Source organism: Kaistia algarum (assembly GCF_026343945.1).
Lineage (GTDB): Bacteria > Pseudomonadota > Alphaproteobacteria > Rhizobiales > Kaistiaceae > Kaistia > Kaistia algarum.
Genome location: NZ_JAPKNJ010000001.1, coordinates 1461593 through 1518712, shown reverse-complemented (window position 1 = coordinate 1518712; position 57120 = coordinate 1461593). Strand labels below are relative to the sequence as shown.

Genomic DNA, 57120 nt, shown 5'->3' with positions numbered 1-57120 from the left:
CAAATCTCTCAATTCCGACAGCCCGACACGCTACGGCACCGTGCTGCAGATGAAGAACCTGCTCTATAACATCATGCTGTGGCAGGGCACGGCGGCGAGCTATGGCGGCGACTGGCGTGATGCCGCCGGCAACATCACGATCGACTCCGAGGCCTATCGCAAGGGTCTCGCCATCTACAAGACGATCACCGACAACGAAGCGACGCCGGGCGACAGCAACACCTACGAATATGGCGAGGCCAACAGCGTCTTCGGCGCCGGCCAGGCCGCCTTCATGGTGCAGTGGAATGCCGCGGTGCCGGAGTTCAACGATCCGAAGAAGTACCCGGAAGTTGTCGGCAAGCTCGGCCTGACGCATGAGCCGGCCGGCACGCTCGGTCCGAAGACCCACTTCCACAGTCTCGGCCTCGGCATCAACAAGAACTCGGAAAAGCAGGACGAGGCCAAGAAGTTCCTTGCCTGGCTCGCCACCGCCGAGCCGATGAAGCTCTACGCCAAGGAGGGCGGCTCGCCGCCGCTTGCCGAGAAGCCGATGGCAGAAGTTGCCGCCGATCGTCCGGAGATGCTGCTGATGGGCGAGCACGCGGCGAAATACGGCTTCGTCATGAATGGCGGTACGTCGTCCAAGGCGCTCGCGATCTACACCAACCAGGCCGAGAACTTTACTGGCTACTGGACGGGCGCCACCGAGCTCGATCCTGCGCTCAAGAACGTCGTCGACTACATGACGAAGGCCTTCGCCAAGTAGACATCGACCATCTGGCCGAGCGAGATTGGCCGGCGCCGCTTGTTGCGGTGCCGGTCTCCCAGGAAGAGGATGCCGATGTCGTCTGTGATCGCGTTCGAGGATAGGGAGCGGAGGGAGTCGCGCAAGCTTCTCGTCGGTCTCTGCATCTTCCTGGGCGTGATGCTCGGCTTCCCGGTCATCGTCAATCTCTGGTACGGCTTCGCCGACGCGTCGTTCGAGAACCTGACCGGCTCCTTCATCGGCCTCGAAAACTACCGCGACGCGCTGTCAAATCCGAAGATGTGGCAGGCGCTCGGCTTCTCGCTGCGCTTTGCCCTGATCTGCACGCTGTTCGAGGTCGGGATCGCGCTGGTGCTCGTCTTCATCCTGCATCCGCTTCTGGTGACGCGCCCCTGGCTGACGGCGGTGCTGATGCTGCCGATGATGGTGTCACCGGCGCTGATGGGCGTCATGTACCGGCTGATCCTCAACGAGTTCACCGGCATCGTCCCCGTCTATCTCGAAATGGCGGGCATGGCGGTCAATTTCCTTGGCCGGCGCAGCATCTACAACACCGTGGTGGCGATCGAGGTCCTGCAGTGGACGCCGTTCGCCTTCCTCATCCTGGCGACCGCGCGCCAGACCGTTGCCTATGAGATCGAGGAAGCGGGCGCCGTCGACGGCGCCACCGGATGGCACGCGATCTTCCATATCTTCCTGCCGCTGATGCGCCCGGCGATCGTCATTGTGCTGTTCGTGCGCTTCATCGACTCCTTCCGCGTCTTCGACCATATCTATGTGCTGACCGGCGGCGGACCCGGCAACCTCACTACCTCGATCAGCATCTACATCTACAAGCTGTTCTTCGTGCAGCGGACGATCGGCGAGGCCGTCGCCGTGTCGACGCTGCTGCTGGTCATGTCGTTGACGCTGATCGTTCTCGCCATGCGCCTTGTCGTGCGGAGGAACTGAGATGATCGTCCGACGCCAGAGCCCCCTCAACATCCTTGCCGACAGCCTGCGCTGGGTCGTCTTCGCCGTGGTGGCGCTGGTCGTGAACCTCCCCGTTCTGTCGACGATCCTGACCTCGTTCAAGACCGACGCGGACATCAACGCCTATCCGCCGAAATGGATCTTCACGCCGACGCTCGACCATTATCGGACGGTATTGACCTCGCCCAGCGTCGACTATCTGCATTATGTGATGAACAGCATCGTCATCGCCGTGCTCGGCACGATCTTCGCGATCGTCCTGACCCTGCCGGCCGCCTATGCGATCGCGCGCTACAAGGTCGGAGCCAAATGGCTGCTGCCGATCATCACCAACCTGCGGGCGCTGCCGCTGATCATTTTCGCGATTCCGTTCTATTTCATGTTCCAGACGGTCGGACTGCTGGATACGCGCCTCGGCCTCGCCCTCATCTCCTGCATCATCAACATCCCGATCGCGCTGGTGCTCTTCGTCGGCTTCGTCCAGGACCTACCGCGCGATTTCGACGATGCGGCGAAGATCGACGGCGCCTCGATGGGGCAGATCCTGCGCCATGTCGTGGTCCCGCTGAGCCGTCCCGTCATGCTGGCTGTCTTCATCCTCTCCTTCATCTATAGCTGGAATGAATTCCTGTTCGGGCTGATCCTCACCACCAAGAGCGCGGTACCCGTCACCGTCGGCGCGACCTTCTTCGTCACCTCCCGCGGCATCGAATGGGGTCCCACAGCCGCGGCGATGACCATCGGGGTCCTGCCGCCGCTGATCCTCGGACTGTTCGCCTATCCCTATATGGGCAAGTCGATGCTGGCCGGCGGCGTCAAGGGCTGAACCAGAGAGACCATCATGGAACCTAACGTTTATAGCGATGCCGTCGCCCGTGTGCTCGGCCATGTCCGCCGCACGCCGCTCGTCTCGGCCGCTCCCTCGCCGCACCCCGATGCGTCCGCGCTGTGGTTCAAGCCCGAATGCTTGCAGGTCTCGGGTTCGTTCAAGGCACGCGGCGCGTTCAACGCCGTGCTGTCATTGCCGGAGGAGGTTCGGCGCCGGGGCGTCGTGACGGCGTCCGGCGGCAATTTCGGCGCCGCGATCGCCTATGCCGCCCAGCAGCTCGGCGTGCCCGCCAATGTCTGCGTTATGAACACCTCGACGGAACTCGCCCGCCAGCGCATCGCCTCGTTCGGCGCCAAGCTGCACATCGTCGGCGACTTCTGGGATCTGTCCTGGGAACACGGCAAGCTGCTGGCGGCGGAGACGGGCGGCGCGCTGCTGCATCCCTTTGCCGACGCGCCGGTCATCGCTGGCCAGGGCACGATCGGCCTCGAAATCCTGGAGGACATGCCGGACGTCGACACGGTCGTTGTGTCGATCGGCGGCGGCGGCCTGATCGGCGGCATCGCCGAAGCCATCAAGCAGCGCCGGCCGAAGGTGCGCATCGTCGGCGTCGAGGCGGCCGGCTGCCCGATGATGTTCGAATCGAGGAAGGCCGGGCATATCGTCAAGCTGGAGACCGTCGTCACCAATGTGCCGATCCTCGCCGCCCGCACGACCGAGCCGATCAATTTCGAGATCGCCGAGCGCTGCGTCGACGAACTCATCCTCGTGCCGGAGGAAGAGCCGATCCGCGCAGCGGAATGGCTCTGGCGCCATACCGGCCTTGCCGTCGAGCTCGGCGCCGCCACGGCCGCGGCAGCCGTGCTCAATGGCCATGTCGCTGTCCGTCAACGCGAAAAGACCGTCGTCGTCCTCTGCGGCAGCGGCAATGACGGCCTTGGATCGGCCAGGCCGACCTAGTCGGCTCACCGAGCCTTCGAGCGGCAAGGGCCGCTACTTCGGGGCGGCGACGGCCGTTGCGGTGCCTTGGAAGGCACGACGCGTCGTCATTCGCCACAGCACGGCCACGAGGCCCATATTGGCGACGGCCGCGACGGCGAGGAGTGTGACCAGGCGCGCGGCGCCAGCCTGCTCGATCAGCAGGGCGCTCGCTGTCGGGGCCAGGCTTTGCGCCAGAAGGTTCGGCATGGCGAGACGCCCCATCATGACCGGGAACAGGTCGGGCCCGAACAGGGCCAGTGGCAGGGCTCCCCGCGCGATCGACCATATCCCGTTGCCGGCGCCGTAAAGCACCAATGACAGCGCCAGGACCGGCAGGCCCGAAGCGAGGGCGAGGATGCCGGCGGCAATCAGGCCAGCCGCGGCGCTCAGCGTCGCGATCGCCGGCAGGCGCTTGCCGATTGCCATGTCGAGAACGCGTGAGCCGACCTGCGAGGGGCCGATCAGGGCGCCAAGCGATACGGCGGCGGCGAGCGACGCGTCGCGAGCCTGCAGGATCGTCAGGAGGTGAATGGAGACAATCGTGGCGATCGTGCCACCCGTCGTCAGGATAAGGGCGAGCAGCCAAAATGCCGATCTCAGGCGAGGATCGATCCGCGCGGGGCTGCCCGCCTTCGAGGGACCCGAAGCGGGTGCATATCGCTCCACCCTGGGCAGAAATGCATAAAGCAGCGGCAGGCAGAAGCCGATGTGCAGCGCCGCATAGAAGAAGCAGACCTCGCGCCAGCCCCCATGAGCCAGCAGGAAGGCGCTGAGCGGCCAGCAGATCGTCGAGGCAAAGCCGCCGAAGAGGGTCAGCGTCGTGATCGCGTCCCGCGCCCCATAGCCATAATAGCGGCCGAGCGTCCCGAAGGCGGCGTCATAGAGACTGGCGCCCATGCCGCAGCCGAGCACCAGCCAGCCAAACAGATAGACAGGCAGCGAGGCTGCCGCGCCGACGATCCCGAGGCCGAGGGCTAGCATCAGTACGCCGGTCATCAGGACCGGCTTGCCGCCGTGATGGCGTATCAGGTGGCCCACGCGCGGCGATACGATGCCTGACGCCAGCAGGCCGACCGAGATGCCCCCTGAGACACAGGAGGAAGACCAGCCGGTATCCACCGCGATTGGCTTCGACAGCACCGCGGGAAGATAGAAGCTCGAACCCCAGGCGAAGATCTGCACCATCCCCAAGGCAGAGATCGTTGTCAGCCGCTTGCGTGCATCAGACACGTGTCGCCGCCTGTCCTGTCTCCACCACCTCGCCATCCTCCTTGACGAAGCGTCCGATACTCGGATTTGGCAGGACGCCCAGCACGGCCTCCGACGGCCGGGCCAACACGGTTCCTCTGGGCGTCTCGACGATGGGCCGGTTGATCAGGATCGGGTGCGCCAGCATCACGTCGATCAGATCATCGTCGGTCCATTTCGGGTCGGCGAGGCCGAGTTCAGCATAAGGCGTGCCCTTCTCGCGGATAAGCTGGCGGGTGGTGATGCCCATGGCCGCGATCAGTTCGAGCAAGCGCTCGCGGCTCGGCGGCGTCTTCAGATATTCGATGACGACAGGATCTTCGCCGCTGGCGCGGATCATCGCCAGCGTGTTGCGCGAGGTGCCGCAATCGGGGTTGTGATAGATCGTGATGGTCATGGCGCTGGCCTTGGCTTGATCGACGGATTCTGGCTGGCGCTCTTCGCCGCGACGGAGCGGACGGCCGCGCCGCGCTCGTACCAGTCCTTGGAGCGATTGACGATCCAGACCACCGACAGCATCACGGGAACCTCGATCAGCACGCCGACCACTGTTGCGAGCGCCGCGCCTGAATGGAAGCCAAACAGGCTGATGGCGGCGGCGACCGCCAGTTCGAAGAAATTGCTGGCGCCGATCAGTGCCGATGGCCCGGCGACGCAATGTTCCTCGCCGCTCGCCCGGTTGAGCAGATAGGCGAGCCCGGCGTTGAAATAGACCTGGATCAGGATCGGCACGGCCAGAAGGGCAATGATGAGCGGCTGGGCGATGATCTCACCGCCCTGGAAGCCGAACAGCAGGACGAGCGTCGCGAGCAGGGATACGAGCGAGACCGGGCCGAGGCGTTTGAGGACATTGTCGAGCGCGGCCTGTCCGCCGTTCGACAGCAGGCGGCGGCGCAGGACCTGCGCGATGAGGACGGGAACGACAATGTAGAGCCCGACCGACAGGACGAGCGTATCCCAGGGCACGGTGATCGCGGAGAGGCCGAGCAGCAGTCCGACGATCGGCGCGAACGCCACCACCATGATGACGTCGTTGAGCGCCACCTGGCTCAGCGTGAAATGCGGCTCGCCCTTGATGAGGTTCGACCAGACGAACACCATCGCCGTGCAGGGCGCGGCCGCCAGCAGGATCAGGCCGGCGATGTAGCTGTCGATCTGGTCGGGCGGCAGGAGCGGCCGAAAGAGATAGCCGATGAACAGCCAGCCGAGCAGCGCCATGGAGAATGGCTTGATGGCCCAGTTGACGAGGAGCGTGACGCTGATGCCGCGCCAATGCCGACCGACCTGACCGAGCGCGGCGAAGTCTATCCGCAGCAGCATCGGGATAATCATCAGCCAGATCAGCACCGCGACCGGCAGATTGACCCTGGCGATCTCGGCAGCGCCGATGGCGTGGAACAGGCCCGGCAGGAAATGCCCCAGCGCGACGCCGGCAATGATGCACAGCGCCACCCACACAGTGAGGTAGCGTTCAAAGATCGTCATGGAGGATAGCCCTATGCGACGTTCGGCCGGGGCGAACTGGCACCGTCCATCTGGCCGATTTCCTTGAGCCTGCTGCCAAGGGCGACGGCGTCGAGCTTGCGGATCGGCAGGGCCGTGAAGATCGAGATTCGGTTCTTCATGTAGCGGAACGCGGCGACGAAGGCGGCTTCCCGGTCGAACTCGGTTCCTTCGACGGCGGCGGGATCCTCGATGCCCCAATGCGCCGTCATCGGCTGGCCCGGCCAAACCGGGCAAGCTTCGCCGGCGGCGTTGTCGCAGACCGTGAATACGAAATCCATCACCGGCGCCCCGGCTACGGCGAATTCGTCCCAGGGCTTGGAGCGGAAGCCCTCATGCGGATAGCCGAAATGCGCGAGCGTCTTCAGCGCCAGCGGATGAACCACGCCCTTGGGCTGGCTGCCGGCCGAGAAGGGATTAAAGCGACCCGCCCCATCCTTGGCGAGGATGCTCTCCGCCAGAATCGAGCGCGCCGAGTTGCCGGTGCACAGGAAGAGAACGTTGAAGGCGCGGTCAGTCATGGCCGGTTTCCTTGGTCGGTGGACAGCAGGTAGAGAGGGCATCGACGGCAGGCAGGCACACCTCGGGGTGGCCCTGGCAGCAGTCGCGCATCAGAAATTCGGCAAGCGCCGAGAGCCCGGCATAGTCGGCGGTGTAGACGATCGAACGCGACTCACGCCGCGACTTCAGCAGCCCGGCGCGCTCCAGATGCGCCAGGTGAAACGAGGCACTGGAGGATGAGGTGCCGACCGCTTCCGCGATTGTGCCGGCGGGCAGCCCGTCTGGTCCCGCCCTGACGAGCGCACGCACCATCTTGAGGCGGGTTTCCTGTGAGAGGGCCGCGAAGGCATCAAGGGCTTGCGGTTCGTCCATTTTCATTTCAATATCTCATGAATAGTTGAAATGAGGATAGCTCGCCATGAACGCTCCCGCCAGCCCTCTTCGCGAACAAATTCACGACTACTCGCTGGCCGAGTTGCTGGGCGCGCTTGCGCCGCATGACGACAAGAAGCTGGTGATCGAATATGCCGGCCGCACCATCGGCGCCGGCTACCACGTGACGGAAGTCAAGGCGGGGTCGTTCGTCACCCTGGACTGCGGTGGCAATCCCGACGCATGGCAGGAGACCATCCTTCAGGTCGAGGATCTGCCGCCGATCGAAGGCCAGGATTTCATGAGAACGGACAAGTTCCGCTCGATCCTCGCCAAGGTCGCCCAGAAGGTCGCGCTGGATGCCGGCTCCCGCCTGACCTTTGAAGTCGGCCCACCCGGGGCGCCGATGCAGGTGTTCGACGTTGATGGGCTCTCGATCGACGCCAGACGCGCGGTGCTGCGTCTCGGCGCCCGGCCGGCGATCTGCAAGCCGCGCCATCGCGCCGAACAGGCCCAGACGGCGTCCTGCTGCGGACCGCGATCCGCGAAAGCCAACTGCTGCGCCTGAGAAGCGCGGCCGAAGGCTACTCCGCCGCGACCCGCAGATGCCCAAGGCACCGCGCCTCGTCGGCAGGGCGGCCGAGAGCAGCATAGCGGCTGGCGGCTTCTTCGAATGCCGAGGTGGCACGCGATTCCTGGCCCTCGGCGCGGCGTTGAAAGCCGCGCGCTTCCCAGACGGCGGCGATCCAGGGTCCACCATGCCACATGCCGGCCACCCGCTCGGCTTCGTCAAGCCGGCCATTGACCTGGCTCAGTTCGCCCATGGCGGCAAGCCGCGTCGCCGATGCGAGGCGAAACGTCATCGAACAGGGCTGGCAGCCATGGGTCTGCTTTGCCAGCATCCGGTCGCCTTCGCGGATGATGTCGCGGGCTTTTTCCTCGGTTGGAGCCGCCCGGACCTCCAGACCCTTGAGGCGGATCAGGAGATGCGGCGAAAGCCACGAGACCTCGGCAATTCCCGCCGCTCGCTGGATGAGCCGGTTTGCCTGCCACCTCTGGCCGCGCGAGAGCGCGATCTCGGCGAGTCGCTCCAGTGCCAGCACCCGGCCGGACGCCGCATCAGCCTCGGCCAGCAGTCGCTCCGCCTCCGTCAGCAGCCGCTCCGCCTCGCTGAGCTCGCCGGAAAACAGCGCCACCTCGCCCAGAATGAGCGAGGCAAGGCCTTTGCCCGGCAGCGAGCCCGCCCCTTCGGCGACGAAGAGCAGCTCCCTCGCGGCGACGCCGATCTGATGATGGCCCTTTGCGTTGCAAAGGCAGAACTCGGCCAGGCAGAGATGGCCGTCAAAAACCTGAGAGACCTTGTCCGGCCGTGTTCGCGCCCATTCGATGAACTCCGCCTGGAAGACTTCCTTCCAGCGCCCCTGCATATGTGCGCAAAGGGCGAACAGCGCACTGGCTTCGCCGACTTCGCGCACGAGCCCGGCCGCCGTCGCCAGTTGACGCGTTTCCTGGGCCACCACGCTGGCCTTGTCGAAATCGCCGCTGTGCAGATGCAGCAGCCCCCAGGCAAGCGAGGCGCGGATGCGGTCGGTCTGGCTGACCGGATCCACCGCCGGAATGGCCAGCGCCTGCTCATAGAGCCGCACCGCTTCCGATGAGGGGCCGACGCCGAGCTCCACGTGTAGGCTCTGCCGCAATTGGTTGAAGAGCCGGATTGCCTCCCCGCGGTTTCCGCTATCCAGCGCGGCCTGCATGAGCGCGCATTGGGCGGGTTCGTCGCTCGGTGCCACCGCGATCAGTCTCTGCCAGAGCTTGCCGACGCGCAGCAATTCGAGGAAGCGCTGATGCAGGGATGAACGCGGCGCACTGAGCCACTCGACATAGAGATCATCCGGAAGCAGGTCTCCGGTGTAGAGGTCGGCTGCCGCCGCGCAGTCGGCAGGGCTCGGCGCCCGCAAGGCTGCTTCCGTCGCCGCCTCGAACTGTGCTGCATCCACGACGATTTCCGCCTCGGGGGCCAGCGCTACCGAATCGCCGAGGATTTCGATCCAGCCATTGTCGCCGAGCGCCTTCCGGGCGAAATGCACCGCCTTGCGCAGACCAGCCCCGGCCGCATCCGGATCGGCGTCCGGCCAGAACAGGTCCATGACCTGTTCGCGGTGCAGCCGATGCTGCGGCGTGACCGCCAGGAGCTTGACGAGGGCCGCGGCGCGATCCCGCCGCCAGAGCGACGACGGAACGGTCTCGCCATCGACGGCAACGGAAAATCCCCCGAGCAGCTGAATCGCAATACGCATTGTTCCCGGGTCCACGGATCGTGCTGCAAAATCGCTTCGGCAAGCCGTCACAAGGGCGGATGCTGCGAGGAACGCGGGCGGAACATAGCCCCGCTAAAAAGGTCCGGCAATCGCGAACCAATGAGGACATCATGTCGCTTCGCATCAACGATATCGCCCCGGATTTCACTGCGGAAACCACGCAGGGCCCGATCTCATTCCATGACTGGATCGGCACCGGCTGGGCGATCCTCTTCTCGCACCCGAAGGACTTTACGCCGGTCTGCACGACGGAACTCGGCACGATGGCGCGCCTGCAGCCCGAATTCGATCGCCGCGGCGTCAAGGTGATCGGGCTCTCCGTCGATCCTGTCGACCGCCATGCTCTGTGGGCCGACGACATCGCCGAAACCCAAGGCGCCCGTCCCGGCTTCCCGATGATTGGAGATCCTGCACTGGCCGTTTCCAAGCTCTATGACATGCTGCCGGCCGCCGCCGGCGACAGCGCCGAAGGCCGGACTGCTGCCGACAATCAGACGGTGCGCCACGTCTTCGTCGTCGGACCCGACAAGAAGATCAAGCTGATGCTCGCCTATCCGATGACCACGGGGCGGAATTTCGACGAGATCCTCCGCGTGGTGGATTCACTGCAGCTGACTGCAAAGTTCCGCGTCGCCACGCCTGCAAATTGGGAGCATGGCGGGGATGTGATCATCGCCGGTTCGGTCAGCAATGACGAGGCGAAGACGATCTATCCAAATGGCTGGGCGTCGCCCAAGCCCTATATCCGCATCGTTCCGCAACCGGGTATGGTTCAGGCCTGACAGGAACGCTCGTCGAAGCCGGCATACATCAGGACAGATCTCATGAAGACCCGCATTCTCATCCTCGGAGCCGGCTTTGGCGGGCTGGAGCTTTCGACTTCCCTTTCCGAAGCGCTAGGTGACAGTATCGACGTAACCCTGATCGACAAGGCCGAGGGCTTGGTCTTCGGTTTTGCCAAGCTCGATCTGATGTTCGGACGATCGAGCGAGGCAGCGATCCGCCATCCCTATGCCGACTACGCCAAGCCCGGTGTCCGGCTCTTGCGCGAAGCTGTCACCGCGATCGATCCTGAATCGCGGCGTGTCACGACTGACAAAGGCGTGCACGAAGCCGATATTCTGGTGGTGGCGCTCGGCGCCGATTATGACGTTTCCGGCACGCCAGGGGTCGTTCTTGGCAGGAACGAGTTCTACTCGGTCGCCGGTGCGGCGCATATCGCCAGCGTCCTGCCAGGCTTCACGGGCGGTGATGTGGTGATTGGCGTCTGCGGTGCTCCTTATAAATGCCCGCCGGCGCCCAGCGAATGCGCGCTGATGCTGCACGACTATCTCGTGGCGCGCGGGCTGCGCGAGGCAACGCGCATCACCTATGTCAATCCGCTGCCCTCCCCGGTGCCACCCTCTCCGGAAACCTCGAAGGCGCTGCTCGAGGAATTCGCCAGGCGTGCCATCACCTTCATCCCCAACACGCGCGTCACCGCCGTCGATGAGGGCGCACGCAGCGTGGCACTGGACAATGGCGGATCGCTACCCTGCGATCTCTTCCTCGGCGTGCCGAAGAACCGTGCCGCCGATGTCGTCGTCGCAGCTGGCATGACCGAAAATGGCTGGGTGCCAGTCGATCCGCGCACGCTGCAGACCAAATACGCCGGCGTCTATGCGGTAGGCGACCTGGCCAATACCGGGGCGCCCAAGGCGGGCGTCTTTGCCGAGGGCGCCGCCCGCGCCGTCGCCGCCAACATCATCTCGCAGCTCCGCCGGGAGGAGGAGACGGCCAAGAATCCCGGCGCCGGATCCTGCTACATCGAGTTCGGTGCCAATCGCATCGCGCGGGTGGATGTCGATTTCTTCTCCGGCCCCAAGCCGACAGGCACCTTCTATCAGCCCTCCGAGGCCCTGCGGGTCGACAAGGAGCATTTCGGCTCAAGCCGCCGGGCGCGCTGGTTCGGCCGGTAGAGGACGGTGAGCCAGTTCGCCGCACGCACGCCCTGGCGGCGACGAACCGTTGCCATGTTCACGCGGAGGTCGCCCGGAGGCGCAAGTACAAGTTGAAACTTGGAGGCCGGCGCAGGTAGAACTCTTCGGGGCTGCTCTAGCAGCAGCCGGAGGATTCGCTGCGGTTTGCCCAGCGTTGATCCAGGCAGGTCGGGGGACGATGAATATTCTAGGCGCCATCGGCTTCAATCTACGAAACGTGGCTCGTTTCCGAGGAAGGGATTCGCGATCCCGCTTCTGGCCCTACGCCATATTGATCGTGGTCCTGACGTCGATTTCTGCAGCGAAAGTCATGATGCCGGAGCTGACGAGCTCGATTGAACGCACACATCGCTTCGCGATCGAAAACCCTGACAAGGCAACTATCGAGTCGCATGCCGGTGGATACACCGTCCATCTCCGGGGATTCTATCCGGAATTGATGCCGCGACTCGACAAGATTCTGCCCGGGCTCGCCGCGGTGCTGGGCGTCGGCGTCATCTTGCTGGCGGCATCGATATCCCGCCGTCTGCATGACAGCGGCAGGACAGCGGCTTGGATGTTGTTGCCGATCCCGATGCTGGTGATTGGCTTGGTTCTCTTTGCTACTCTATTCGCCGTCTTCATGGCGGGCGAGTTCGAGTTCAACTTTCTATTCATCGGCCTTTTTGTTGTGTTGTTGCTCAACAACTTCGCCTATCTCGGCTCGCTCCTCTTCCTGATCGCCATGCTCGCCAAGCCCAGCCAGACCGGCGACAACCTATACGGGCCCGCGCCTGCGACCCCAACATAGAGCGGTCGAGCGGCCTGGCCATAGGTTCGTGTGAAAGGGCGATGCGTCAGAGCCTTGGATTCCTAAACTACTCCGGCAGACACCGAGTAGCCTTGGCGATCCAGAGCAGGCGTCAACCCGCCTCGGGTGAATTGTTCGGAGTCTGCAAAGGCAAGAGTGGTGCCTAGGGCTGGAATCGAACCAGCGACACGCGGATTTTCAATCCGCTGCTCTACCAACTGAGCTACCTAGGCCCGGCGATCCGGGCAGTTGCCTCGGTCGCGAAGACACGGCCTTATAGGGGAGCCTCGCGGACCTGTCCAGAGGCCGAAAGCGTCGACTTCATCCTGTGGAAAGCTGCGGTGGCAAAGCCGTCGCGCATCCGGTCGAACGGGGCGACAATCAGCCTTCCGCCTCGTCGTCCTCGCTGTCGGCTTCCACCGCGGGAATCGCATAGGCGCCCGAGAACCAGCGGTGGAGATCGAGATCCTTGCAGCGCTTCGAACAGAACGGATAGGCGGCCCGCGTCGATTCCTGGCTGCAGATCGGACAAGGCCGCGGCGGCCGCAAGGGCACGATCTCAGCGCGTTTCGGCGGCGTATCCGATGTCCTGTCCGTCATCCGTTTCGTCCTTACGCCAGTCCGAGCCAGCCTTTGCGGGTCGGAAAGCCTTCTCCCTCCAGCATCGTCACGGTCTCGTAGAGCGGCAGGCCCACGACCGAGCTGTACGAGCCGACGAGGCGCACGACGAAGGTGCCGGCGAGGCCCTGAATCGCATAGCCGCCCGCCTTGTCGCGCCACTCTCCCGATCCCAGATAGGTATCCATCTCCTCGCGCGAAAGGCGCTTGAAGCGCACCTTTGTCTCGATGAGACGCTGGCGGATCGCGCCCTTCGGCGTCAGCAGGCAGATAGCGGTGTAGACCCGGTGCGAGCGGCCGGAGAGCAGCATCAGGCATTCGGCCGCCTGATCGTGGAACTCCGCCTTGGGCAGGATCCGGCGTCCCACGGCGACGACCGTGTCGGCCGACAGGATGTAGGCGCCCGCGAATTCCGGCGTTCGCGCCGCCATGGCCCGCGCCGCATCGGCCTTGGACCGCGCGAGGCGCTTGGCCAGGCTGCGGGGTAGTTCGTTCCTCAGCGGGGTCTCGTCGACCGAGGTCGGCAGCAGGCTGTCCGGCTCGATGCCGGCTTGGGCGAGCAGCTGCAGCCGTCTGGGGCTGGCGGAGGCGAGCAGGAGCTTGGGCTCTGGCAAAGATTTGGGCGTGCCGGTCATCCGTCCGTCCGGTCGAGGGGAAGCCGCCTCAGCGGCGAAGCGGCGGGACCGTAGCGGAATTCGCCCGGCAAGGAAACGCCCAGGGTCGCTCAGCCGCTTGGCGTCGGCATCCAGCCGAAGCGGGCCTTGATCCGCTGCGAGAGCTGGTCTCGCACATCGCGATAGGCGTCGAGGATCTGGTCGCGCGAGCCGCTCACCAGCGTCGGATCGGCCGTCGGCCAGTACTCGACCGAGAGCGCCATCGTTCGCGTCAGTTCGAGTGCGCGATGATGCGCTTCGGGCGAGAGCGTGATCACGACGTCGAAATTCGTGTCTTCGAGATCCTCGATCGTGTGCGGACGGTGCCGGGACAGATCGATGCCGCGTTCTTCCATGACAGCCGTCACGAAGGGATCGGTCTCGCCCTTGCGAACGCCGGCCGATTCGACATAGAGCCCGCGCGGAAAGAGCTGGCGAGCCATGGCGGCGCCCATGGGCGAGCGCACTGTGTTCATGCCGCAGACGAAGAGCACCGATCCCGGCTGCCGCTGCCTTGCCGGATCGGCCGGCCCGGGGGCGTCGCTGGCCGCCACGGCTCAGCCTTTCCAGTGCAGGGCGCAGACAAGGGTGAACAGGCGCCGCGCCGTCTCGAAATCGACGATGATCTTGCCGGCGAGCCGCTGCATCAAAAGGCGGGACCCCTCATCGTGGACGCCGCGCCGGCCCATGTCGATCGTCTCGATCTGGCTGGGCGTCGCGGTGCGGATCGCGGCATAGTAACTGTCGCAGATCAGGAAATAATCCTTCACGATCTTCCGAAGCGGCGTCAGCGACAGGAGATGCAGGACAAGCGGCTGGTCCTGATCGTCGCGGATATCAAAGACGAGGCGGTTGTCGCGCACGGCCAGATGCAGCCGATAGCCGCCGGTCGGATGGCCGGGCAGGACGAAGCGGTTGTCCTCGATCAGGTCGTAGACGGCGATGTTCCGCTCATGCTCGACATCGGCCGTGGAACGTCCGATCGAGGCCGCGTCGAACTCCACGGCCACGAGCCGGCCCGTCTCTCCCTGCAGCTCCACCGCCATCGTTCCGCCTTCGAGCGTTTCCCGGGGGCGATCCTGCTACAGATTGAGCCGGATCGCCACCGACCTCGCATGAGCGCCGAGCCCCTCGGCCTCGGCCAGCGCGATCGCCGCGGGGCCGAGCGCGCGAAGTTGTTCGGGACCCGTCCGGAGGATCGAGGTCCGCTTGACGAAATCGAGCACGGAAAGCCCGGACGAGAAGCGGGCCGAGCGCGCCGTCGGCAGCACATGGTTGGAGCCGCCGACATAATCGCCGATCACTTCCGGCGTCGTGCGGCCGACGAAGATTGCGCCGGCATTGCGGACGGCGGCGAGCAGCGGCTCCGGATCGGCGGCGGCGATTTCCAGATGCTCGGGCGCCAGTCGGTTGACGAGCGGGATGGCATCACCGAGCGACGCGACCTCGATGACGGCGCCATAGTCGCGCCAGCTCGCGCTCGCGGTCTCGCCACGCGGCAATGTCTTCAACTGCCGTTCGACGGCGGCCTCGACGGCATCCGCGAAAGCGGCGTCATCCGTGATCAGGATCGATTGCGCCGCCGTATCGTGCTCGGCCTGGGCGAGGAGGTCGGCGGCGATCCAGTCCGGATCATTGTCGCCATCGGCGAGGATCAGCACTTCCGAGGGGCCGGCTATCATGTCGATGCCGACCGTCCCGAATACCTGGCGCTTGGCGGCGGCCACATAGGCATTGCCGGGTCCGACGATCTTATAGACCGGCCGGATCGTCTGCGTCCCGTAGGCCAGCGCCGCGATCGCCTGTGCGCCGCCGATCCGGTAAAGCTCGTCGATGCCGGCGAGCCGAGCCGCCACCAGTACGAGCGGGTTGATCACCCCATCCGGCGAGGGCACCACCATGACGACGCGGTCGACGCCGGCGACCTTGGCCGGAACGGCGTTCATCAATACGGAACTCGGATAGGAGGCGGTGCCGCCCGGCACATAGAGCCCGACCGCCTCGATCGCCGTCCAGCGCGAGCCGAGCTCGACACCGAGCGCATCGACATAGCGATCATCGGCAGGCTTCTGGCGCAGATGATGGGAGCGGATACGGTCGCGCGCCAGCACCAGCGCGGCGCGGGTGCGATCGTCGACCTGTTGCTCTGCCTCCTCGAACTCGGCCTCGCCGACCCGCATGGCCGGCGCCGTCATCTCCAGCCGGTCGAAGCGCTTTGTATAGTCCAGCACCGCCGCATCGCCCCGCGCGCGCACATCGGCGAGGATCGCGCGCACCGCGCTGTCGACATCCTCCGATACCTCGCGCTTCGTCGCGAGAAGCGCGGTGAAGCGGGTGTCGAAATCGGGGTCGGTGTGCGAGAGACGAATGGCCAAGACACGGCTCCTCTTGTGCGAGCGACGTGTCTAGCGCGGCTAAGGCGATGGGAAAAGCGGTTCCCGCGAAACGTTACGGTGCCGCGAGCACTACGGTCGCCGGATTGTCCTGCTCCAGCTTGGTGATCATGGGCGCAGAGGGGTACTCCAGCGCTCTGTATATGTGCGAAGCGGCTGCGGTGGTGACCATGCAAGTGACCAGGGCGGAAGTTGCATAGAGGAACACAGCGAGAAGACCCATCACCAATTGGCCGGTATCGAGGTACGAAACCACAGCGCCGGGCACAAAGAGTAGAATTGATGAGGGGGTTGAGCAGAAAATCGATACGATAAATATCTTCCAGAAGCGTCCTTTCGAGAGGCGGAAGAAATATGAAATATTTCGGTCATCACAAATTGCTATCGCAGGAAATATCGGGCTGAAACGAGCCTTTATATACATCATAAATAATCCGGCAGCGGGACAAATTATTACAATTCCAGTAAAATAAAGGTAACTTATGCCAAATGATGTCAGCTGAAACACAAAAACGAATGCCGTGTACTTCCAGAACTGCCTCCGTCGTAGCGAAGCGGAACAAGCGGAAGATTGCTGCTCACATAGAACATAGCGATGGATCGCGATCTGCAGCGAAATCGTTGCAAGCGCGACAGCGAAAAGAAAGGGCTGCGCCGCAGAACTTAATGCCAGCCGGTCCGCTAGAGGTATATCTCGTAGGAATTGGTCAGGTTGGAGGCCGAGCGCACTGCGAACCGCGAAGATCAGCAACAGCAGGAGGAATGTCGTAAACACAACCAAGGGTATCGCGCGGGCGGCTCGCCACGAATCGGCATAGGCCGCACCTACAATGCGTGAGACCGAAAAATTTCCGGGCTTCTGCTGTATTTGTTCCACGTGACCGATGCCCCCCTATCATCTCGGGGCATCTTATTCACACCACCTGATTGTGCAATGACAGGAGGGGCTGGTCAGGCCACCTGTGTGTCTACCCCATGCTCCGGGCAGCAGGCCGTGGCCCAGGCCGGGCCGAGGTCGCTGATCGCTGCTTCGATGCATTCGACGTCGAGCGCGATGGCGCCGCCGCCGGCGAAGATCAGCGTCACGGTGCCGGCCGGCTCCTCGGCGCCGTCAAAGCCGATGGCGAGGAGGTCGAGCACGGCCTCGGGATCGCTGCGATCGATGCCGGCCGAGCGGACGGCGAGGACGCGGTCGAAATGAAAGCCAGCGCGGCGCCGCTCCCATGTCTTGCGAATGGCGCCCTCGGCAGGCTTTTCCCAGACGAAGCGGTTGATCACCGCCGCAAAGCGCTTCTCCTTGGCAAGAAACGTCATGTCGCGAACCTTCAGGACGGCATCCTGGACATGCGCCGATACGACGGCGAGGTCATCGACATCGAAAGCCACAAGTTTAAGACGGTCCATCTTCATTCACCCATCGTTGCTGGCACGGTGGAGCGAAGGTGGTGTCGGCCCGTTGGAAAAGCAAGCGCCGCGACGCTCAGCCCGCGATGCGCTCGATGGTGGCGCCGCAGCGCGACAGCTTGTCCTCCAGCCGCTCGAAGCCGCGGTCGAGGTGATAGACGCGGTTCACCATTGTCTCGCCCTCGGCGGCGAGGCCGGCGATGACCAGCGAGACCGAAGCGCGAAGGTCTGTCGCCATCACCGGCGCGCCCTTCAGCATCGGCACGCCGACGATGGTCGCATTCTGTCCGTCCAGATGGATCTCGGCGCCGAGGCGGGCGAGTTCCTGGACATGCATGAACCGGTTCTCGAAAATCGTCTCGCGGATATGCGACGTCCCATCGGCGCGGCAGACCAGCGCCATGAGCTGCGCCTGCAGATCGGTCGGGAAGCCGGGGAACGGTTCGGTCGTCACGTTGACCGGCTGGAGGTCCGCGCCATTGCGATAGATGCGGATGCCTTCGTTTGTCGGCGTGATCTCGGCGCCGACCTGGCTGAGTATCTCCAGCGGGCGGGCCAGATCGTCATAGCGGGCGCCTTCGAGCAGCACGTCGCCGCCCGTCATCGTCACGGCCATGGCATAGGTGCCGGCCTCGATCCGGTCCGGCATGACCGCGTGGCGGGCACCATGCAGGCGATCGACGCCGTGGATGTGGATCGTCGACGTTCCGGCGCCGGAGATGCGCGCGCCCATCTTGATCAGGCATTCGGCGAGGTCGACGATCTCCGGCTCGCGCGCCGCGTTCTCGATCACCGTTTCGCCCTTGGCGAGCGTCGCCGCCATCATCGTCACATGGGTAGCGCCGACCGTGACCTTCGGAAACACGACGCGGCCGCCCGTCAGGCCGTTCGGCGCGCTCGCGACGACATAGCCGGCATCGATCTCGATCGTGGCGCCGAGTTTCTCCAGCGCCTCGAGGAACAGATCGACCGGCCGCGTGCCGATCGCACAGCCGCCCGGCAGGGAAACCTTGGCGAAGCCCTCGCGGGCGAGAAGCGGCCCGATGACCCAGAAGCTCGCCCGCATTTTCGAGACGAGATCATAGGGCGCGGTGGTGTCGACGATGGTGCGGGCCGTGAAATGCACCGTCTCGCCGGAAAGCTCGGCCTCGCCCGCGCGCTTGCCCGAAACGGTCATGTCGACGCCGTGATTGCCGAGGATGCGCTTCAGCATCGCGACATCGGCGAGGCGCGGCATGTTGGCGAGCGTCAGCGTCTCGTCCGTCAGCAAGCTTGCGATCATCAGCGGCAGGGCGGCGTTCTTGGCGCCCGAGATCGGGATCGTGCCATTGAGGCGCGAGCCACCGACGATGCGGATTTTGTCCATGCAGGCGGGCCTTTCGCTGGTTCCGGCGAGCGATTCGAAAATCAAAAGCGCCCCGTCCGAGGTTCGCCGGTTTAGCTCAGGAATGCGGCCGACTCAAGGAATGCGGGCAAGGGCTGTGACGAGGATCACGCACTGTCGTCGTCGGGCGCCGGCTGGCCGAAATCATCGAGCCCGGCCCGCCGCGCCGCCTTCCGGCGTGAAAGATTGGCCCGAAGCGCCGCCGAAAGCCGCTCGGCGCGCTCTCTCTCCTTCCGGCTTGCCGCCGTCTCCGGTGTCTTTTCGGCCGAAGCCGCAGGTTCCTCGTCTCGTCCCATCGTCCCGCAGATCCCGGCATTTGGAAGCCAGCCGGGGACTTCGCTGCGAAAGCATCCCCGGGCGCTTGATCCCACCGCCCCTCTGTGGCAGAAGACCGCCGTCCGCGCCAGCCGCCGACCACGCTGCAGTAGCTCAGTGGTAGAGCACTCCCTTGGTAAGGGAGAGGTCGAGAGTTCAATCCTCTCTTGCAGCACCATTTTTCTATAATGCCGTCAATCTCTTATGAGAGCGGAGTTCCACCTCTAAGATCGTGTTTAATGCAGAACGATGCGGGACCCTGCGAGCATTCCGGCACGTTTTTGACACCCTGATTCCAGCTTTGTTCCCTGTCGGCTTTAGAGATGAATGACGCGGCGACAGGAGGATGACAGTGAGAACCGATCAAAAATGGCGCTGCGGCTGGCGGTCGGAGGAATTTGCATCGACGTTAGCCGCGATACCGCTTGCTTGGCGCCGGCGCTCTATTTCCATATCGATTCGGCCGAGGTTCAGTTTAAGGAGAGCGTTGGGCAATGCAAACGTCAGCATGAACGACGTAACGCCAGCAAATAAGAATGCTCTCTCAATCGTGACCTTAATCCAACAGGGCGCGGGTGATCCGCGTATGAGTACACCCGCGAACAAAATGCCTATTGCGATGAGGTATATTATGAAAAGCCAAACATGATTGATAAGACGATGCTCAATTGTTTCGCGTCGTAGCTCCGCAACGCGCCAGGAGCCTGCAGGAATCATTGCTGGATCGCCTACGATAGCTATGATTGCGACCAAGAATCCAGCGAAAACCGTTAGAACAGTTACTATAATTACCAGCGCATCGGAATTTCCGCGCACATAAGGCTGCCCAAAATAGGCCGCAAGCCCACCAATCGTTGCGCAGAACGCGATGAAGACGATTTTCATCTCATTGTTCAATCGTTCCGTTGCTAACTAATTTATCAAAGAAAGCCTTCAGGCTAAGCCACGCATCCTCCCGCGTAACCGATTTTCCTAGTGACTCGATAAGAGTATGCGTCTTTACTGCGATTGATTGAGGCGTAATTTTCTGATCGTCGTTTGTTATTATTGCGAAGTCGTCGCCTACCTGCTGGTCGGTGACGATCTTCTCACCTAAGGCCTGTAGGCGAGCGTCTCCGACGCTCTTGCCCTTCATCCTTCCGTCCTTCTTTAGGACAACAGATACGGTAAGCGCATCGGGCGTTACATCATGCTCGGATCCGAGAACGGCCTTGACGGACTTGGCCAATGCCCCAAGCATTCCCTGAGGATGATGTTGTCGTTGAATATAGCTCATCGATGCCTGATATAGAACGGCGCCGAGATGTATTTCTTTGACACCTTGCATCTGCAAGGTCTTCAACGCGTCTTGATCTGAGACCGGTTGTAGAATGAATTGATCAGCATCGTGTCTTATTTTCGCAAGGGAAAGAAATTTTTGTAGGAAAAAATCCACGGCCTGCGCTGATATAGATGTTGTACAAAGAACGACTTCGTCACGACAAACGTATAATAGCGCGTCACCATCCATAAATTCACGATTGTCGGGAGGTTCGACAGTTGTAACGTCAATCGAAAGGGTTGTTTTTGTCACCTTCGGTACTGCGGAAGCCTGTTCGCCAGGAGTGTCTTCGGTAATGTGTAGGTATGCAGCGGCGTTTCCGTCTGGCTTTATGTGTGCAAGCCGAAGCCATTGACCACCATCCCGCTGAATAGATCGATCTGTCGCGGTATTGAGCTTGGTTGCTGCCTGTATCAGCAGGTGCCCCAAGGTGGTAGATGACGGCTGCTTGGTTATCCAAGACGCCCGGCGATAGTTTAACGTTTTTTCCCTCTTGTCAGTCACTCAACTCCCTCCCCACCCGGTGACAAGAGAATTGCACAACCCACGATAAAAGCAAAAGTTGGTATTACCCCGCTCACATGACCTTCGCGACGACCACGCCCCACAGCCAGAATATGAGCGCTGAAAGGGTGCTGCCGGCCAGTCACTATGACCGATCTGGATTTGACGAAATCGAGCGTCGATCGTCATGTCGAAGCGTATTGATTTTCTAAGTGACGAGTTTCTTCACCCAGTAGGTCCTGCGCGGAACGCCGACCAATGATGTCCGCCGCCGTCAACTCAGTCTCGCCGTCTCTTTGCCGCACTATCCCCCCGCGAAATCGCCTCGCAATCGAGGGTGTGGCCGGCGCAAATGGCGCCTCGATCCGGCGGCGCCCCTATGGCCGCCTTCGACCGGGCTATAACCTCCAGAGCCACTCCCCCGTGTGGCGCAAGGCGCCCTGTGGTGTCATGGTCCGACGCAGGCCACAGTTCGGGAATCGGGGATGTACGACTATATCGTGATCGGCGGCGGCATCGTCGGGCTGGCGACGCTTCGGGCGTTGCAGCGGCGGCGGCCGCAGGATCGGTTCCTGCTGCTGGAGAAGGAAGTCGAGGTCGGATCGCACCAGACCGGCCATAATAGCGGCGTCATCCATGCCGGTATCTATTATGCGCCGGGCAGCCTCAAGGCTCGCCTCTGCCGCGAGGGCGCCGAGGCGACCAAGGCGTTCTGCCAAACCCATGGCATCCCCTATGACGAATGCGGAAAGCTGCTCGTCGCCACCAGTGAGCAGGAACTGGCCCGCATGGGCGACCTGGCCGTGCGCGCCGAGACGAACGGCATCGCCATCGAGCGCATCTCCGCTGGGGAACTTGCCGAGCGCGAGCCGAATATCGCCGGACGCGGGGCGCTGCTGGCCGGCTCGACGGCCATTGTCGACTACCGCCGGATCTGCCGGGCGCTCGCCGCCGAGGCCGAGGCGAAAGGCGCTACCATCGCGCTGGGACGTGCGGCGCTTGCGATCCGCGAAACCGTCGATGGCATCGAGGTCGATACGGCGGAGGGCAGCCTGAAATCCCGCAAGCTCGTCGCCTGCGCGGGTCTGCAATCGGACCGGATCGCCCGGATGGCGGGACTGGAGACCGCGCACCGGATCATCCCGTTCCGCGGCGAATATTATGTGTTGCCGGAAGCGAAGAACGACATCGTCCGGCATCTCATCTATCCGATTCCGGATCCGGACCTGCCCTTTCTCGGCATCCATCTGACGCGGATGATCGATGGCCGCGTCACGGTCGGGCCGAACGCCGTGCTCGGCCTCGCTCGCGAGGGCTATGCCAAGAGCGCGGTCAATTGGCGGGATATCGCCGACATGGTGGCCTTCCCCGGCTTCTGGCGCGTCCTTGGCTCCAATTGGCGGTCCGGCCTGACGGAGATGCGCAACTCGCTGCTGCGCTCAGGCTATCTGGAGCAATGCCGCAAATATTGCCCATCGCTCCGGGTCGACGACCTGAAGCCCTATCCCGCCGGCATAAGGGCGCAGGCCGTGCTGGCCGACGGCTCGCTGGTGCATGATTTTCTGTTCGGCGGCACCGACAGGATGCTGCATGTCCTCAACGCGCCATCCCCCGCCGCGACGTCGGCGCTGCCGATCGGGGAGATGATTGCCGACCGGATCCTGTAACCGGCCGGCAGCATCTTTCGCCGCGCCTCAGACCGGGCTGAGCTTCGGGAAATACTGATAGAGCCAGGTCTCCGTCAGCGCGGTGCCGTCCTTGCCGCGGACGTAGAGGCGCATGTCGAGCGGGGCGTCGCCCTCGACGACCGTGTCGAAGAAGGCGCGGTAGAGGCCCGGCTCGCCGGCGACGACCGGGAAGGCGTCGGCGAGGGTGACCTTGCCGCGCGAGAGTGTGATCTCGGGCGTGCCGTCGCCGCGCTTCAGGCTGTCGGCCTTGCCGCCGCGGAAATCGATCACGAAACGGATGCTGCCCGGCGGGCGTGGCTGGCCCGGAATGCCGCCGACGCCGATATAGGTCGCCTGGACGCGGGCGAGATCCGCCGGGAAGGGCTCGTCGGCGTTCCAGTACATGCGATAGGAGAAATCGAGCGCCGCGCCGGGAACCGCCGGCTTGTCCGGAACCCAGTAGACGACGATGTTGTCGTCATATTCGCGGTCGGTCGGGATCTCGACCAGTTGGATCTGGCCCTTGCCCCATTTTCCCTTGGGCTCGATCCAGACGCTCGGCCGCCGATCGTAGAACACGCCGTCGTCCTGATAGTGGTCGAAATTGCGGTCGCGCTGCAGCAGCCCGAAGCCGCGAATGTCCGCATCGAGAAAGCTGTTGGTCGAGACGAAGGGCGGATCGTTGAGCGGCCGCCAGATGCGCTCGCCCGTGCCGGTCCACATGGCGAGGCCATCGGAGTCATGGATTTCCGGCCGCCAGTCGATGGCGCGGCGGCGCACCGTCTCCGAATACCAGTACATCGAGGTCAGCGGCGCGACGCCGAGGCGCTGGATCGGCTTGCGCGGATAGAGCGTGCAATCGACGTCGATTTCGGCGCCCTTGTCCTTCGAGGCGACCATGCGATAGGCGCCGGTGATGCTGGGGCCGTCGAGCAGGCAGTAGATAATGACTTCGTTCTCGACGCCGGCTGTCCGTTCCAGCCAGAACTGCGAGAAGCGGGGGAATTCCTCCTGCGCGTCGGGCAGGGCGGTGTCGATGGCAATGCCGCGCGCCGAGAGGCCATATTGGTCGAGCGCGCCGGAGGAGCGGAAATAGGAGGCGCCCAGAAAGGCGAGCCAGTCCGTCTTTTGCGATGGCGCCTCGACGCGGAAGCCGGAGAAGCCGATATCGTCGGGAAGGTCTCGCGCCGGATGCTTGGCGGGCAAGTCGAAATAGCGCTGGCGGTAGAGAATCTCGCGTGCCTCGCCGTTTTCGACGACATGGATCAGGCACGGCTCCTGGAAATACTTGCCGAGATGGAAGAGTTGGACCGGCGCCCCGCCCTTTCCGTCCGACCAGAGCGAATAATCCTTGTTGAACTGGATCGCCTGGAAATTGTCATAGTCGATCTTGTCGAGGATCGCGCCATAAGGTGAGCGCTCGTCTTTCCAGGGCTGGCGCGCCGCTTCTTCGGCGATGGCCTTCAGCCGGTCGAACGAGAAGGGCTGCGCCGGGCCGAGGGCGAGGCCTTCATCGGCAGGCGCGGCGTGACCGAGCGAGGGCAGGGTGGAGGCGGCGAGGGCGGAGAGAAGCGTGAGCAGGGTGTCGCGGCGGGTCGGTTGGATCATTTCGATTCTCGTTGGCAAAGCTGCGGAACTATAAATTGCAGCCAGGGGCACATCGCCGATAGCACAGCTCTGCGCGTTTGCGTAGAGCGGCGAATCGTTGCCATGCGGAACGAGGTTTTTCTTGGCGAACGCCGCCGTGGTCCCAGTGTTGTATTGCCACCGCTGGCTGTACCAAGCGCGTCGGCCGGTATCTCGGAATGCCCGCCGCCGGGGCGGCGCGCCGCGCGTGATTGACGCAGGTCAAGGCCCTGATTGGCTTGGCTGCTCTATCGTCATGGCGAGGAGGGGCGGCAGGGCGGAGCCGGGTTGGCACGCCATCAAGGCGCATGAGGGCGTCGATCTGCCGGGCACCCTGTAAGGATCAGGCCGCGGGGTAGACATCGTGAGCATCAAGTCGCTTCTCGTCAGCATCGACATGTCGGAAACCGGACGTGAGCGCATGCAATATGCGTTCGACCTCGCCGAGCAGCATGCGGCCCATCTCGTGGGCTACTACGCCTCGCCGACCGTCGGGATGAACCTCGAAGGCTCGCCTCAGGACATCGCCGAGGCGGTCCATCAGGAATTCGATCGACAGCTCGGCCTCAGACACCTGACCGGCGCCTGGATCCTTGGCGACAGGCCTCTGGCCGCGGATATTGCCGAGCAGATCCGCTACTGCGATCTGGCCCTGATCGGGCTCGGCTCGCCGGACGATATTGGCCCGGATCCACAGGGCTTCCGCATCGAGGAGATCGTACGTTCCTGCGGGCGGCCGATCCTCGGCCTGCCGATCAGCCGCCTGGCGCCGCCGCCCTTCTCGCGCGTTCTCGTCGCCTGGGATGGCAGTCCGCAGGCTTCCCGCGCGCTGCATGATGCGCTTCCGTTGCTGAAGGGCGGCGAGACGATCCACATCGTTTCGCTCGGCGGGGATGGCGCGGCCAAGGCGGAGCGGCTGATCGCCCATCTCGCGCGCCATGGGCTGTCCGCTACATTCGACACGATGCCGACTTTCGAGATGACGATCGGTGACGAGCTTCTGCAACGCGCGGCGCTGCTTGAGGTGGATCTCGTCGTCGCCGGCGCCTATGGCCATTCACGCCTTGGCGAGGATCTGTTCGGCGGCGCCAGCAATACGCTGGTGCATCAGATGCTTGTGCCCATCCTCGTCTCGCACTGAGGCGGGATCTAAGCCCTCTTTCGGCGCAGCCTGCGGGTGAGCATCGTGGCGAGATCGGCGAGTTCGCTCACGCCGAAGAGCCGCGCGGCGAGCGCATAGATGCCGAGCCCGGCGCCGCAGAGGACAGCGCCGCGCCCCAGCAGCGACACGGCGTCGACCCCGGGCAGAACCGTGAGCAGCGCCAGGCGGATCGCCCAGCCGCCGCCGATGGCGATGGCGGCGGCCCCCGCCAGGCGAAGCGCCGCCGACAGCATGCCGGGAACGCCGGAAAGCGATGTTCCCCGCTCCGCCGCCTCGCGGTCGAAGCGACGGCGCTGCAGCCAACCCAGCAGGAAGACATAGACGAGGATCGCCATCGAGCTCGCGACGGCGAGACCGTCGGCGCCGAAATGGATGCGCAGGACGACATAAAGCGGGATCATAGCGATGGTGATCCCCGTGCCGACCAGGGTCGGCAGCCAGGTGCTGCCGAGGGCGTAGAAGCCGCGGCTGATCACCGTCTGCGCCGCCCAGCCGCCGAGCCCGAGGCTGAGGAACACCAGCACGCCCGAAGTGGCCTGCGCATCAGCCGCGGTGAAGCGGCTGCCGAACAGGCCCCAGATCACATAAACCGCCTCGAAGCCGGCCAAGGTCAGGCAGACTTGCGCGCCCAAGATCGCGACCAGCATCAGCCGAACGGCGCGGGCTAGAACCCGGTAGGCTTCGACGACGTCGCCGGCCGCGACCATGCGCGAGATGGTCGGATAGGAGGCGACGCCCGCCGCCATGCCGAAGACGCCGATCGGCACCTTCATCAGCGTGCGGCCATATTGAAGATAGGAGAGCGCGCCGGCCGCCAGATAGGACGCCTGGTTCTTCACGATCCATTCGTCGACGACGACGATCGAGAAGCCAACCATGATCGGCAGCGACAGCACCAGATAGCGCCGCAGATCCTCGTTCTTGAACGAGAAGATCGGGAACCAGCGCATATGGGTCCGCAGGCACCCATAGAGCGGTAGGCCGAACGGGCCGAGGATCGAGCCGGCCAGCACGCCCCAGGCGAAGCCCTCGGCACCAAGCTCGGGATGATAGGCTCCGAAGAGCCCGCCCGCGATGATGCAGCCGGAATAGACCAGCGGCGCGATGGCTGGCAGGGCGTGCCGGTCCTGCGCCATGAGCGAGGCCGAGAGCAGGCCGCCGAGCACATGGAAGAATTGCGCCGGCAGGATGATGCGCATCAGCCGCACCAGCGTTTCGATCTCGGCCGGCGCGGTGAATCCCGGAGCGATGATCTCGGCGAGCGGCCGCGCGAAAATCATCATCAGGGCGATGCCGAGCGTTCCCACGACGAGGATGAAATTGGCGATGACGCTGAACGCCTCCCAGCCACGACACTGGTCGCCCGCCTGGAGGTATTTGAGGAAGATCGGGATGAAGACGATCGAGAGCGCGCCGGCGGCGAGCAGATAGTTCAGGAAGTCGGGCAGGGTGAAGGAAGCGAAATAGAGATCGGCTTGTCGGCTCGCGCCCAGAGTCCGGCCGATGATCTGCTCGCGGACCAGGCCCATGATGCGGGAGAGGAAGATCGAGGCGCCCCAGATCGCCGAGGCGATACCGACCGTGCGGGCGTGGCTCGGGGGGCGTTGGCTCGGCGGCGTATCGGCCAAGGAGGCTTCCTCTTCACGAACGGGTCCGGAGCGGGCCAAGAACCAGCGAGAACCGGCAAGCAGCGGGCCAGCCGGTATTCACCGAACGGCACCCGCTCCGCAAGCCCCGATCGGATCCGGGACCCCATGGCAGGGGATTGGCGACATACCGTCGCGATTTGGACGCTTCCACCGGCGCGGTTTTCGCTTAGGGTCGCCCCGAGGCCGCTGGGAATCCTTACGAGGAACCAGCGACCTCTGGAAATCGGGAGACGGATGATGCGGCCGATCGTCGATCCACGCGACGGTGACCTTGAAGACGATGCGTCGAGTACCAAGAGTCGGACGCTGATCTCGCTCGCCGGCAGCCTGCTCGCCGAGATCAGTTTCCCGAAGCTGCTCGTTGCCTGGACGCTTCTGATCGGCCTTCCCGTGCTGGTGGTCGGCCTCGCTCCCTTCCTGGTCTCGATCTGGTTGCAATCCGTTTCGGCCCAGGCCTTCGTGCTCTACACGGGCTTCGGTCCGCCGCTGATCCTCATTGTGCTGGGTTTCGTGGGCTGGTGGGGCGGACGGCGTCTCTGGCGGCTGATGGAAACCAATTTCTGGTCGCTGAACGCGCTCGCCGTCCAGCCGGGCTATGCGCTGGCGCGCGAGGTGCTGCGCCATCTCGTGGAACGCATCCTGCCCTCCGGCATGAGCCAGAATGCGCGCGATCGCAGCCGCTCCTGGAGCGCGGCGCTGGCCGGACTGCTCGTCTGCCTGTTCTCGATCTGGCTGGCGCGTCAGGCCTGGCCCTATGCGCGCTGGACCGGCACACTGGCCGACCTGCATTTCTCGTCGCATGTCATCATGGTGGCGATCTTCAATTCCATCGTCGTGCTGTCGATCTATGTCGCGATCGCAGCCCTGGCGTGGGGTACGGCCGACGCGCTGATGCCGCAGCCGCGCGATCTCGACGCCTTTGCGACCCGGACGCCGGGCGCGCGCGTCTGGCGCGTCGTGCATCTCTCGGACATTCACATCGTCGGCGAACGCTATGGCTTCCGCATCGAGAGCGGCCGGGTCGGTCCGAGCGGCAATGCGCGGCTGCAACGCGCCCTTGCGACGATCGACCGCCTCGACCGCGAGCAGCCCATCGACGTGCTGCTCGTCAGCGGCGATGTCACCGATGCGGGCCGCTCGTCGGAATGGGCGGAATTTCTCGATCAGCTGGAGCCCTATCCACAGCTCGTCGAACGCCTCGTCGCCATTCCCGGCAATCACGATCTCAACATCGTCGATCGCGCCAATCCGGCCCGCCTCGACCTGCCGACCAGTCCGAACCGGCGGCTGCGGCAGCTCCGCGCGCTATCGACCTTTGCCAGGCTGCAGGGGGACCGGGTTCGCATCGTCGATGCTGAAACGCAGCACCTCGGGCCCCCGCTCGCCGAGCTGATGGAGAAATACCGGAGCGACATCGAGCATTTTGTCGACAGCGGCGCCGTCGGTGTTTCGATCCGGCTGGAGAATTTGTGGACGGCGGCCTACCCGATGGTGCTGCCGCCATCCACGCCGGATGGTCTCGGCGTCATTCTCGTCAATTCGAATGCCGAGTCGCATTTCTCCTTCACCAACGCGCTCGGCCTCGTCTCGCGCGACCAGACGCGCGCCGTGGAAAGCGTGATCGCGGACTTCCCCGATGCCGGCTGGGTGCTGTCGCTGCATCATCACGTCGTCGAATATCCGCGCGCGGCCAAGAGCCTGTCCGAGCGCGTCGGCACAGCGCTCGCCAATGGCACATGGTTCGTGCGCCGCATGCTCGGCGTGGCCGGCCGCGCGGTGATGATGCATGGCCATCGCCATGTCGACTGGATCGGAACCTGCGGCGGGCTGCTCATCGTCTCGGCGCCGTCGCCGGTCATGAATGCCCGGGACAGCGACGACACGTACTTTTACGTCCACAATTTCGAAGTTCGTCCCGGCGGTCGTATCGCCCTTCTGAAGCCGGACCGGATCGACCTGCCCGGCGAGCGTGCATCTCCAGTCTTGCCGTGAATCACATGCGGATGCGGCGGACGATTGCATGCGCCTCGGCTATCGACGGCGGCTAAACCATCGTCTGACGACGTTCAGGGAGGAACGAAAATGGCCAATGAACTCGAGGGAAAGATTGCCGTCATCACGGGGGCGGGTTCCGGCATCGGGCTCGCCACGGCCGAGACCTTGATGAGTGCCGGCGCGACCGTGGTCATGGTCGATCGCAACGAAGCCGCTCTGGCGTCGCTGACATCGAAGTGGAACGGCAAGGCCATCGCGCAGGTAACTGATCTTCTCGACACGGAGCAGTGCGACGCCTTGGTGCCTCAGATCCTGGCGAAGACCGGTCGGATCGATATCTTCCATTGCAACGCCGGAACCTATATCGGCGGCGATCTCGTGGACACAGACGCCGCCACGATCGATCGGATGCTGAACCTCAACGTCAATGTCGTGATCAAGAACGTGCATGCCGTCTTGCCGCACATGATCGAGCGGGGCGGTGGCGACATCGTCGTGACATGCTCCGTGGCGGGCCATTCTGCCATCAAGCCGGAGCCGGTCTATTCCGCTTCGAAATGGGCCATCACCTGCTTCACGCAGACGACCCGCCGCCAGGTCAATCGTCACGGCGTCCGCGTGTCGCAAGTCTCGCCGGGGCCTGTGAATTCGGCTCTGCTCGCTGACTGGCAGCCGGAGCGGCTTCAGGCTGCGATTGATGATGGAGCGCTCATCGAACCATCCGAGGTCGCTGCCGCTGTTCTGTTCATTCTCAGCCGCCCGCGCAACGTCACGATCCACGACATGATCGTGCTGCCGACCAATTTCGACGTCTAGCGCAGCCTCTCTGCGCAGCATTTCAATGGCGCGGCGTGCCTAGGCCGGGACCCTGCCCGGCCTATCGGCTGAAAGCGTCTGTCTCAGGTCATGCTGACCGGCTTGGATCGCAGGCGGCTGGCGATGGCGGGATCGGCCTTGCGGCAGAGCTGCGGCGGCAGGCCCTTCATGATCAGTTCCGCGTCGGCGACGGTCATGCGGCCGATGGCGAAGAGCGCGTCGGTCGTGCCGCCGGTGCGGTGGGCGGAGAGGAGGATGCCGGGGAGGCGACGCACCGGATCGTCCGCCGGCACAGGCTCCTCGGGAAACACGTCGACCGCCGCGCTGATATGGCCTGAGCGGATCGCGTCCAGCATGGACGGGAAATCGACGATCGCGGCGCGGCTCATCAGCAGGAAGGCCGTACCCTTCTGCATCTTGGCGAAAGCGCGGGCGTCGATCAGGCCCTGATTCTCGCTGGTGATGCCGGCAAAGACAAAGATGACCTTCGAGGTCGACAGCACTTCATCGAGGCTGCCCGGCTCGCAATCATGGCGGCGGATGATCTCGTCCGGCAGCCAGGGATCATAGACGGCGACGCGGTTCTTGAACGGGCGGATCAGCTCGCGAAGGCTCTTGCCGAGATCGCCGAAGCCGATCAGCCCGACCGGGGCGCCCATCAGGCGGAAGGTCTTTGTGTTCGCCTCGAGCCCGTATTTCTCGCGCCCGGCGCGGAAGTCGCGGTCTGCCTCGGTGATGCCTCGGGCAAGGTCAATCGCCATGCCGAGCGCCGCTTCCGCCACCGGCGCGGCGAAGGCTGAGCCGGGCGAGAGCACCGGGATGTTGCGCTCCACGCAGGCCTGATAGTCGACATTCGGCAGGAAATTGCTCTCGACGTTGAAGATCGCCTTCAGATGGGGCGCCCGGTCGAGCCGCTCGCGCGGCATAGCCGTCTGGCCAAACAACAGCACCGTATCCGGCAGCAGGCGGTCGACTTCGTCGTCCGGCATCGGCCGATCTTCTGAGAGGACTACCTTGCCCAGCCGCTCCAGCCGGGCGCGGATATCGGGCTCCATGATCAGGTTCAGCGTCCGCGGCAGCGGATCGACCAGGATGATCGGATCGCTCATTTCATTCCTCCCGTATTGCTTTGAGCCGACCCTAGAACACGGTCGGCGGCAGTTGAAGCCCCTGGCCGGCTGGGTACCCTTCGAACGAAGGACCGCACCGGGGCACGCAGCTTGCTTGCTGATTCCCTTGGGCCTGAGAAGCAAGGGGACGATCATGCCGTTCGAGACGAAGCCGCTTGCCGAGGAACCCGACCACATCGCGCCCGACGGCTCCGAGATCCGTGTGCTCGCGGGCACTCGCGAGGCGGGACTCGCTCATATCCGTCTTGCGCCGGGCGCGGTCACCATTGCGGTCGCCCACCGGACGGTCGACGAACTTTGGTACGTCGTCGCCGGCCAGGGACGCATCTGGCGCCGGATGGAAGGGCAGGAAGAGATCGTCACGGTCGGGCCGGGCGATTCGATCTCGATCCCGCTCGGCACGTCGTTCCAGTTTCGCGCCGATGGCGAACTTCCGTTCGAAGCCGTCACAGCGACGGTGCCGCCCTGGCCGGGCAGCGACGAGGCTTTCGCGGTGGACGGGGTCTGGCCGCCGACGTTCTGAATCGCCTCGCGCCCGTTGCCGGCTACGGGATCTCGAGGATCGCGCGGACGCGCTCGGCCAGCGCCTTGCCGAGCGCCGCATGCGCATCCGCATCGAGATGGATGCCGTCATGCTCGCTGGAGGCGATGACGCTGCCGGCATTGAAGAAATGAGCGCCTTTTTCGCGCGCATTCACTTCGATCTCGGCGGCGAGGTGGCGCGATTTCTCGGTGCCGCCCTCGAACATGGGCTCGAACCAGGAGAGCTTCGCCAGCGGCGCGGGCGAGACCAGCAGGACCTTCGGCGCCTTGCCGTCCAGCCCGAAGGGCGACTTCAGGGCGATCTCGGCAAGCTGGCCCATGCCGAAGCCGATATCGATCGGCTGCATCGCGAAGCGCGCTTTCAGATCATTGGTGCCGAGCATGATGATGGCGAGGTCGAGCGGCTGATGGGATTCCAGCGCCACGGTCAGGAAGGCCGCGCCGTCCTTGTGACGGCCCTCGACCGGATCGGCGATGCAGGTCGTGCGACCATTCAGACCTTCCTCGATGACGGTATAGCCGCCGCCGAGCGCGGCGCGCATCACGCCCGTCCAGCGGACATCGCTGGCGAACCGCCCACCCTCGCCGCGACGCGGCTGCGGCATGGCCCCCCAGGTGTTGCTGTCGCCATAGCAAAGTATCGTCTTCACGTTGTTCCTCCCGAGGGCCCTAGCCCACCTTGTATTTTTCGATCACCGCCGCGATCGGCTCCGCCCCGTGGCCCGGCCGGTTCGGCGCGCGGACGAGGCCGTTCTCGTGCCAGAACGGCTCCTCGACGAGTTCGAACTGCATCGGCCCCGGCAACGGCTTCAGTTCGAACAATATCGCGGAGGGTGCGGCGAGCGATAGGTGCAGGCTTGCCGCGGTCAGCACCGCGCTGGACCAGGCATGGGCATTGACGATTTTGCCGGCGGCCTCGATCGCGGCGGCCGAGCGGCGGAAGCCGGTGATGCCCTCGACGCGGGCCGGATCGATGCCGAAAATATCGACGGCGCCGGTATCCAGCCAGCGCCGGTAGCCGGCTTCGCCCCATTCTCGTTCGCCGGCCGCGATCGGCGTCGAGACGGCGGCCTTCAGCGCGATGTGGTCGTCCACGCGGCTCGGCAAGAATGGCTCCTCGATCCAGGCGATCCGTGATTCTTCCATGCGGCGGACGGTGCGTATGGCCGTATCGAGATCCCATTTCGTGCCGTTGCCGGCGTCGACCATGATGCCGGCATCCGGCCCGATCGCAGCCCTGAGCGCTGCCACCAGGGCCACGTCGTAGTCCGGATCGCGGCCGGCCTTCGACAGCCCGCGCTTGCCGAGGCCGAGCTTGGTGGAACGGAAGCCGGCGTCGATATGGCCGGCGATTTCGCGGACGGAATCGTCGATCGTCGCCTGGTTGACATGCAGGCTGGCACAGGCTGGAAGGCCTTGATGCGCTGCGCCGCCGAGGAATTCGACCAGCGGCAAGCCTGCGTCCTTGGCAGCAATGTCCCAGATCGCCATGTCGAGCGCCGAAATGGCGAGCGCCGCGACGCCGCCCTCGCCATACCACCATGTGTGGTCCTTCATCGCCTGCCAGCAGACGAGCGTCTCGCGCGGGTCGCGGCCCTTGAGCAGCGGCAGCAGGCCTTCCTCGATCAGCACCACGGCGGCATGACAGGCTTCCGGCCACATGGCGATCGCCTCGCCCCAGCCGGAAATGCCGGCGGCGGTATCGACGCGCACCAGCACCGTCATCCGCTCATGGTTGAAATCATTCGGCTCCGGCCACTTCAGAATGTGGCAGCGAGCCCCCGAAATCCGCATCGCGTTTCTCCCCGGGGCGGCACCGATCCTTGGCGTCGATTTTTGCCCCCGACCATATTGGCAAGCTAGGCGAGCGTGGTTATGGTGGTCAACGCAGATAATTGGTCAGTCCAATTTTATGGCTGTCCAACCTGTGACAGGAGGCAAGGTGCCCGGCGCCGCGAGGAGGCGGCGCGGCATCCGAGGAGGAATACCGATCCAATTCGTCGTCGCTCCGGCTAGCCGGAGGGTCGGGGCTTGCGCCCGTCCCTCAGCGTCTGCCGCCCAGCGAGCCACACCGATCCGTTCCGTCAGCGCGCGGCCTTGAGGGGCCGCGCTGGCGCGAGGAATGCCAATCAGCCCGGATCCAATGATCCGGATCGACTTCCAGGGAGGATGGAACCCATGACTTTCGCAAAAACCGGCATGAAGCGTCTCGGGGCGCGGGCTGCCGTGACCGGCATCGCACTCCTGATGGCGAGCGCCGCCTTCGCCGAGGATTTCCACGGCTTCGATCCGGCGAAGTTCGACGGTGCAATGCTGTCCGCCGACCAGCTCAAGGCGATGGTCGCCGATGCTTCGGCGGCGCATAAGCCGAATGACGGCAAGGGGCTGGTGATCGGCTTCGCCAATCTGACCCGCGACGTCTCGTTCACGCTGAAGGTCGAGGAGGGCATCCTCGCCAATGGCAAGGCGGCCGGCATCGACGTCGTCGTCACCGATAATCATCTCGACGGCGCCACGGCGCTCGCCAATGCCGAGAGCTTCCTGCAGCGCCAGGTCGACTATGTGATCGAGTTCCAGACCGACGCCAATTTCGGCGCCACGATCATGCAGAAGATGAATGACGCCAACACCAAGGTGACGGCGATCGACATTCCGATGCCGGGCGCGACCTTTTTCGGCGCCAATAATCCCCGCTCTGGCTTCATGGGCGGCGCCTATCTCGGCCAGGCCGCGCTGAAGAAGTTCGGTGCCGACAAGACCAAGACCGGCTATCTCGTCATCGGCGAGCTGCCGCAGTCGGGTGCCATCCCCGCCATGCGCACCGGTGGCCAGGTCGCCGGCTTCCTCGCCGCGGTCGACGGCTTCCCGGCCGACCATGTCATCAAGATCGATTCGAAGAATACGCTCGAAGAGAGCTTCACCCAGATGAACAACGTGCTCGGCCGCATCCCGGCCGGCGCGCCGATCTTCGTGACCGCGATCAACGACCAGTCGGCGACGGGCATGCTGCGCGCCGTCAAGCAGGCCGGCCGCGAGAGCGATCTGATCGTCGTTGGCATGGGCGCCGACGAGATCCAGACGATGATGGACGAGCCGACCTTCGTCGCCTCGGTCGGTTACTTCCCCGAGCGTTACGGCAATTATTTGATCCCGCTCGCGCTGATGCAGCTTGCCGGCAAGACGACGCCGGATACCGTCCTGGTCAACCATGTGATGGTCACCAAGGATAATGTCTGCAAATACTATGAGAAGTTCGCCTGCACGACCGGCCAGGATCCGATCACCTTCGAGTTGCCGCAGGACAAGTTCGCCGCCCATCTCGCCGAGATCCGCAAGTCGCCGGAGCTCAAGGGCTTCGAGAACCTGATCCCGACCAACTGATCACGAGACGCAGCGCGACGGAGGGGCGCTCCGCCTCTCCGTCCGCTATCCTTCCTGCCGCTGTCGTCCGAGCCGGAACACGCCTGATGAATTCCTTCGCTACCCCGCGCCTCACGATGAAGGGCATCGGCAAGTCCTTCGGCGGCGTGCCGGTGCTCTCCAATGTCGATTTCACCGTCGCGGCCGGCGAGGTCGTGGCGCTGCTCGGCTCCAACGGCGCCGGCAAATCGACGCTGATGAAGATCCTGACCGGGCTCTACACCCGCGACGCCGGCACGATCGCGATCGACGGGCAGGAGGTGACCTTCGGTTCACCGGCCGAGGCAGTGGCGGTCGGCGTCCGCCTGCTGCCGCAAGAAATATCGATAATGCCGGACATGACCGTCGCGGAGAACATTTTCGTCGGCGATCTCCCGATGAAGCGTAGCCTTGGCTTCCTGACCGTGGATGACGGTGCGATGCGGCGCCGCTCGCGCGAATTGCTCGACCAGCTCGGCTTCGCCTCCATCGATCCCGAAACGACGATGAAGCGCCTTTCCGTCGCCGAGCAGCGCATCGTCGAGATTGCGCGGGCGCTCGCCGGACAGGCCCGCATCCTGATCATGGACGAGCCGACGGCGGCGCTGACCGAGCAGGAGGCGAATTTGATCTTCAAGATCATCCGCCGCCTCAAGGAGCAGCAGGTCTCCGTCGTCTATATCTCGCACTATCTTTCCGAGGTGTTCGAGATCTCGGACCAGATCGTCGTGCTGCGCGACGGCAAGAATGCCGGCACCTTCGCCACAGCTCAGACGAAGCAGGCCGATGTGCTATCCGCCATGCTCGGCAACACGGTCGGCGATCTCTATGCCGTGGGCGGCGGCAGCACGCCAGGCGCCGATGTTCTCGCCGTCGACAAGCTCACCATTCCCGGCAAGCTGAACGATATCGATTTCTCGATCCGGGCCGGCGAGATCCTCGGCGTCTTCGGCCTCGTCGGTTCCGGCGTCGAGATCCTGGGCCGCGCGCTTTATGGCGCCCTCGGCCCGTTGAAGACGGGCGAGATCACGCTCGCCGGCCGCACCTATCGGCCCCTATCGCCACGCGACGGCAAGCTTTCCGGCATCGGCTTCGTCGCGGCGGAGCGCAAGAAGGAAGGCATCATCGCCGATCTGACCGTGCGCGAGAACATGGCGCTCACCTTCCAGGAGCGCTACGAGCGCGGCCTCTTCGTCTCGGAAGAAGCCGAGACCGACAATGCCAACCACTGGATCAAGGCGCTGGGCATCCGCACGCGCGGGCCGGAACAGAAACTGCGCACGCTTTCCGGCGGCAACCAACAGAAGGTCTGCATCGCCCGCTGGCTGGTCGACGGCGTCCAACTTTTGATCCTCGAGGAACCGACGCGCGGCGTCGATGTCGGCGCGCGCAAGGAGATCTACGGCAAGCTGCGCGAACTGGCCGATCGAGGCTTTGCCGTGCTCGTCCTCTCCTCCGATGTCGAAGAGGTTGCCGGAATCGGCGACCGCATGCTGGTACTCGATCGCGGCCGCATCGTCGGCCGGTTCGATCGCGGTGCCACGGCTGCCGATCTGATGGCCGCCACCAATGACGACCCCGCCTTTACCGCTGCCTGAGGATACGAAGATGGCCGCCGTCTCCGACACGAGTTCCGCCAATCGCCGCCTGATGACCAGCCTCCTCGGCAAGCCCTGGTCAGGCGTCGCGGTGCTGCTCGTCTTCTATATCGCCTTGATCATCGTCTTCTCGGTGTTGTCGCCCTTCTTCCTCTCGATCCGCAACATGCTGTCGATTGGACAGAACATCGCCTTTGTCGGCCTGATGGCGGCGGCGGGCACGCCGCTGATCATTGCCGGCGGGCTCGATCTTTCCGTTGCCGCCATCGCCGGACTGACGGGAGTCGTCATCTCGATCCTGCAGGGCACGGGGCTCGATATCTGGGCCGCGGTGGCCCTGTCGCTGGTGGTTGCCGCCGGTGTCGGCATCGTCAACGGCCTGTTCACCACGCGGCTCCGGCTCAATCCTCTGATTGTCACGCTCGGCATGATGAGCATCGTTTCCGGCCTGTCGCTGGTGCTGACCGGCGGCCTGACGCGGCCGATGATGTTCCCGACTTTCAACTGGGTCGGCCAGGGCCGCTTCGCCGGTGTGCCGATCCCGCTCATCATCATGGCGGTGACGTTCGTCGCGCTGTGGATCGTGCTGACGCGCACCCGGTTCGGCCGCTTCGTCTATGCCTCGGGCGGCAATGCCGAGGCGGCGCGGCTGATCGGCATTCCCGTCGATCGCACGATCATCGTGCTCTATGTCGTCTCGGCGCTGTCCGGCGCGGTCGCCGGTATCATCCTTTGCGCCATGCTCGGCGCCGCCGCGCCGACCTCGGCCGGGCAATATCTCCTGACCGTGATCGCGGCCATCATCCTCGGCGGCACCAGCCTGAACGGCGGACGCGGTTCCGTCTGGGGCACGCTGCTGGCGATCCTCATTCTCGGTACGCTCAATAACGGCCTGACCCTGCTCAACGTCTCCTCGTTCTGGCAGGATGTGACGCGCGGCGTCGTGCTCATGCTCGCCGTCAGCCTCGACCAGATCCGCACCCGTGCCCTGGGGGATTGAGTGAACCTCAGCGGAGATTTCGCACCGATCGAAAGGAGCTCCGTGGCCGAGAAGGTCGCGAAGCACCTGCTCGATCTCGTGCGCTCCAAGAATCTGAAGCCCGGCGACCAGTTGCCACCGGAGCGCGAACTGGCGACCATGATGCAGGTCAGCCGGCCCTCGGTGCGCGAGGCGCTGCGCGGGTTGCAGATCCTCGGCGTCCTGAAGGTCAAGCAGGGCGGCGGCATCTATGTCTCGTCGCTCGATGCCTCCGACCTGCTGGCGCCGCTGCAGTTCCTGATCACGCTCAACATCGAGAATGTCGACGCGCTCTATGAATCGCGGCTGATCATCGATGCGCGCATCGGCCGCCTCGCGGCGGAGCGCATGGTCGACGCCGACATCGAGCGGCTGCGCAATCTGATCGTCGTGCAGAAGGATCTGATTACCGATCCACTCGGCTTCCGCGTCGCCGATTCCGAGTTTCACCGCGTGATCATGGAATCGACCAACAACCCCTTCCTCGTGCAGATCTCGTCGTCGCTCTATGTGCTCGGCATGGAATATCGCCGCATCGCGGCCGAGACTCCGGGGGTGACGCGCCAGTCCTATGCCGATCACCAGCTCATCGTCGCAGCGCTCGCCGCCCGCGATCCCGAGGCGGCGGGCAAGGCAATGGAAGTCCACATGACGAATGTGCATCGCTCGACGCTGGAGGCGATGGCGCGCGCGCGGGAATGACGGCCGACGAGACGATCGGCAATTTTATGGGAGAGGTATTGTGACGAGGAAGGCGCGTATCGGCGTCATCGGAGCCGGATGGTGGGCGGTGGTGAACCATCTGCCGCTGCTGAAGGCCAATCCGAATTGCGAGATCGTGGCGGTCAACCGGCTCGGCGCCGACGAACTCGCCGCCGTCGCGGCCGAATTCGACGTGCCGGCGGCGTTCGAGGATTATCGCGAGATGCTGGACGTCGTCCCCATGGACGCCGTCATCATCGCCTCGCCGCATGTCAACCATCATGAGCATGCGCTGGCGGCGCTGGCCAAAGGCTGCCACGTGATGGTCGAGAAGCCGCTCGCCACCAACGCGGCCGACGCGCGCGCCATCGTCGCCGCGGCGCAGGCCGCCGGCCGGGAGATCGTCGTTCCCTATGGCTGGAACTTCAAGCCGTTCACCGACCGCGCCCATCAACTGGTCGCTGCCGGCGCGATCGGCCGTATCGAGCATGTAAAGCTGGAAATGGCCTCGGCGCTCGAGGATCTGATGGCCGGCAAGCCGATGCAGGAGACGGAAGGCGCGATGTTCCGCCCTCCGGCCTCGACCTGGGCCGATCCGAAGCGCTCCGGCGGCTATGGCTGGGGCCAGCTCGTTCATGCGCTGGGCCTGCTGTTCCGCATATCCGACCTCCAGCCCGAGCGGGTCTTTGCCGAATTCGGTCGCTCGCCGACCGGCGTCGACTATTACGATGCGGCGGTGGTGCGGTTCGCGAATGGTGCTACCGGGGCCCTCTCCGGCTCGTCGACCGTGCCCAAGCATTGCTCGTTCCAGATCGATCTTCGCCTCTTCGGCTCCGAGGGCATGCTGCTGCTCGACATCGAGCGACAGCGCCTCGAAATCCACCGCCGCGACGGCAACGACACGATCGTGCCGATGGCACCCGGCGAGGGCGGCTATGCATGCGAGGAACCGGTGGAGCTTCTCGTCGACATCGCCCGCGGCGCGCCCTTCGAGAACCGTTCGCCGGGCCTGGTCGGCCAGCGGGCGGTCGAGGTGCTCGACGCTATGTACCGCTCGGCGGCGAGCGGCCGGATGGAAGCGGTCTGAGGGGGACGATGATGAAGCTTTCGCTCACCTCCTGGTCGCTGCCCGCCTGCACGCTGGAAGAGGCCGCCGGAATCTCCAAGGTGCTGGGCATCGGCTCGCTCGATCTCGGCTATTTCTTCGGACCGGCAATCGACAAGGTGGCGCTTCTGGCCGAACCGGAACGGGCGGCCGAGCGCGTGCTGGCGCTCGGGATCGACCTGCCCAACCTCTATCATCTCTTCGGCGACAGCCTCGCCGACCGCAATCTCGCCGACGAACGCCATATCGAGCGCAATCTCGCCGATTTCCGCCAGGTTGCGCGTTTCTGCCAGGCAGCGGCGATCCCCACCGTTTTTGTGCTGCCGGGTGTGATCAATCCCGGCCAGAACCGGCGCGACGCGCTGGAAGTATCGGCGGCAAGCCTGCGGGACTTGCTGCCGGTCGCGCAGGCGGCGGGCGTGACGCTCACCATCGAGCCGCATGTCCATTCCTATCTCGAAAGCCCGGCTTTGGTGCTGGAACTGATCGACAAGGTGCCGGGGCTGAAGCTGACGCTCGATTACGCCCATTTCACCTGTCTCGGCTGGCGCCAGGACGAGATCGACGTATTGGCGCCACATGCGGCGCATGTGCATCTCCGCCAGTCCAAGATCGGTGAACTGCAGACCAAGCTCGACAAGGGCACGATCAACATCGCGGCCGAGCTCGGCACGCTGCGCGAGGCCGGCTATTCCGGCCGTCTTTCCATCGAATATACGTTCCAGGATTACATGAACTCGCTCTACGACGACATCCTGACCGAGACGATCCGCATGCGCGACCTCGTCAGGGGCTGGCAATCATGAGCGAAAAACCCGTTGCGATCGTGACCGGCGGCGCCGGCGGCATCGGCCGGGAGATTGCCGCGCGCCTCGCCGCCGACGGCTATTTCACCGTCGTCGCCGATCAGAACGGCGAGGCGGCGCGTGCCGTCGCCGCGCCGCTCGGCGGCGCTGGGCTCGGCGTCGACATCACCGAGGAGGCCTCGGTCGATGAGGGCTTTGCCGGTGTTCTCGATCGTCATGGCCGCATCGACGTGCTGGTCAATTGCGCCGGCATCCATCTGCAGAAGCTCGTCTCGGAAACCGGCGTCGACGATTGGGACCGCATCCAACGGGTCAATTCGCGCGGCACCTTCCTGACCTGCCGCGCCGTGACCAAGCCGATGATGCGCGCCGAACGCGGCCGGATCGTCAATATCGCGACCCGTCTCGGCTTCGGGAACCCCTATTCGAGCGCCTATATTGCTTCGAAGAACGCCGTCTGGGGCCTGACCCAGTGCCTCGCGGTCGAGCTCGCCTCCTATGGCATCACGGTGAACGCCGTGGCCCCCGGCCATGTTGGTCCCGGCACCGGCATGGAGGCGCAGTTCCGCGACAAGGCGAAGAAGCTCGGCCTCTCCTGGGAAGCCTTTGAGGCGCAGGTGCTGAAGACGATCCCCGTCGGCCGCTGGTGCCGGCCCGCCGATGTCGCCGCCGCCGTCTCCTATGTCGTCTCGCCGGGTGCGTCCTTCGTCACCGGCGAACTCCTGAACGTCACCGGCGGCTTCGTCGGCTATGGCATCGCCCCGCCCAAGGAGCCCGTGACATGATGGAGCCGGTGACATGAGCAAGGATCTGCGCCGCGGCGGTCTCGATCGCCTGACGGAAGAGGACATCATCCAGGGCGGCTTCTCGACGCCCTGGGATGCGCCGACGATCCCGCATTTCCCGTTCGCCTTCCGCGATATCGAGGTGCTGACGATCGTCTGGCGCACGAGCGAGGCTGCCGTCGCGCGCCTCTTGCCGCCGCCGCTCGTGCCGACCAGCGACGTGGTGCTCGCCCATATCTACAAGATGAACGACACGGAATGGCTCGGGCCCTATGGCGAGTCGAACGTCTCGATCGGCTGCCGCCTGCCGGGAACGGAGCTCGCTGGCTCCTATTCGCCCTATCTGTTCCTCTCGTCCGAGGTCGGCGTCAGCCATGGCCGTGAGATCCACGGCCAGCCGAAGAAGCTGGGGCATCCCAAGCTCGAGCATCGCGGCGATCTGGTCGTCGGCACGGTCGAGCGCAACGGCATCGACATCCTGACCGGCACAATGGCCTACAAGCAGCGCCGCGACAGCCTCGACAGTCTAAAGGCGCATTTTGATTTCGCCGAGAACATCAATCTGAAGGCGATCGACCATATCGACGGCCGGCCGGCGATCCGGCAATTGACGGCGCGGCGGCTGACCGATGTCGTCGTCCATGAATGCTGGGGCGGGCCGTGCACGGTGGAACTCCGGCCGAACGCGCAGGCGCCGGTGCATCGGCTGCCGGTGATCGACATGCTCGACGGCGTCCATTGGCGCGCCGATTTCACGCTCGTGCCCGGCCGGATCGTGCACGATTATCTCGCAAGGTGAGGACGATGGGACATTACGCCTGGATTCTCGAAATCCGCCCCGGATACGAGGAAGAATACAAGAAGCGCCATGACGAGATCTGGCCGGAGATGCTGGAAGCGCTGACGGCGTCCGGCATCCGCAACTACAACATTTTCAAGCACGGCCTGACGCTGTTTGGCTATTTCGAGACCGATGATTTCGCGAAGACCGCAGCGATGCTCGCGGTCGATCCGGTCAACAAGCGCTGGGGCGAATGGATGGCGCCGATCATGCGCGTCGAGGTCGACAGCCGCACGAACTTCCCCTTCCTGCTGCCCCTGCAATGGCGGATGGACTGATGGCCAAATCGCTCGAAGGCGAGATCGCGATCGTCACCGGCGGTGCGCGCGGCATCGGCGCCGCCACAGCCGTCGCCCTGGCTGAGGCCGGCGCCCGCGTCATCGTCACGGCCCGCAAACAGGCCGATGCCGAGAAGGTTGCCGAGCAGATCGAGGGCGGCGTGGCGCTGCCATGCGATGTGTCCGATCCGATCGCGATCGAATGGCTGGTCCGCGAGGTCGAGCGCCGCCTGTCGCCGCCGACCATCCTCATCAATAATGCCGGCCTGATCGGTCCGATCGGCCGGCTCGACAGCGTCGATCCCCTGGCCTTCGCCGCCAATATCAATGCGACGCTGACCGGCGCGGCGCTGATGGCGCGTGCGGTCCTGCCCGGCATGCTGGCGAAGGGCCGCGGCACGATCGTCAACCTCTCCTCCGGCGCCGCGCATCGGCCCCTCGAAGGCTGGACGGCCTATTGCGCCGCCAAGGCCGGCCTCGCCATGGTGACGCAGATGCTGGCGCTCGAATATGCCGCCTCCGGCATCCGCGTCTTCGGCTTCGCGCCGGGCGTGGTCGATACCGCCATGCAGTCCGAGATCCGCGCCTCGGGCATCAATCCGGTCAGCCAGCTGGAGCGAAGCTCGCTGGCCGATCCGGCGCTTCCGGCGAAGGCCATCGCGCGGCTCTGCGGGCCGGCTGGCAATCCCTTCGCCGGCAAAGAGATCGACATCCGCGATGCGGATCTGCGCGCCGCCTGCGGCCTGCCGCCGATCGAGAGCTAGGAGGTTTCGATGCTGCTGGAGGGGAAGGTCGCCATCATTACCGGAGCCTCGCGCGGCATCGGCCGGGCCTGCGCCGTCGAGCTGGCGCGCCACGGCGCCGCCGTCGTGATCAACCAGTTCCGTTCGGCCGATGGCGGCGACGCCGCCGGCGAAGAGACGCTGGCCGAAGTGCGCGAAGTCGGCGGCGAGGGCGTGCTGGTCGATGGCGATGTCGCCGATCCGGCTACCGGCGAGAGGTTGGTCGACGCGGCAGTCCAGCATTTCGGCCGGCTCGACATCCATGTTTCCAATGCCGGCATCTGCCCGTTCCATGCCTTCCTCGACATGCCGGTCGACCTCTTCCGCAAGGTCGTCGATGTCAATCTCGAAGGAGCCTATTTCACGACGCAGGCAGCCGCCCGCCAGATGGTGAAACAGGGCGAGGGCGGGGCGATCGTCGCCGTCTCCTCTATCAGCGCGCTGGTCGGCGGCTCCATGCAGACGCATTACACGCCAACCAAGGCCGGGGTGCATTCGCTGATGCAGTCGGTGGCGATCGCGCTCGGGCCGCATGGCATACGCTGCAACTCGGTCATGCCGGGTGCGATCCTGACCGACATCAACCGCGACGACCTGACGCCCGACAAGCTCGATCATTTCAGCAAGCGCGTTCCGCTCGGCCGGATCGGCGAGCCGGTCGAGGTGGCGAAATGCGTCGTCTTCCTCGCCTCCGACCTCGCCGGCTATGTCACCGGCGCCTCGCTGCTGGTCGATGGCGGCATGTTCGTGAACCTCCAGTAGGACAAAAAGAAAATGCGCCGCGACCGGATCGTCGACGTTCGTGCCTACACCATCGATGCGCAGGGCGCTGGCGGCGATTATCATGCCCGCGAGAAGGGCCATTGGCTGATCGACACGCTGATCGCCAATCCCATGTCGGCCTATGCCGACTACAAGGCCTCGCGCACGAGCTGGGGCATCGCCGTGCTGGGCTCGATCCTCGTCGAGATCGAGACGGAAGGCGGGATCGTCGGCGTCGCCACCGGCCTTGGCGGCCCGCCAGCCTGCTTCATGATCGAGAAACACTTCCGCCGCTTCCTCGTCGGCTCCGACATCCACGACATCAACCGGATGTGGGACCAGATGTACCGGGCCTCGATGCCCTATGGCCGCAAGGGCATCACCCTCGCCGCCATCTCGGTCGTCGACCTCGCGCTCTGGGATGCGCTCGGCCATGTCCGTGACGAGCCGGTCTACGCCATGATCGGCGGCAAGGCGCGCGACCAGCTCTCGCTCTATTGCACCGGCCCGCGTCCGGACATCGCCAAGGAGATGGGCTTCTGGGGCGGCAAGGTGCCGCTGCCGCATGGCCCCTCGGACGGCAAGGCGGGCCTTCGGGCGAACTACGAGTTTCTCGCCCATCATCGCCAGCGCATCGGCCCGGATTTTCCGCTGATGGTCGATTGCTACATGTCTCTTGATGTCGGCTATGCGGTGGAGCTTGCCGAGGCGCTGCGCCCGCTCGCCATCCACTGGATCGAGGAGCCGCTTTCGCCGGATGATGTCGAAGGCCACCGGCTGCTGAAGCAGCGGGTTCCCGATATGAAATGGACGACCGGCGAGCACGAATATTCGCGCTACGGCTTTCGCCAGCTGATCGAGGGCCGTGCGATCGACATCCTCCAGCCCGATGTGATGTGGATGGGCGGGCTTACCGAGGCGCTGCGCGTCTCGGCCATGGCGGCGGCCTATGACATCCCCGTCGTGCCGCATGCCTCCGGTGCCTATTCCTATCATTTCGTCATTTCGCAGCCGCATATCCCGTTCTGCGAATATGTGAACATGAGCCCCTATGGCGAGGAGGTCCTGCCGGTCTTCGGTGGCCTCTTCGATGGCGACGACGTGCCGGTGGATGGAAAGATCGGGGTGTCGGATCGACCAGGCTTCGGCTTGAAGCTTCGCCGCGATACCATTCGCCTCACGCGGCCGTTTGCGGAAAGCTGAGCTGGCAGTAGACTCCGCCGGATGCGGGTGCCGAGTGGGCGCCCAAGCCGGCGAGGAAGCGGATTTGTTGACTTCGGTCCTTCTCGATCAAGCTTTGCGGCTCGGCCTTGCGACGCTGTGCGGCTTCCTGATCGGCATCAACCGGGATGCACGCGAGAAGACGGCGGGGATGCGGACGCTGGCGCTGGTGGCGCTCGGCGCCGCCCTCGTCACCATGACCGCCATTTCCGTGCCCGAATTTGCCGGCCATGCCGATGCGCTGAGCCGGGGGCTTCAGGGCGCCATACAGGGCGTGTTGGCCGGCATCGGCTTCATCGGCGCGGGCGCCATCCTGCGGCGTGGCAAGCATGAGGAACTGGTGCGCGGCGTCACGACGGCTGCGACGGTCTGGATGGCGGCGACGCTCGGCATTGCCTGCGGCCTCGCCAACTGGTCGCTGGTCGTCATCGCCCTCGTGCTCGTCTTCGTCATCCTGATGGTGGCGAAGCCGATCGAACTGTGGATCCTCCAACGCTTCGGTCAAACCGATAGCGGGAGCGCGGATGCCAGCCCGCCTACTGGACCAGAGACGCCGCCACATTGACGGCCAGCGCCAGCAGCACCGTGTTGAAGACGAAGGAGGCGATGCCGTGGAACAGCACGACCTTGCGGAAGCCGGTCGAGCGCAGGTTCACGTCGGCGGTCTGCGCCGTCGAGCCGATGATGAAGGAAAAATACATGAACTCGATGATGCCGGGCTCGGGTGTATCGAGAAAGTCCAGCCCGCCGGCATCGGATGGCTTGCCGCCCCGCTTGCCCTTGGGCGCGTAATAGAGCCGGGCATAATGATAGGCGAACAGCATGTGCAGCACCGCCCAGCCGAGCGGAATGCTGGCGATCGCCAGTAGCAGCTGGAGCGTCGACGGATTGGCGTCCTTGCCGAGCAAGCTGAACATCGAGATGAAGGAAAAGGCGATCGCCAGCGCGGTGAGGCCGACGATCGCGACGATGCCCTCATCCTCGGTTCTGGCCCGATCGCGCAGCTTTTCGAGCGTCGACCGCGAGGCCATCAGGATCATGGCGCCGAGATAGACGATGAAGAACACGTCGCCCGCCGCGATCGCCGCGATTTCCCGCGAGACGACGCTGAGGAGCGCAAAGGCAATCAATCCCGCCGCGACGGCGATGTAGAAACGGGAATGCTGCATCCAGTAGAGACGTAGGGACGAAATCGGCGTGGCTCCCAATGGGGCCTATTCGACGAACACCGTCACCCGGTCGGAGCGACCGGCCGAATCGACCACCGATAAGGTAACAAATCCCGGCCCATCCGGCTCCCAGCTTTCCGAGCGGGCAAAGGGCGTCTGCGCGATCGGGGTGCCGTTGGCGAACCAGGTGAAGGGCGGCTTGCCGTTGCGAATCTTGATCATGAGCGGCGCCGGATCGCCGGCTCGGATGCCGAGATCGACCTGCACGCCATTGGGCGGAAAGGCGATTTCGGGATTGTCGGGCGCCTTGCCGGCCAGCATGCCCGGACGGCGGAAATGCTTCAGCGGCGCCGGCAATTCGCCATTCGACGCGATCAGCGCGCCGGCGGGTGCGGCGCGCAGCGGCGCACGGCTGCCGCCCAGCCGGTCGAAGGCTTCGAACAGAACCGGCGCCGCCGTGCCGATGCCGGAAAGACCCGCAACCGGGGCGCCGTCGGCCCGTCCGGCCCAGACGCCGATGACATAGCGTCCGTCGAAGCCGATCGACCAGGCATCGCGATAGCCATAGGAGGTTCCCGTCTTGTAGGCGATGCGGCCTCGGGCGCCGATGGTCGGCGGCGGCACGTCGGCCAGGATGTCGGCGACATACCAGGCCGCGAGCGGTTCCAGCATCGGTGCCGTGTCGCTGGCGACGGGGGTTGCGCGGGTGCCGTCATGCAGCGCGACCGGTCGGCCGCCGCGGGCCAGTGCGGCATAGACCGAGACGAGGTCATTGAGCGTGATGCCGACGCCGCCGAGGCCGATCGCAAGTCCGGGCGCCGAAAGGTCCGGCAGCTTCGGATTGGCGGCGGCGCGTTTCAATCGCGCGACCAGCCTTGCCGGCCCGACCGCGTCGAGCACCTGCACCGCCGGAACATTCAGCGATTCCGTCAGTGCGTCATGAATCGTCACCGTGCCGCGATAGAAGCCGTCGAAATTGACCGGCGCATAACCGCCAAAGGCGGTCGGCCTGTCCTCGATCAGGCTTTGCGGATGGGCAATGCCCTGCTCGAAGGCGAGGCCGTAGATGAGCGGCTTCAGCGTCGAGCCGGGCGAGCGGATGGCGTTGGTCATATCGACGAAGCCGTTGCGCCCGCTATCCATGAAATCCGCAGAGCCGACCGAGGCGAGGATCTCGCCGGTCAGATGGTCGGCGACGACGATCGCCACCGATGCCTTCGGGCCGACGGCGCGGGCGCGGTCGGACGCCAGTTCCTCAAGCTTCTTCTGCAGCCGCCCGTCCAGCGTAAGGCGAATGACGGATGTGTTTGGATGGCCCTTGCGGCCGGCATCGCCGAGATGGGCCGCCAGCATGGGGAAGATCTTGCGCGCCTTGGGAATTCGTTCCGTCTTGGCCGAGGCGGCCGTCTCGGTGTCGAGCATGCCGGCCGCGACGAGACGATCGAGCACGCGGTCGCGCGCTGCCTTGGCAGCCTTTGGGTCGCGGTCGGGGCGCCTCGCCTCCGGTGCCTGAGGCAGGGCGACGAGCAGCGCCGATTCGGCGACGGTGAGACGGCGCGGCTCCTTGCCGAAATAGGCGAGGCTCGCCGCCCGGACGCCTTCGAGATTGCCGCCATAGGGTGCGAGCGCCAGATAGAGCGCGAGGATGTCGTCCTTGCCGAGCCGATCCTCGATCTCGCGCGCGAACACGATCTGCTGGAGCTTTTCAGGGAATCCGCGCGTCGGGGCGCCTTCGAGCAGGCGGGCCACCTGCATGGTCAGCGTCGAGCCGCCCGAGACGATGTGGCCGTTCCGCGCGATCTGCCCGGCAGCGCGGCCAAGCGCGCGCCAATCGACGCCGTGATGCTCCGCGAAACGGCGATCCTCATAGCCCTTTAGCATGGCGATGAAGGTCGGATCGACATCCGCGAGCGTCACCGGCAGGCGCCAGCGGCCATCGGCGATCGTATAGGGCCGCAGCAGATCGCCGGCCCGGTCGAGGATGACCGTCGACGTTGCCACCTGCGCCGGGTTCGGGACCGGCGGGAGCTTGGCGGTGATGTCATGCATGGCGCCGGAAAGGCCGGCGAAGCTGAAATAGGTGAGCGACGCAACGACGAGCCCCGCCATGGCGAGCCGGCGCGGCCATTTCCCTCCTCCCCCCTTGTGGGGGAGGCCGGGAGGTCGGTCTGCCGGGGAATAGAGCGTTGCATCTGGAGAGGGCGCGGAGTTACCTCCGTCTCCAACTCTCCCCCACACAGGGGGAGAGGGCTGATCGGCGGCTTTCATCGACGTCTCACTTTGTCGTCGTCGGCCCGACGATCTCGACCATGCCCGTGTCCGTATGAGCTTGGCGGTCGGGATCGTACATGTCCTCGACGGTCGCCGCCGGATGGACGAACTTGCCCGGCGAGACGGCCCGAACGCCATAGGCGACCGAGAACTCGGTCGGATCAGTCGACGAGCGCGTCAGTGCCGCGACGAAGCGGTCGGTACGGGCTTCGGTATGAGCGATGCTGCGTTCGGCGGTCAGCCAGCCATAGGACGAGGTGTCGCCCGAGGACGAGATGTTCGGGTTTTCGATCTCGAAGCCCGCGGGCAGCGGGTCGACGACCAGAATCCGCCCGAAGCGCGCCTCGCTCGCATTCACCTTGAGCACAACCACGAGGCGGTCGTTCTGCGCGACCGTTGAGGGATCGACCTCGGTGCCGTCAGGCGTGAAGTAGCGGCGCTCGATAGTGAAGCCGTCGCCGCCGGCCGGCTCGGGATCGAGCGGAATGCCGGTCAGCGTCAGTGCCGCGTCGAGCGGTATGCCCGACGTGTTCTCGACCACCAGCGGCCGATCCTCGACATCGGTGCCCAGGAGCTTGCGATAGAGCGGCACCTCGGCCTTGTTGCCGTCGACATCGAGCGTCGCGTTCTGGATATCCTTCATCAACGAGGCCGCCGCCATCAGCATCCACCCTTGCTCCTGGGTCGAAATGAAGCGGCGATGGTCACGGCTGGAGACGATCTCGTCGACCAGCGCCTTGCGGTCGACGCTGGTATCGTTGGTCTCGGCCACGAGCGTGAGGACGGCCGACTGATCGCGCAGGAACGAGCCATAATCCTCGCGATAGGCCGGCGTCGGGCCGAAGCCCGAGCGGACATTGGCGACAGCGACCTTGAACACGTCCGCCGACCGGGCCTTGTCGCCATAGAGGGCGAGGGCTGCGCCGATCTGCGCCTGCGCCAGCGGAGTGGCGAAGCTGTTCAGCTTCGTCTCTGCGTAATAGCGCAGATCGCCGATCGCCGCCTTGCCATTGGCCGCCAGCACATAGAGCGCATAGGCGATCGCCTCGCCGCCCTTGTCGAAGTCCTGGGCATAGCCGACGCGGTTGGCGAGATTGTCGAGCGCATTGCCGAAGGCGATTTCCGGCACCTCATAACCAGCCGCCTTCGCCCGTGTCAGGAAGTCGGAAACATAGGCGTCGAGCCACAAATCGTCATAGCCCGGCCCCCAGAGGCCGAAAGAGCCGGCGCTTGCCTGGTTGTCGAGCACCTTGCCGATCGACGCCTGGATGCGCTTGCGGATCTCGCTGTCCTGCGCGATGCCGATCGTCGCCGCCACCTGGTTCAGGTAGAGAAGCGGCATCGCCTTGGACGTGATCTGCTCGGTGCAGCCATAAGGGTAACGGTCGAGCGAGGCGAGGATCGCCACGACATCGAGCCGCGCCGACCCGCCGACCGCGAGCGTCGCGCTCGTCGTCTGCGGCTTGAACTCGGCGAAGGCGCCCTTGTCGACGGTGAGTTTTGCTCCCGGCGCCAGCGAGATCAGCGAGCGGCGCGAGACCGGCTGGCCGGCCGGGCGGATACCCAGCATGTAGCTGCGCCCGAAGCTCTCGCCATTCGGTCCTGCGAGGGTGACGTTGATTGGGTGATCGCCGATGTCCTTCGCTGTGATCGGCAGGGCCAGCGTGGCGCGGCCTTCCTTCTCAAGCCGAACGGAGCGGTCGGCATCGCCCGGATCCATGGTAAGGCCCGGTGCATCGACGGCGAGGCGATAATCGCCGGCCTCGCCTTCGACATTGTTGATCTCGACCAGAATGCGGCTCTGGTCGTCCGGTGTCATGAAGCGCGGCAGGCTCGCCATCACCACGACCGGATCGCGGATGATCACGTCCTTCTCGGCATGTCCGACGCCATCCTTAGTCCAGGCCATCGCCATGACGCGGACCGAACCATTGAAGTCCGGCACGTCGAAGGTGATCGTCGCCTTGCCGTCCGTGCCGACCTTCACGATGCCCGAGTAATAGGCGATCAGCTTTTCGGTCGGCGGCGGCGCCTTGAGGCCGGCCGGCGATCCGTCGCCGCCGGAGCGCAGCTTGCCGGGCACACCCTGCATGCGGTCGATGAGCTGGCCATAGAGATCGCGCAGCTCCATGCCGAGACGGCGCTGGCTGAAATACCAGTCATCCGGCGCCGGCGTCTTGAAGCCGGTCAGGTTCAAGATGCCGACATCGACGGCGGCGACCGTGACATAGGCGTCGGTTCCTGCCGGGACATTGGTGAGGCTGACGGGGATGGTCAACGGCCCGCGCGGACGGATCTGGTCCTCGACGCCGAGCTCGATGGCGATCTTGCGGTCACCCGGATCCACGGGAACCCAGGCGAGGCCTAGCGCGCGCGACGGCATGCGCTTCGCCGCGACATCCATCGGGCGGAACAAGGTCGCGGTCACATAGGCGCCAGGCCCCCAGTTCTGCGTGACCGGAAGATCGACCACCGTGCCGCCGTCGGGAACCGCGACGGTCTTCATGTCGATGACGCGATTGTCGATCACCATGATCTGCGCGATGCCGGCAAAGCGAGGATCGAGGCGGAACTTGGCCGTCTCGCCAACCTTATATCCCGGCTTGTCGAGCGACACGGCGAGCATGTCCGGCGTCTCGGATTTCGCTGAGGCGTCGACATACCAGCCGCCATCGAACTCGACGCTCGATGAGGTCTCGGTCTCGCCCGCCAGCGCCACGGTCAGGCGATAATGCCCCCAATCGACCTTGGCCTCGACCGGAACGGACTTGTCGGTGCCGATATCCACCGTGCCATTGGCGACGCGGCTCGCGGTCGTGATCGGTTCATATTTCCAAGCACCATCGCGACGATACCACTGGTAATTGGTTTCGAGCCTCTCGATCGTCCAGGTGACGCCCTTCGCCTCGATGCGCTGGCCCTCCGATCCGACCGCGATCAGGTCGAATTGCGCATTCGAGCCTTCCGGGACGCCGCCGTCGTCAAACTTCGCCTGGATGCCGAGATGCGGCCCGCCGGCATTGGCCGGCAGGTTCAGCCGCCGCTCGACGGCGCGGCCATTGGTGTCGGTGACGCGCACGACGATCTCGGCGTCGAAAAGCTTGGTCGTCGCTGGCAATTCCGGCACCGTCGCCTCAAGGGTGGCGCGGCCGTCATCATCGGTAATGGCGACCCCGCCGAGCGAATCGCGCACGGTCTCGACCGGATCGTCGGTGAGTCCGAAGCTGTAGCCCGGATATTCCTTCATCGTGTCGGTCGGCGTCGCGATGATTTCGCCATTGACGCCGAGGCCGATCGCTTTGGCGCCATAGAGATATTTGGCCGTCAGATCGATCGGGAATGTCTGGCCGGAGGTCAGCCGCGTCACGCTTGTGGACAGTTCGAAGGCCACGCGCTCCGGCTCGAAATCATCGACCAAAGTCGAGACTTCGGTAAGCGCGCTCCCATCCGGATCGGCATAGAGCGCAAAACGCCAGGCGCCGCGCTGGGCCCCATCCGGCACGCGCATGTCATAGGAATAGCCGCCAGCGCCTTGGTCGGTCAGTTTGACGCGCAGATGCTCGACGCCGTCCGGTCGGTCGACGACCAGCGTCAGCGGCAGGCCCGTAACGGCCTTCGCCTGCGAATCGCGCAGCAGCGCCGTCAGGTGCACGGTCTCGCCGGGACGATAGATACCGCGTTCCGTCGTCAGGAACGTGTCGAGCTTGCCGGGTGAAGGACGGCCGTCGACCCCGCGATCGGTCAAGTCGAAGGCGGTCTTCTTCAGATCGAGAAAGGCATAGTCGCCGCCTTCGGTCTCGGCGACGAGCAATTGCGGCGCCATGCCGCCCTCGCCGCGTGCGAGGCCCGGCTCGAAATGGACATAGCCGTCTGCGTTGGTCTTCGCTTCGCCGAGCACCTCGTCATTGGTGGCGACGAGCTTGATCTTGACGCCGGCCAGCGCCTCGGCGCTGCCGAGCGAGCGGATCACGGCATGGATGCCGTCATCGCCGGAGAGCGCCGAAATGCCGAGGTCGGAGACGATGAACCACTGCGTGGCGAGGTCACCGTAGTAGTCGTTCGTGGCGGTCTTGACCTGCGCGGTGATGACATAGACGCCGGGCTCGACCTTCTTCAGCGCGTCGCCGATCGGGATGGCCGTCGTCACCAGCTCGTTCGGCTTGCCGGCGACCTCGATCTCTCCCTTCCAGATCGACTGTCCGGACTGGCTGGCGATCTGGCCGGCACTATAGGTGTCGAGCTGGCGCAGGAAATTGCCGTCGCGCACAGCGATCGCCACCGAGCGGTCGCCGATCCGGTAGACCTCGGCCTGGACAAGGGCAGTATTGACGGTATCGATCGGGATCGAGGCGCCCTGTCCGGCAGGCAACACATAGGCATTGCCGGCAAAGCCGACCCACGGCGCGCGGTCGCGGACATAGCTGGAGACTTCCGCGCTCTGGGCCAGCGTCTCGCCATCGGCAGAGGGCAGTCCGGCGCGGATGCGCATCGTGTAGCGGCTGCCATGCTTCAGCCCGTCGACGCAGATCTGATTGTCCTGCGGCTCGACGGCAAAGCCGGTGCCGCCTTCGACGACAACGAAATCGGTCAGCTTCGGATCGGATACCGGCAGCGGGTCGGAGAAGACGACGCACATGCGCGGCGATTCCGAATCGGCATCGACCGTATTGGAGACGACGCGGAAGCCGTGTTGCGTCACCGCCTTATCGAGCGCCGCGCGGATATCGGCATCGTCGCGATAGGTGAGGGCGAGGCGATAGGTCTTGATCGCTTCCTTCCACATATCGCGCCGTTCCAGCGCATGGCCGAGCAGGCCGAGCGTCACCGCCTGGTCGCGAACGCCCTCGGTGCGCAGGTAGGAATTGATCGCCGCGGACGTGGCAGCGGCGGGGAAGATCTGCCTCTCATTGTCATTGGCTGGCGGGACCTGAAGCAGGAGGTCGGCGAAATCGCGCCAGTCGGCCGGGTCTTCCGGCGCGATGCCGAGCAGGGCGCCGAGGGCGCGCGAGGCGGCGCCGATCTTGCCGTCCTTGCGGGCCTGCTGGATCTCCGCGCGGATGGCGGAATAGCTCATGCCGTCGGTCGGATAGTCGGTGGCGAGGCTGCCGACCTGGCGCCTTGCATCGTCGAACGGGCTCGGGCCGAGGTAAGCGAGTTCATCCGTGCGCTTCTGCTCCAGCGTCTTGTCGAAGGGCTTTAGCGTGATGACGCGGCCGGCCATGGCGCCGGCCGATACGGACAAGGCGCCGAAATCGCTCTTCAGGAAGCACCAGCGCGCCTTCACATTATAGGTGAAGGCATGGCAGGTATTGTCGGCAAGACAGGCGCTAGCGCAGGCCTTCTGGTCGACGTCCTTCACGGTCTGGTAGTCGAAGCCGGCATAGTCGGCGTCGCGGCTGGTGATCACGCTGCGCTGTCCGGCGGCCTCCGCTGGACCCGCGAGCCCCGCAAACGCGATGGCGAGGCCGAGCGCGAGGCTGGCGAGCAAACCTTTGCGACGCATGATTCTCTCCCGTGACGAAACGCCACCTTTTCCGAGGCGCGCAGTCTACGTCCGGCCGGTCGGCAGGTAAAGCCGCGGCCCGGGTCGGGATCGCCAGCTAAGTATATTGAAATATTGGATAATTTTTGAAGCTTCGGAATGCTGTGATGGTCGTCACAGCGTTCCCTCACCGCGGCTCACGTCAGCGGCCGAAGCTCGCCGACGACGGTCGGCAGCAGTTCCGAGACATTTGGATGGATCGCGACCGAGCGCTGCAGCACCGTGGACGGTGCTTTGGCATAGATCAGGTCGAGAATGCCGTGCACCACCTCGTCGCCGCCAATGCCGAGGATCGAGGCGCCCAGGAACTGGTGTGATTCCGCATCGACCAGAATCTTGATGAAGCCCCGCGTGTCGCCCTTTTCGGTGGCGCGCGAGACACGGCTCATCGGCCGCGTTCCGATCAACGCCTTGCGGCCGGAGGCGCGAACGGCCTTTTCGGTCATGCCGACGCGGCCCAGGGGCGGATCGATATAGAGCGCGTAGCATTCGGTACGGTCGCTGACGCAGCGCGGATCGTCGTCCAGGAGATTGGCCGCCACGATTTCGAAATCGTTATAGGAGGTATGGGTAAAGGCGCCGCGGCCATTGCAGTCGCCCATTGCCCAGATGCCGGGAACATTGGTGCGGAGCTCATCGTCGACGACGATGAAACCGCGCGCATCTACCGTGACGCCGGCCTTGTCGAGCCCCAGATCGTCAGTGTTCGGCCGCCTGCCGACGGCGAGCAGCACATGCGAGCCGACGACCTCGCGGTCACCGGACGTGCAGTCTACGCCGACCGCAATCCCGTCCGCATGAGGCGAGAAATGGATGCACTCGGCATTGAGGCGCAGCGCGATGCCCTCGCCGGTAAGGATATCCTCCACCGCTTTCGAGACGTCCTCGTCCTCGCGGCCGACCAGGCGCGGCCCCTTCTCGACGATGGTCACCTTCGAGCCGAAGCGGGCGAACATCTGGCCGAATTCGAGCCCGATATAGCTGCCGCCGACGACGACGAGATGGCTGGGAAGCTCCTCCAGCTCGAGCAGCGTCGTATTGGTCAGCACCTTGACCTTGTCGATCCCCGGCATCGGCGGGACGGAGGCGCGGCCGCCAACATTCAGGAAGATGCGCGGCGCTTCGAGGACATCGTCGCCGACGCGGACCGTGGTGGGCGATTCGAACATCGCATGGCCGCGAAAGACCGTGCAGCCCTCCATGCCGCCAAGCCAGTCCTCGATGCCGTGGCGCGATTTGCCGACGATTTCGTCCTTGCGGGCCATCACCTTCTTCATGTCGATGGTGACGGGACCGGCGCTGACGCCGAAATCGGCGGCGCGGCGAGCCAAGTGGGCGGCATAGGCGCTGGCGACCAGCGTCTTGGTCGGCGTGCAGCCCGTATTGACGCAGGTGCCGCCGAAGAGCTTGCGCTCGACGACGGCGACCTTCATGCCGGCGGCGGAGAGGCGTCCGGCCAGCGGCGGCCCGGCCTGACCGGCGCCGATGATGATGGCATCGAAGCGCTTCGTCATGCGACGGCAGCGACGATCGCAAAGCCGCCGATAATCGCCACCGCATCCTCGATGAGGGCGGCCGGCCGATCGCTGCCGAAGGACGCTGCCAGGCGGCCGCGCAGATCCGCGCCGCCCAGTGTCCCGATCACCGCTCCGATCGCGCCGGCGATCAGCCCGCCGATCAGCGAGCCCGTGGCCGAGGCGATCACCGCGCCGCAAAAGGCGCCGGAAACGATCCTTGCGCCGAACTGGGGCGGAACCTTGCGGCTCGGCGTCGAAGGCAACTGATCGGTGACGAGTTCGACGAGGGCTAGAACGGTGAACACCGCAACCGCAATCCAATGGCCCATGAAGCCGGCCCAGCCGCCAACGGCGAACCAGGTCAGGAAAACCCCCCAGCTCACCGCCGCCGGAGCGGTCATGGCCCGAAGTCCCGCGATGATGCCGATCAGAACCGCCAGAAGATAGATCATGGTCGTGCCCCCGTTTCGCCCGGGACGAGTGTCTTACGCGCGCGCACCTATGACAAGCGCCTATGCGCCATTCTGTCGCAGAAAATCGATAGGCTGGAACGATTAAAAAATTCAATCGATCGATTGACTATTGGGCCCTGAGGATTCATGAAGGGCTGGGGCAGGATCATGGAGGTCTCATGTCAATCGATTACAGCTTCGGCACGCCCGCTGTCGCCGGCGTGCCTCGCGGCTCCCGCCATTATCGCCGGGCTCAGCAGGACAGGGGCGCGGAAACGCGCGAGCGGCTGATCATGGCCGCGCTCGATGCCTTCGGACGCTATGGCTTCGAAGGGTCGTCAACGCGCGAGATCGCCCGCGGCGCCGATGCCAATCTCGCCGCGATCGTCTATCATTTCGGCAGCAAGGAAGCTCTGCATCTCGCCGTCGCGGAGCACGTCGTCACCCAGATGCGCAAGCGGTCGGGAACGCTGCTTGTCGACATCGATGCGCGTCTCGATGCGGGCGATATGCAGAAGCCGGAGGCGCGGCAATGGCTCCAGCGCTTGACGGAGGACCATGTCGAGAAGATGGTCGGCGACAAGGAAGCGGAGCTCTGGGGTCGGTTCCTCATGCGCGAGCAGATGGAGCCGTCCCCGGTCTTCGACATCACCTTCGCCTACATGACGCAGGCGCACCGAACCATGAATCGTCTGATTGCCTTGCTGCTGGATCAGGAGGCCGACGATCCGATCGTGGCGATCCGGACGTTCATGCTGATGGGGGAGGTCGTGATCTTCTGCATTGCCCAGCCCCTCGTCCTGCGCTTGCTGGCCAAGAGCGCCTTTGGAGCAAGCGACAGGTCGATGATCAAGCGCATCGCCTCGGAGAACATAGACCGGATCCTCGGGACTCCGCTCGCGGGTGGCGTCACCGGATGAGCCGGCTCGCCGCGGCGGTGCTGGTGCGCTGCGCGGCGATGGCGCTGCCGCTCCTCGTGGCCGCTTGCTCGTCCGGCTCGAAGCTGCCGAGCGCGCAAGGCTACGTTGAAGGAGAGTTCGTCCGGATCGCCCCCGAAGCGGCCGGACGGCTCGTCCGCCTCGATGTTGTGAAGGGCGCGGCGATTCCGGCAGGCGCGGTCCTTTTCGCCCTCGACGACCGCGACGAACAGGCCGCCTTGGTCGAAGCAGAGGCGCAGAAATCGGCCGCCGAAGCACAGCTTGCCGATCTCCAGACCGGCAAGCGAGCGGAGGAAATCCTGGTCCTCGACGCGCAGCGCGCCGAGGCCGAGGCGACGCTTGATGCCGCGAAAAAGTCCTATGCCCGGAACCTCACTCTCACCGACAAGGCGGTTTCCTCCACCGCAGCGCTCGATCAGGCCAAGGCCGATCTGGACACGGCAACGGCACGGGTCGACGCCGCCAGGCACAGCCGGAGCGTCGCCGAACTGCCGGCGCGGCCGGACGCGATCC

The 57120-nt window shown here is 64.8% G+C and carries 55 protein-coding genes and 2 tRNA genes (2 of these 57 only partly in view); 29 read left to right on the top strand and 28 right to left on the bottom strand.

The window, feature by feature from the left end; all coding sequences use genetic code 11:
* The 4 genes from OSH05_RS07320 to OSH05_RS07305 form a co-directional block, all read left to right on the top strand.
* Positions 1–748 carry the 3' portion of an extracellular solute-binding protein gene (locus tag OSH05_RS07320; RefSeq protein WP_104216875.1) on the top strand. 587 nt of this gene lie to the left of the window's left edge, so only the last 748 of its 1335 coding nucleotides appear in the window; its start codon lies beyond the left edge, outside the window; its stop codon occupies positions 746–748.
* A gap of 75 nt (positions 749–823) precedes the next feature.
* On the top strand, positions 824–1699 hold the full coding sequence (locus tag OSH05_RS07315; RefSeq protein WP_104217632.1) for a carbohydrate ABC transporter permease: 876 nt from the start codon (positions 824–826) through the stop codon (positions 1697–1699).
* A 1-nt stretch (position 1700) separates the two neighbouring features.
* A complete protein-coding gene (locus OSH05_RS07310; RefSeq protein WP_104216876.1) occupies positions 1701–2546 on the top strand; it encodes a carbohydrate ABC transporter permease in 846 nt (281 codons plus the stop codon).
* 15 nt (positions 2547–2561) lie between these two features.
* Positions 2562–3509, top strand: coding sequence for a threonine ammonia-lyase (locus OSH05_RS07305; protein ID WP_104216877.1), 948 nt, complete (start codon positions 2562–2564; stop codon positions 3507–3509).
* A gap of 33 nt (positions 3510–3542) precedes the next feature.
* Here OSH05_RS07305 and OSH05_RS07300 read toward each other — a convergent pair whose 3' ends face one another.
* From OSH05_RS07300 to OSH05_RS07280, 5 genes are read right to left on the bottom strand one after another with little or no spacing between them, the layout of a single operon-like run.
* Positions 3543–4760 (bottom strand): MFS transporter, encoded by a 1218-nt coding sequence (locus OSH05_RS07300; RefSeq protein WP_104216878.1) that lies wholly within the window; start codon positions 4758–4760, stop codon positions 3543–3545.
* Positions 4753–5175: an arsenate reductase (glutaredoxin) gene (arsC, locus tag OSH05_RS07295; RefSeq protein WP_104216879.1), complete on the bottom strand. Its 423-nt coding sequence runs from the start codon at positions 5173–5175 to the stop codon at positions 4753–4755. Before arsC ends, OSH05_RS07300 begins: the two co-directional genes overlap by 8 nt.
* Positions 5172–6263, bottom strand: coding sequence for an ACR3 family arsenite efflux transporter (arsB, locus tag OSH05_RS07290; protein ID WP_104216880.1), 1092 nt, complete (start codon positions 6261–6263; stop codon positions 5172–5174). The genes arsC and arsB overlap by 4 nt, the downstream gene beginning before the upstream one ends.
* Before the next feature lie 11 nt (positions 6264–6274).
* Positions 6275–6802: an arsenate reductase ArsC gene (locus OSH05_RS07285; protein ID WP_104216881.1), complete on the bottom strand. Its 528-nt coding sequence runs from the start codon at positions 6800–6802 to the stop codon at positions 6275–6277.
* Positions 6795–7154: an ArsR/SmtB family transcription factor gene (locus OSH05_RS07280; protein WP_104216882.1), complete on the bottom strand. Its 360-nt coding sequence runs from the start codon at positions 7152–7154 to the stop codon at positions 6795–6797. The genes OSH05_RS07285 and OSH05_RS07280 overlap by 8 nt, the downstream gene beginning before the upstream one ends.
* Before the next feature lie 46 nt (positions 7155–7200).
* Here OSH05_RS07280 and OSH05_RS07275 point away from each other — a divergent pair, with 46 nt between their 5' ends.
* Positions 7201–7722, top strand: a complete 522-nt coding sequence (locus tag OSH05_RS07275; RefSeq protein WP_104216883.1) for a DUF6428 family protein — start codon at positions 7201–7203, stop codon at positions 7720–7722.
* 16 nt (positions 7723–7738) lie between these two features.
* On the opposite strand, the gene OSH05_RS07270 is transcribed toward OSH05_RS07275, so the two are convergent.
* Positions 7739–9451 (bottom strand): BTAD domain-containing putative transcriptional regulator, encoded by a 1713-nt coding sequence (locus OSH05_RS07270; RefSeq protein ID WP_104216884.1) that lies wholly within the window; start codon positions 9449–9451, stop codon positions 7739–7741.
* Between the two features lie 131 nt (positions 9452–9582).
* Between OSH05_RS07270 and OSH05_RS07265 the strand changes: the two genes are divergently transcribed.
* The 3 genes from OSH05_RS07265 (at position 9583) to OSH05_RS07255 (ending at position 12241) form a co-directional block, all read left to right on the top strand.
* Positions 9583–10254, top strand: coding sequence for a peroxiredoxin (locus tag OSH05_RS07265; protein WP_104216885.1), 672 nt, complete (start codon positions 9583–9585; stop codon positions 10252–10254).
* 42 nt (positions 10255–10296) lie between these two features.
* Positions 10297–11430 (top strand): NAD(P)/FAD-dependent oxidoreductase, encoded by a 1134-nt coding sequence (locus OSH05_RS07260; protein ID WP_104216886.1) that lies wholly within the window; start codon positions 10297–10299, stop codon positions 11428–11430.
* 199 nt (positions 11431–11629) lie between these two features.
* On the top strand, positions 11630–12241 hold the full coding sequence (locus OSH05_RS07255; RefSeq protein ID WP_104216887.1) for a DUF805 domain-containing protein: 612 nt from the start codon (positions 11630–11632) through the stop codon (positions 12239–12241).
* 157 nt (positions 12242–12398) lie between these two features.
* Here the strand turns inward: OSH05_RS07255 and OSH05_RS07250 are convergent.
* The 10 genes from OSH05_RS07250 to OSH05_RS07205 form a co-directional block, all read right to left on the bottom strand.
* A tRNA-Phe gene (locus tag OSH05_RS07250) sits at positions 12399–12474 on the bottom strand.
* Positions 12475–12622: 148 nt separating this feature from the next.
* Positions 12623–12841, bottom strand: a complete 219-nt coding sequence (gene yacG / locus OSH05_RS07245; protein ID WP_104216888.1) for a DNA gyrase inhibitor YacG — start codon at positions 12839–12841, stop codon at positions 12623–12625.
* An 11-nt stretch (positions 12842–12852) separates the two neighbouring features.
* A complete protein-coding gene (locus OSH05_RS07240; protein WP_104216889.1) occupies positions 12853–13494 on the bottom strand; it encodes a Maf-like protein in 642 nt (213 codons plus the stop codon).
* 89 nt (positions 13495–13583) lie between these two features.
* Positions 13584–14066 (bottom strand): arsenate-mycothiol transferase ArsC, encoded by a 483-nt coding sequence (locus OSH05_RS07235; RefSeq protein WP_104216890.1) that lies wholly within the window; start codon positions 14064–14066, stop codon positions 13584–13586.
* 3 nt (positions 14067–14069) lie between these two features.
* Complete coding sequence (locus OSH05_RS07230) at positions 14070–14558, bottom strand: UPF0262 family protein (protein WP_104216891.1); 489 nt, start codon at positions 14556–14558, stop codon at positions 14070–14072.
* A gap of 36 nt (positions 14559–14594) precedes the next feature.
* Entirely contained in the window at positions 14595–15887 is a 1293-nt protein-coding gene (gene hisD / locus OSH05_RS07225) for a histidinol dehydrogenase (RefSeq protein ID WP_104216892.1), read from the bottom strand.
* Positions 15888–15960: 73 nt separating this feature from the next.
* Positions 15961–16782, bottom strand: a complete 822-nt coding sequence (locus OSH05_RS07220) for a hypothetical protein (RefSeq protein WP_104216893.1) — start codon at positions 16780–16782, stop codon at positions 15961–15963.
* A 74-nt stretch (positions 16783–16856) separates the two neighbouring features.
* On the bottom strand, positions 16857–17309 hold the full coding sequence (locus OSH05_RS07215; RefSeq protein ID WP_207778670.1) for a DUF2948 family protein: 453 nt from the start codon (positions 17307–17309) through the stop codon (positions 16857–16859).
* Between the two features lie 76 nt (positions 17310–17385).
* Positions 17386–18675 carry a UDP-N-acetylglucosamine 1-carboxyvinyltransferase gene (gene murA / locus OSH05_RS07210; protein WP_104217633.1) on the bottom strand — a complete coding sequence of 430 codons (1290 nt, stop codon included), beginning with the start codon at positions 18673–18675 and terminating at the stop codon, positions 17386–17388.
* Between the two features lie 125 nt (positions 18676–18800).
* Complete coding sequence (locus OSH05_RS07205; protein ID WP_104216895.1) at positions 18801–18989, bottom strand: hypothetical protein; 189 nt, start codon at positions 18987–18989, stop codon at positions 18801–18803.
* A 122-nt stretch (positions 18990–19111) separates the two neighbouring features.
* Between OSH05_RS07205 and OSH05_RS07200 the strand changes: the two genes are divergently transcribed.
* A tRNA-Thr gene (locus OSH05_RS07200) sits at positions 19112–19186 on the top strand.
* 185 nt (positions 19187–19371) lie between these two features.
* On the opposite strand, the gene OSH05_RS07195 is transcribed toward OSH05_RS07200, so the two are convergent.
* Both OSH05_RS07195 and OSH05_RS07190 read right to left on the bottom strand, forming a co-directional pair.
* A complete protein-coding gene (locus OSH05_RS07195; protein ID WP_104216896.1) occupies positions 19372–19893 on the bottom strand; it encodes a hypothetical protein in 522 nt (173 codons plus the stop codon).
* A gap of 1 nt (position 19894) precedes the next feature.
* Positions 19895–20833, bottom strand: coding sequence for a hypothetical protein (locus OSH05_RS07190; RefSeq protein ID WP_133163031.1), 939 nt, complete (start codon positions 20831–20833; stop codon positions 19895–19897).
* Between the two features lie 485 nt (positions 20834–21318).
* On the opposite strand from OSH05_RS07190, the gene lhgO reads away from it, so the two are divergent.
* Entirely contained in the window at positions 21319–22500 is a 1182-nt protein-coding gene (lhgO, locus tag OSH05_RS07185) for an L-2-hydroxyglutarate oxidase (protein WP_104216898.1), read from the top strand.
* Positions 22501–22527: 27 nt separating this feature from the next.
* Here lhgO and OSH05_RS07180 read toward each other — a convergent pair whose 3' ends face one another.
* Positions 22528–24108 carry a glucan biosynthesis protein gene (locus tag OSH05_RS07180; protein WP_104216899.1) on the bottom strand — a complete coding sequence of 527 codons (1581 nt, stop codon included), beginning with the start codon at positions 24106–24108 and terminating at the stop codon, positions 22528–22530.
* Positions 24109–24490: 382 nt separating this feature from the next.
* Here OSH05_RS07180 and OSH05_RS07175 point away from each other — a divergent pair, with 382 nt between their 5' ends.
* On the top strand, positions 24491–25267 hold the full coding sequence (locus tag OSH05_RS07175) for a universal stress protein (RefSeq protein WP_104216900.1): 777 nt from the start codon (positions 24491–24493) through the stop codon (positions 25265–25267).
* Positions 25268–25275: 8 nt separating this feature from the next.
* On the opposite strand, the gene murJ is transcribed toward OSH05_RS07175, so the two are convergent.
* Positions 25276–26916 (bottom strand): murein biosynthesis integral membrane protein MurJ, encoded by a 1641-nt coding sequence (gene murJ, locus OSH05_RS07170; protein WP_266352110.1) that lies wholly within the window; start codon positions 26914–26916, stop codon positions 25276–25278.
* 255 nt (positions 26917–27171) lie between these two features.
* On the opposite strand from murJ, the gene OSH05_RS07165 reads away from it, so the two are divergent.
* Both OSH05_RS07165 and OSH05_RS07160 read left to right on the top strand, forming a co-directional pair.
* Positions 27172–28929: a metallophosphoesterase gene (locus OSH05_RS07165; protein WP_266352109.1), complete on the top strand. Its 1758-nt coding sequence runs from the start codon at positions 27172–27174 to the stop codon at positions 28927–28929.
* Positions 28930–29019: 90 nt separating this feature from the next.
* Positions 29020–29748 carry an SDR family oxidoreductase gene (locus tag OSH05_RS07160; RefSeq protein ID WP_104216901.1) on the top strand — a complete coding sequence of 243 codons (729 nt, stop codon included), beginning with the start codon at positions 29020–29022 and terminating at the stop codon, positions 29746–29748.
* 83 nt (positions 29749–29831) lie between these two features.
* Here OSH05_RS07160 and OSH05_RS07155 read toward each other — a convergent pair whose 3' ends face one another.
* The gene (locus OSH05_RS07155; RefSeq protein ID WP_104216902.1) at positions 29832–30857 is read right to left on the bottom strand and encodes a hydroxyacid dehydrogenase; all 1026 of its coding nucleotides are present in this window, start codon (positions 30855–30857) and stop codon (positions 29832–29834) included.
* A 154-nt stretch (positions 30858–31011) separates the two neighbouring features.
* On the opposite strand from OSH05_RS07155, the gene OSH05_RS07150 reads away from it, so the two are divergent.
* Positions 31012–31401: a cupin domain-containing protein gene (locus OSH05_RS07150; protein ID WP_104217636.1), complete on the top strand. Its 390-nt coding sequence runs from the start codon at positions 31012–31014 to the stop codon at positions 31399–31401.
* A 22-nt stretch (positions 31402–31423) separates the two neighbouring features.
* On the opposite strand, the gene OSH05_RS07145 is transcribed toward OSH05_RS07150, so the two are convergent.
* The gene (locus OSH05_RS07145) at positions 31424–32071 is read right to left on the bottom strand and encodes an SGNH/GDSL hydrolase family protein (protein WP_104216903.1); all 648 of its coding nucleotides are present in this window, start codon (positions 32069–32071) and stop codon (positions 31424–31426) included.
* 19 nt (positions 32072–32090) lie between these two features.
* A complete protein-coding gene (locus OSH05_RS07140; RefSeq protein WP_266352108.1) occupies positions 32091–33215 on the bottom strand; it encodes a mandelate racemase/muconate lactonizing enzyme family protein in 1125 nt (374 codons plus the stop codon).
* Positions 33216–33599: 384 nt separating this feature from the next.
* On the opposite strand from OSH05_RS07140, the gene OSH05_RS07135 reads away from it, so the two are divergent.
* From OSH05_RS07135 to OSH05_RS07075, 13 genes are all read left to right on the top strand, one after another.
* A complete protein-coding gene (locus tag OSH05_RS07135) occupies positions 33600–34802 on the top strand; it encodes a sugar ABC transporter substrate-binding protein (protein WP_104216904.1) in 1203 nt (400 codons plus the stop codon).
* A gap of 86 nt (positions 34803–34888) precedes the next feature.
* Positions 34889–36418, top strand: a complete 1530-nt coding sequence (locus tag OSH05_RS07130) for a sugar ABC transporter ATP-binding protein (RefSeq protein WP_104216905.1) — start codon at positions 34889–34891, stop codon at positions 36416–36418.
* A 10-nt stretch (positions 36419–36428) separates the two neighbouring features.
* Positions 36429–37418 (top strand): ABC transporter permease, encoded by a 990-nt coding sequence (locus OSH05_RS07125; RefSeq protein ID WP_104216906.1) that lies wholly within the window; start codon positions 36429–36431, stop codon positions 37416–37418.
* 42 nt (positions 37419–37460) lie between these two features.
* Positions 37461–38138 carry a FadR/GntR family transcriptional regulator gene (locus OSH05_RS07120; protein ID WP_165801413.1) on the top strand — a complete coding sequence of 226 codons (678 nt, stop codon included), beginning with the start codon at positions 37461–37463 and terminating at the stop codon, positions 38136–38138.
* Positions 38139–38178: 40 nt separating this feature from the next.
* Positions 38179–39225 carry a Gfo/Idh/MocA family protein gene (locus OSH05_RS07115; protein WP_266352107.1) on the top strand — a complete coding sequence of 349 codons (1047 nt, stop codon included), beginning with the start codon at positions 38179–38181 and terminating at the stop codon, positions 39223–39225.
* 8 nt (positions 39226–39233) lie between these two features.
* Positions 39234–40049, top strand: a complete 816-nt coding sequence (locus OSH05_RS07110) for a sugar phosphate isomerase/epimerase family protein (protein ID WP_266352106.1) — start codon at positions 39234–39236, stop codon at positions 40047–40049.
* The gene (locus OSH05_RS07105; RefSeq protein ID WP_104216909.1) at positions 40046–40834 is read left to right on the top strand and encodes an SDR family NAD(P)-dependent oxidoreductase; all 789 of its coding nucleotides are present in this window, start codon (positions 40046–40048) and stop codon (positions 40832–40834) included. The genes OSH05_RS07110 and OSH05_RS07105 overlap by 4 nt, the downstream gene beginning before the upstream one ends.
* Before the next feature lie 13 nt (positions 40835–40847).
* The gene (locus OSH05_RS07100) at positions 40848–41633 is read left to right on the top strand and encodes an acetoacetate decarboxylase family protein (protein ID WP_104216910.1); all 786 of its coding nucleotides are present in this window, start codon (positions 40848–40850) and stop codon (positions 41631–41633) included.
* A gap of 5 nt (positions 41634–41638) precedes the next feature.
* Entirely contained in the window at positions 41639–41953 is a 315-nt protein-coding gene (locus OSH05_RS07095) for an L-rhamnose mutarotase (RefSeq protein ID WP_104216911.1), read from the top strand.
* On the top strand, positions 41953–42717 hold the full coding sequence (locus OSH05_RS07090; RefSeq protein ID WP_165801414.1) for an SDR family NAD(P)-dependent oxidoreductase: 765 nt from the start codon (positions 41953–41955) through the stop codon (positions 42715–42717). Before OSH05_RS07095 ends, OSH05_RS07090 begins: the two co-directional genes overlap by 1 nt.
* A 9-nt stretch (positions 42718–42726) precedes the next feature.
* Positions 42727–43497, top strand: a complete 771-nt coding sequence (locus OSH05_RS07085; protein WP_104216913.1) for an SDR family NAD(P)-dependent oxidoreductase — start codon at positions 42727–42729, stop codon at positions 43495–43497.
* A 12-nt stretch (positions 43498–43509) separates the two neighbouring features.
* A complete protein-coding gene (rhmD, locus tag OSH05_RS07080; protein WP_104216914.1) occupies positions 43510–44700 on the top strand; it encodes an L-rhamnonate dehydratase in 1191 nt (396 codons plus the stop codon).
* A gap of 67 nt (positions 44701–44767) precedes the next feature.
* Entirely contained in the window at positions 44768–45283 is a 516-nt protein-coding gene (locus OSH05_RS07075; protein ID WP_104217639.1) for an MgtC/SapB family protein, read from the top strand.
* Here OSH05_RS07075 and OSH05_RS07070 read toward each other — a convergent pair.
* From OSH05_RS07070 to OSH05_RS07050, 5 genes are all read right to left on the bottom strand, one after another.
* Positions 45255–45887 (bottom strand): DUF1345 domain-containing protein, encoded by a 633-nt coding sequence (locus tag OSH05_RS07070; RefSeq protein ID WP_104216915.1) that lies wholly within the window; start codon positions 45885–45887, stop codon positions 45255–45257. The two genes, OSH05_RS07075 and OSH05_RS07070, sit on opposite strands and share 29 nt — an antisense overlap.
* Before the next feature lie 45 nt (positions 45888–45932).
* Positions 45933–47996, bottom strand: coding sequence for a penicillin-binding protein 1C (gene pbpC / locus OSH05_RS07065; RefSeq protein ID WP_104216916.1), 2064 nt, complete (start codon positions 47994–47996; stop codon positions 45933–45935).
* Between the two features lie 166 nt (positions 47997–48162).
* Positions 48163–53661 (bottom strand): alpha-2-macroglobulin family protein, encoded by a 5499-nt coding sequence (locus tag OSH05_RS07060; protein ID WP_104216917.1) that lies wholly within the window; start codon positions 53659–53661, stop codon positions 48163–48165.
* Positions 53662–53837: 176 nt separating this feature from the next.
* Positions 53838–55214, bottom strand: a complete 1377-nt coding sequence (locus OSH05_RS07055) for an FAD-containing oxidoreductase (protein ID WP_104216918.1) — start codon at positions 55212–55214, stop codon at positions 53838–53840.
* Positions 55211–55669: a DUF4126 domain-containing protein gene (locus OSH05_RS07050; protein ID WP_104216919.1), complete on the bottom strand. Its 459-nt coding sequence runs from the start codon at positions 55667–55669 to the stop codon at positions 55211–55213. The genes OSH05_RS07055 and OSH05_RS07050 overlap by 4 nt, the downstream gene beginning before the upstream one ends.
* A gap of 179 nt (positions 55670–55848) precedes the next feature.
* Between OSH05_RS07050 and OSH05_RS07045 the strand changes: the two genes are divergently transcribed.
* Together OSH05_RS07045 and OSH05_RS07040 are read left to right on the top strand one after the other, a co-directional pair.
* On the top strand, positions 55849–56589 hold the full coding sequence (locus OSH05_RS07045; RefSeq protein WP_104216920.1) for a CerR family C-terminal domain-containing protein: 741 nt from the start codon (positions 55849–55851) through the stop codon (positions 56587–56589).
* A protein-coding gene (locus OSH05_RS07040) for an HlyD family secretion protein (protein ID WP_104216921.1) crosses the window boundary here: on the top strand, positions 56586–57120 show its 5' portion. 440 nt of this gene lie beyond the right edge of the window; the window shows 535 of its 975 coding nt (coding positions 1–535); the start codon lies at positions 56586–56588; its stop codon lies off the right edge, out of view. Before OSH05_RS07045 ends, OSH05_RS07040 begins: the two co-directional genes overlap by 4 nt.

Coding starts and splice junctions, on each gene's coding strand:
- OSH05_RS07315 (WP_104217632.1), top strand. CDS start 824: ATGTCGTCTGTGATCGCGTTCGAGGATAGGGAGCGGAGGGAGTCGCGC.
- OSH05_RS07310 (WP_104216876.1), top strand. CDS start 1,701: ATGATCGTCCGACGCCAGAGCCCCCTCAACATCCTTGCCGACAGCCTG.
- OSH05_RS07305 (WP_104216877.1), top strand. CDS start 2,562: ATGGAACCTAACGTTTATAGCGATGCCGTCGCCCGTGTGCTCGGCCAT.
- arsC (WP_104216879.1), bottom strand. CDS start 5,175: ATGACCATCACGATCTATCACAACCCCGATTGCGGCACCTCGCGCAAC.
- arsB (WP_104216880.1), bottom strand. CDS start 6,263: ATGACGATCTTTGAACGCTACCTCACTGTGTGGGTGGCGCTGTGCATC.
- OSH05_RS07285 (WP_104216881.1), bottom strand. CDS start 6,802: ATGACTGACCGCGCCTTCAACGTTCTCTTCCTGTGCACCGGCAACTCG.
- OSH05_RS07280 (WP_104216882.1), bottom strand. CDS start 7,154: ATGGACGAACCGCAAGCCCTTGATGCCTTCGCGGCCCTCTCACAGGAA.
- OSH05_RS07275 (WP_104216883.1), top strand. CDS start 7,201: ATGAACGCTCCCGCCAGCCCTCTTCGCGAACAAATTCACGACTACTCG.
- OSH05_RS07270 (WP_104216884.1), bottom strand. CDS start 9,451: ATGCGTATTGCGATTCAGCTGCTCGGGGGATTTTCCGTTGCCGTCGAT.
- OSH05_RS07265 (WP_104216885.1), top strand. CDS start 9,583: ATGTCGCTTCGCATCAACGATATCGCCCCGGATTTCACTGCGGAAACC.
- OSH05_RS07260 (WP_104216886.1), top strand. CDS start 10,297: ATGAAGACCCGCATTCTCATCCTCGGAGCCGGCTTTGGCGGGCTGGAG.
- OSH05_RS07255 (WP_104216887.1), top strand. CDS start 11,630: ATGAATATTCTAGGCGCCATCGGCTTCAATCTACGAAACGTGGCTCGT.
- yacG (WP_104216888.1), bottom strand. CDS start 12,841: ATGACGGACAGGACATCGGATACGCCGCCGAAACGCGCTGAGATCGTG.
- OSH05_RS07240 (WP_104216889.1), bottom strand. CDS start 13,494: ATGACCGGCACGCCCAAATCTTTGCCAGAGCCCAAGCTCCTGCTCGCC.
- OSH05_RS07230 (WP_104216891.1), bottom strand. CDS start 14,558: ATGGCGGTGGAGCTGCAGGGAGAGACGGGCCGGCTCGTGGCCGTGGAG.
- OSH05_RS07215 (WP_207778670.1), bottom strand. CDS start 17,309: ATGGACCGTCTTAAACTTGTGGCTTTCGATGTCGATGACCTCGCCGTC.
- murA (WP_104217633.1), bottom strand. CDS start 18,675: ATGGACAAAATCCGCATCGTCGGTGGCTCGCGCCTCAATGGCACGATC.
- OSH05_RS07205 (WP_104216895.1), bottom strand. CDS start 18,989: ATGGGACGAGACGAGGAACCTGCGGCTTCGGCCGAAAAGACACCGGAG.
- OSH05_RS07195 (WP_104216896.1), bottom strand. CDS start 19,893: ATGAAAATCGTCTTCATCGCGTTCTGCGCAACGATTGGTGGGCTTGCG.
- lhgO (WP_104216898.1), top strand. CDS start 21,319: ATGTACGACTATATCGTGATCGGCGGCGGCATCGTCGGGCTGGCGACG.
- OSH05_RS07180 (WP_104216899.1), bottom strand. CDS start 24,108: ATGATCCAACCGACCCGCCGCGACACCCTGCTCACGCTTCTCTCCGCC.
- OSH05_RS07165 (WP_266352109.1), top strand. CDS start 27,172: ATGATGCGGCCGATCGTCGATCCACGCGACGGTGACCTTGAAGACGAT.
- OSH05_RS07160 (WP_104216901.1), top strand. CDS start 29,020: ATGGCCAATGAACTCGAGGGAAAGATTGCCGTCATCACGGGGGCGGGT.
- OSH05_RS07155 (WP_104216902.1), bottom strand. CDS start 30,857: ATGAGCGATCCGATCATCCTGGTCGATCCGCTGCCGCGGACGCTGAAC.
- OSH05_RS07150 (WP_104217636.1), top strand. CDS start 31,012: ATGCCGTTCGAGACGAAGCCGCTTGCCGAGGAACCCGACCACATCGCG.
- OSH05_RS07140 (WP_266352108.1), bottom strand. CDS start 33,215: ATGCGGATTTCGGGGGCTCGCTGCCACATTCTGAAGTGGCCGGAGCCG.
- OSH05_RS07135 (WP_104216904.1), top strand. CDS start 33,600: ATGACTTTCGCAAAAACCGGCATGAAGCGTCTCGGGGCGCGGGCTGCC.
- OSH05_RS07130 (WP_104216905.1), top strand. CDS start 34,889: ATGAATTCCTTCGCTACCCCGCGCCTCACGATGAAGGGCATCGGCAAG.
- OSH05_RS07125 (WP_104216906.1), top strand. CDS start 36,429: ATGGCCGCCGTCTCCGACACGAGTTCCGCCAATCGCCGCCTGATGACC.
- OSH05_RS07110 (WP_266352106.1), top strand. CDS start 39,234: ATGATGAAGCTTTCGCTCACCTCCTGGTCGCTGCCCGCCTGCACGCTG.
- OSH05_RS07105 (WP_104216909.1), top strand. CDS start 40,046: ATGAGCGAAAAACCCGTTGCGATCGTGACCGGCGGCGCCGGCGGCATC.
- OSH05_RS07100 (WP_104216910.1), top strand. CDS start 40,848: ATGAGCAAGGATCTGCGCCGCGGCGGTCTCGATCGCCTGACGGAAGAG.
- OSH05_RS07095 (WP_104216911.1), top strand. CDS start 41,639: ATGGGACATTACGCCTGGATTCTCGAAATCCGCCCCGGATACGAGGAA.
- OSH05_RS07090 (WP_165801414.1), top strand. CDS start 41,953: ATGGCCAAATCGCTCGAAGGCGAGATCGCGATCGTCACCGGCGGTGCG.
- OSH05_RS07085 (WP_104216913.1), top strand. CDS start 42,727: ATGCTGCTGGAGGGGAAGGTCGCCATCATTACCGGAGCCTCGCGCGGC.
- rhmD (WP_104216914.1), top strand. CDS start 43,510: ATGCGCCGCGACCGGATCGTCGACGTTCGTGCCTACACCATCGATGCG.
- OSH05_RS07070 (WP_104216915.1), bottom strand. CDS start 45,887: ATGCAGCATTCCCGTTTCTACATCGCCGTCGCGGCGGGATTGATTGCC.
- pbpC (WP_104216916.1), bottom strand. CDS start 47,996: ATGGCGGGGCTCGTCGTTGCGTCGCTCACCTATTTCAGCTTCGCCGGC.
- OSH05_RS07060 (WP_104216917.1), bottom strand. CDS start 53,661: ATGCGTCGCAAAGGTTTGCTCGCCAGCCTCGCGCTCGGCCTCGCCATC.
- OSH05_RS07055 (WP_104216918.1), bottom strand. CDS start 55,214: ATGACGAAGCGCTTCGATGCCATCATCATCGGCGCCGGTCAGGCCGGG.
- OSH05_RS07050 (WP_104216919.1), bottom strand. CDS start 55,669: ATGATCTATCTTCTGGCGGTTCTGATCGGCATCATCGCGGGACTTCGG.
- OSH05_RS07045 (WP_104216920.1), top strand. CDS start 55,849: ATGTCAATCGATTACAGCTTCGGCACGCCCGCTGTCGCCGGCGTGCCT.